Source organism: Pasteurellaceae bacterium RH1A (assembly GCA_012221805.1).
Classification (GTDB): domain Bacteria; phylum Pseudomonadota; class Gammaproteobacteria; order Enterobacterales; family Pasteurellaceae; genus RH1A.
Genome location: CP015195.1, coordinates 57,672 through 115,342 on the forward strand (window position 1 = coordinate 57,672; position 57,671 = coordinate 115,342).

Annotated in this window: 47 protein-coding genes, 3 tRNA genes, 4 rRNA genes and 3 pseudogenes (2 of these 57 cut by a window edge); 7 read left to right on the top strand and 50 right to left on the bottom strand. The window is 49.4% G+C overall.

Features of this window, described 5'->3' with window-relative positions:
* The 5 genes from A4G20_00265 to A4G20_00285 all read right to left on the bottom strand — a co-directional run.
* Window positions 1–1,338 carry the 5' portion of a p-aminobenzoyl-glutamate transporter gene (locus A4G20_00265; protein ID QIW14920.1) on the bottom strand. It extends 156 nt beyond the left edge of the window, so 1,338 of the gene's 1,494 nt are visible here — the first part of the coding sequence; it begins with the start codon at window positions 1,336–1,338; its stop codon lies beyond the left edge, outside the window.
* Between the two features lie 12 nt (window positions 1,339–1,350).
* Window positions 1,351–2,514, bottom strand: coding sequence for a peptidase M20 (locus A4G20_00270; GenBank protein QIW14921.1), 1,164 nt, complete (start codon window positions 2,512–2,514; stop codon window positions 1,351–1,353).
* Window positions 2,515–2,691: 177 nt separating this feature from the next.
* Complete coding sequence (locus A4G20_00275) at window positions 2,692–2,982, bottom strand: deoxyribose-phosphate aldolase (protein QIW14922.1); 291 nt, start codon at window positions 2,980–2,982, stop codon at window positions 2,692–2,694.
* Window positions 2,983–3,007: 25 nt separating this feature from the next.
* A complete protein-coding gene (locus tag A4G20_00280) occupies window positions 3,008–3,472 on the bottom strand; it encodes a hypothetical protein (protein QIW14923.1) in 465 nt (154 codons plus the stop codon).
* Window positions 3,473–3,489: 17 nt separating this feature from the next.
* Window positions 3,490–4,074: a metalloprotein gene (locus A4G20_00285; protein ID QIW14924.1), complete on the bottom strand. Its 585-nt coding sequence runs from the start codon at window positions 4,072–4,074 to the stop codon at window positions 3,490–3,492.
* Between the two features lie 34 nt (window positions 4,075–4,108).
* On the opposite strand from A4G20_00285, the gene A4G20_00290 reads away from it, so the two are divergent.
* Window positions 4,109–5,836: an arginine--tRNA ligase gene (locus A4G20_00290; protein QIW14925.1), complete on the top strand. Its 1,728-nt coding sequence runs from the start codon at window positions 4,109–4,111 to the stop codon at window positions 5,834–5,836.
* An 80-nt stretch (window positions 5,837–5,916) separates the two neighbouring features.
* Here the strand turns inward: A4G20_00290 and A4G20_00295 are convergent, their stop codons facing one another.
* From A4G20_00295 to A4G20_00445, 31 genes and pseudogenes are all read right to left on the bottom strand, one after another.
* Window positions 5,917–7,104, bottom strand: a complete 1,188-nt coding sequence (locus A4G20_00295) for a hypothetical protein (protein QIW14926.1) — start codon at window positions 7,102–7,104, stop codon at window positions 5,917–5,919.
* 21 nt (window positions 7,105–7,125) lie between these two features.
* Window positions 7,126–7,866, bottom strand: coding sequence for a lactam utilization protein LamB (locus A4G20_00300; GenBank protein ID QIW14927.1), 741 nt, complete (start codon window positions 7,864–7,866; stop codon window positions 7,126–7,128).
* Entirely contained in the window at window positions 7,853–8,785 is a 933-nt protein-coding gene (locus A4G20_00305; GenBank protein ID QIW14928.1) for a hypothetical protein, read from the bottom strand. The genes A4G20_00300 and A4G20_00305 overlap by 14 nt, the downstream gene beginning before the upstream one ends.
* Window positions 8,782–9,351: a hypothetical protein gene (locus tag A4G20_00310; GenBank protein QIW14929.1), complete on the bottom strand. Its 570-nt coding sequence runs from the start codon at window positions 9,349–9,351 to the stop codon at window positions 8,782–8,784. Before A4G20_00310 ends, A4G20_00305 begins: the two co-directional genes overlap by 4 nt.
* Before the next feature lie 355 nt (window positions 9,352–9,706).
* The gene (locus tag A4G20_00315) at window positions 9,707–10,030 is read right to left on the bottom strand and encodes a hypothetical protein (protein ID QIW14930.1); all 324 of its coding nucleotides are present in this window, start codon (window positions 10,028–10,030) and stop codon (window positions 9,707–9,709) included.
* A complete protein-coding gene (locus A4G20_00320; protein QIW14931.1) occupies window positions 10,027–10,353 on the bottom strand; it encodes a hypothetical protein in 327 nt (108 codons plus the stop codon). Before A4G20_00320 ends, A4G20_00315 begins: the two co-directional genes overlap by 4 nt.
* 82 nt (window positions 10,354–10,435) lie before the next feature.
* Window positions 10,436–13,879: a transcription-repair coupling factor gene (locus A4G20_00325; protein ID QIW14932.1), complete on the bottom strand. Its 3,444-nt coding sequence runs from the start codon at window positions 13,877–13,879 to the stop codon at window positions 10,436–10,438.
* A 14-nt stretch (window positions 13,880–13,893) separates the two neighbouring features.
* Window positions 13,894–14,364, bottom strand: coding sequence for a 2-amino-4-hydroxy-6-hydroxymethyldihydropteridine diphosphokinase (locus A4G20_00330; GenBank protein ID QIW14933.1), 471 nt, complete (start codon window positions 14,362–14,364; stop codon window positions 13,894–13,896).
* Window positions 14,365–14,472: 108 nt separating this feature from the next.
* Window positions 14,473–15,960 (bottom strand): poly(A) polymerase, encoded by a 1,488-nt coding sequence (locus A4G20_00335; protein ID QIW14934.1) that lies wholly within the window; start codon window positions 15,958–15,960, stop codon window positions 14,473–14,475.
* Between the two features lie 88 nt (window positions 15,961–16,048).
* Entirely contained in the window at window positions 16,049–16,498 is a 450-nt protein-coding gene (locus A4G20_00340) for an RNA polymerase-binding protein DksA (GenBank protein ID QIW14935.1), read from the bottom strand.
* A gap of 222 nt (window positions 16,499–16,720) precedes the next feature.
* On the bottom strand, window positions 16,721–18,787 hold the full coding sequence (locus A4G20_00345; GenBank protein QIW16810.1) for a glycine--tRNA ligase subunit beta: 2,067 nt from the start codon (window positions 18,785–18,787) through the stop codon (window positions 16,721–16,723).
* A 40-nt stretch (window positions 18,788–18,827) separates the two neighbouring features.
* A pseudogene (locus tag A4G20_00350) lies at window positions 18,828–19,171 on the bottom strand (hypothetical protein).
* Window positions 19,172–19,321: 150 nt separating this feature from the next.
* Window positions 19,322–19,828, bottom strand: coding sequence for a hypothetical protein (locus A4G20_00355; GenBank protein ID QIW14936.1), 507 nt, complete (start codon window positions 19,826–19,828; stop codon window positions 19,322–19,324).
* A gap of 302 nt (window positions 19,829–20,130) precedes the next feature.
* On the bottom strand, window positions 20,131–20,508 hold the full coding sequence (locus tag A4G20_00360) for a hypothetical protein (protein ID QIW14937.1): 378 nt from the start codon (window positions 20,506–20,508) through the stop codon (window positions 20,131–20,133).
* 209 nt (window positions 20,509–20,717) lie between these two features.
* Window positions 20,718–21,341, bottom strand: coding sequence for a hypothetical protein (locus A4G20_00365; protein ID QIW14938.1), 624 nt, complete (start codon window positions 21,339–21,341; stop codon window positions 20,718–20,720).
* A 60-nt stretch (window positions 21,342–21,401) separates the two neighbouring features.
* Entirely contained in the window at window positions 21,402–22,088 is a 687-nt protein-coding gene (locus A4G20_00370) for an electron transport complex subunit RsxE (protein QIW14939.1), read from the bottom strand.
* Window positions 22,088–22,720: an electron transport complex subunit RsxG gene (locus tag A4G20_00375; GenBank protein QIW14940.1), complete on the bottom strand. Its 633-nt coding sequence runs from the start codon at window positions 22,718–22,720 to the stop codon at window positions 22,088–22,090. Before A4G20_00375 ends, A4G20_00370 begins: the two co-directional genes overlap by 1 nt.
* Window positions 22,720–23,777, bottom strand: a pseudogene (locus tag A4G20_00380) (electron transport complex subunit RsxD). The gene A4G20_00375 and the pseudogene A4G20_00380 overlap by 1 nt, the downstream one beginning before the upstream one ends.
* A gap of 2 nt (window positions 23,778–23,779) precedes the next feature.
* A pseudogene (locus A4G20_00385) lies at window positions 23,780–24,450 on the bottom strand (cell filamentation protein Fic).
* The gene (locus A4G20_00390) at window positions 24,443–26,863 is read right to left on the bottom strand and encodes an electron transport complex subunit RsxC (GenBank protein ID QIW14941.1); all 2,421 of its coding nucleotides are present in this window, start codon (window positions 26,861–26,863) and stop codon (window positions 24,443–24,445) included. The pseudogene A4G20_00385 and the gene A4G20_00390 overlap by 8 nt, the downstream one beginning before the upstream one ends.
* Window positions 26,853–27,461, bottom strand: a complete 609-nt coding sequence (locus tag A4G20_00395) for an electron transport complex subunit RsxB (protein QIW14942.1) — start codon at window positions 27,459–27,461, stop codon at window positions 26,853–26,855. Before A4G20_00395 ends, A4G20_00390 begins: the two co-directional genes overlap by 11 nt.
* Window positions 27,461–28,039, bottom strand: coding sequence for an electron transport complex subunit RsxA (locus A4G20_00400; GenBank protein ID QIW14943.1), 579 nt, complete (start codon window positions 28,037–28,039; stop codon window positions 27,461–27,463). The genes A4G20_00395 and A4G20_00400 overlap by 1 nt, the downstream gene beginning before the upstream one ends.
* A gap of 68 nt (window positions 28,040–28,107) precedes the next feature.
* A complete protein-coding gene (locus A4G20_00405; protein ID QIW14944.1) occupies window positions 28,108–28,407 on the bottom strand; it encodes a hypothetical protein in 300 nt (99 codons plus the stop codon).
* Window position 28,408: 1 nt separating this feature from the next.
* Complete coding sequence (locus A4G20_00410) at window positions 28,409–29,302, bottom strand: site-specific tyrosine recombinase XerD (GenBank protein QIW14945.1); 894 nt, start codon at window positions 29,300–29,302, stop codon at window positions 28,409–28,411.
* Window positions 29,303–29,417: 115 nt separating this feature from the next.
* Window positions 29,418–29,493, bottom strand: a tRNA-Trp gene (locus tag A4G20_00415).
* Window positions 29,494–29,527: 34 nt separating this feature from the next.
* Window positions 29,528–29,604, bottom strand: a tRNA-Asp gene (locus A4G20_00420).
* 11 nt (window positions 29,605–29,615) lie between these two features.
* Window positions 29,616–29,731: ribosomal RNA gene (gene rrf / locus A4G20_00425) — 5S ribosomal RNA — on the bottom strand.
* A gap of 51 nt (window positions 29,732–29,782) precedes the next feature.
* Window positions 29,783–29,898 (bottom strand): 5S ribosomal RNA (gene rrf / locus A4G20_00430).
* 126 nt (window positions 29,899–30,024) lie between these two features.
* A 23S ribosomal RNA gene (locus A4G20_00435) occupies window positions 30,025–32,947 on the bottom strand.
* Window positions 32,948–33,188: 241 nt separating this feature from the next.
* Window positions 33,189–33,264, bottom strand: a tRNA-Glu gene (locus A4G20_00440).
* A gap of 80 nt (window positions 33,265–33,344) precedes the next feature.
* Window positions 33,345–34,889: ribosomal RNA gene (locus A4G20_00445) — 16S ribosomal RNA — on the bottom strand.
* Together the 16S, 23S and 5S rRNA genes with 3 tRNA genes alongside form the textbook arrangement of a ribosomal RNA operon.
* Window positions 34,890–35,330: 441 nt before the next feature.
* Between A4G20_00445 and A4G20_00450 the strand changes: the two genes are divergently transcribed.
* The 5 genes from A4G20_00450 (at window position 35,331) to A4G20_00470 (ending at window position 40,653) form a co-directional block, all read left to right on the top strand.
* Entirely contained in the window at window positions 35,331–36,164 is an 834-nt protein-coding gene (locus A4G20_00450) for a hypothetical protein (GenBank protein ID QIW14946.1), read from the top strand.
* Between the two features lie 123 nt (window positions 36,165–36,287).
* The gene (locus A4G20_00455) at window positions 36,288–37,100 is read left to right on the top strand and encodes a DNA ligase (GenBank protein QIW14947.1); all 813 of its coding nucleotides are present in this window, start codon (window positions 36,288–36,290) and stop codon (window positions 37,098–37,100) included.
* A gap of 127 nt (window positions 37,101–37,227) precedes the next feature.
* Complete coding sequence (locus tag A4G20_00460) at window positions 37,228–37,485, top strand: oxaloacetate decarboxylase gamma chain (protein ID QIW14948.1); 258 nt, start codon at window positions 37,228–37,230, stop codon at window positions 37,483–37,485.
* Between the two features lie 15 nt (window positions 37,486–37,500).
* The gene (locus A4G20_00465) at window positions 37,501–39,339 is read left to right on the top strand and encodes an oxaloacetate decarboxylase subunit alpha (GenBank protein ID QIW14949.1); all 1,839 of its coding nucleotides are present in this window, start codon (window positions 37,501–37,503) and stop codon (window positions 39,337–39,339) included.
* A 9-nt stretch (window positions 39,340–39,348) separates the two neighbouring features.
* Entirely contained in the window at window positions 39,349–40,653 is a 1,305-nt protein-coding gene (locus A4G20_00470) for an oxaloacetate decarboxylase subunit beta (GenBank protein QIW14950.1), read from the top strand.
* A 51-nt stretch (window positions 40,654–40,704) separates the two neighbouring features.
* Here the strand turns inward: A4G20_00470 and A4G20_00475 are convergent, their stop codons facing one another.
* The 7 genes from A4G20_00475 to A4G20_00505 all read right to left on the bottom strand — a co-directional run bounded on the left by A4G20_00475 (window position 40,705) and on the right by A4G20_00505 (window position 49,015).
* Window positions 40,705–42,819, bottom strand: coding sequence for a bifunctional GTP diphosphokinase/guanosine-3',5'-bis(diphosphate) 3'-diphosphatase (locus tag A4G20_00475; GenBank protein QIW14951.1), 2,115 nt, complete (start codon window positions 42,817–42,819; stop codon window positions 40,705–40,707).
* A 62-nt stretch (window positions 42,820–42,881) separates the two neighbouring features.
* On the bottom strand, window positions 42,882–43,163 hold the full coding sequence (locus A4G20_00480) for a DNA-directed RNA polymerase subunit omega (GenBank protein ID QIW14952.1): 282 nt from the start codon (window positions 43,161–43,163) through the stop codon (window positions 42,882–42,884).
* A gap of 181 nt (window positions 43,164–43,344) precedes the next feature.
* A complete protein-coding gene (locus A4G20_00485) occupies window positions 43,345–44,934 on the bottom strand; it encodes an aminobenzoyl-glutamate transporter (GenBank protein QIW14953.1) in 1,590 nt (529 codons plus the stop codon).
* Window positions 44,935–45,179: 245 nt separating this feature from the next.
* Window positions 45,180–46,061, bottom strand: a complete 882-nt coding sequence (locus A4G20_00490; protein ID QIW14954.1) for a ribosomal protein L11 methyltransferase — start codon at window positions 46,059–46,061, stop codon at window positions 45,180–45,182.
* Window positions 46,062–46,063: 2 nt separating this feature from the next.
* A complete protein-coding gene (locus A4G20_00495) occupies window positions 46,064–46,993 on the bottom strand; it encodes an ADP-glyceromanno-heptose 6-epimerase (protein QIW14955.1) in 930 nt (309 codons plus the stop codon).
* Window positions 46,994–47,065: 72 nt separating this feature from the next.
* Window positions 47,066–48,490: an ATP-dependent DNA helicase RecG gene (locus A4G20_00500; GenBank protein ID QIW14956.1), complete on the bottom strand. Its 1,425-nt coding sequence runs from the start codon at window positions 48,488–48,490 to the stop codon at window positions 47,066–47,068.
* Between the two features lie 12 nt (window positions 48,491–48,502).
* A complete protein-coding gene (locus A4G20_00505; GenBank protein QIW14957.1) occupies window positions 48,503–49,015 on the bottom strand; it encodes a peptide deformylase in 513 nt (170 codons plus the stop codon).
* Between the two features lie 209 nt (window positions 49,016–49,224).
* Here A4G20_00505 and A4G20_00510 point away from each other — a divergent pair, with 209 nt between their 5' ends.
* The gene (locus A4G20_00510) at window positions 49,225–50,352 is read left to right on the top strand and encodes a DNA protecting protein DprA (GenBank protein ID QIW14958.1); all 1,128 of its coding nucleotides are present in this window, start codon (window positions 49,225–49,227) and stop codon (window positions 50,350–50,352) included.
* A 63-nt stretch (window positions 50,353–50,415) separates the two neighbouring features.
* On the opposite strand, the gene A4G20_00515 is transcribed toward A4G20_00510, so the two are convergent.
* From A4G20_00515 to A4G20_00545, 7 genes are all read right to left on the bottom strand, one after another.
* The gene (locus A4G20_00515) at window positions 50,416–51,279 is read right to left on the bottom strand and encodes a tellurite resistance methyltransferase TehB (protein QIW14959.1); all 864 of its coding nucleotides are present in this window, start codon (window positions 51,277–51,279) and stop codon (window positions 50,416–50,418) included.
* A gap of 138 nt (window positions 51,280–51,417) precedes the next feature.
* Window positions 51,418–52,110 carry a hypothetical protein gene (locus A4G20_00520; GenBank protein ID QIW14960.1) on the bottom strand — a complete coding sequence of 231 codons (693 nt, stop codon included), beginning with the start codon at window positions 52,108–52,110 and terminating at the stop codon, window positions 51,418–51,420.
* Between the two features lie 149 nt (window positions 52,111–52,259).
* Entirely contained in the window at window positions 52,260–53,738 is a 1,479-nt protein-coding gene (locus tag A4G20_00525) for a cardiolipin synthase (protein ID QIW14961.1), read from the bottom strand.
* A 2-nt stretch (window positions 53,739–53,740) separates the two neighbouring features.
* Window positions 53,741–54,592 carry a hypothetical protein gene (locus A4G20_00530; GenBank protein ID QIW14962.1) on the bottom strand — a complete coding sequence of 284 codons (852 nt, stop codon included), beginning with the start codon at window positions 54,590–54,592 and terminating at the stop codon, window positions 53,741–53,743.
* 233 nt (window positions 54,593–54,825) lie between these two features.
* Window positions 54,826–55,929, bottom strand: a complete 1,104-nt coding sequence (locus A4G20_00535; GenBank protein ID QIW14963.1) for an oxidoreductase — start codon at window positions 55,927–55,929, stop codon at window positions 54,826–54,828.
* Window positions 55,930–55,987: 58 nt separating this feature from the next.
* On the bottom strand, window positions 55,988–56,821 hold the full coding sequence (locus tag A4G20_00540; GenBank protein ID QIW14964.1) for a sugar ABC transporter permease: 834 nt from the start codon (window positions 56,819–56,821) through the stop codon (window positions 55,988–55,990).
* 1 nt (window position 56,822) lies between these two features.
* Window positions 56,823–57,671, bottom strand: the 3' portion of a protein-coding gene (locus tag A4G20_00545) for a sugar ABC transporter permease (protein ID QIW14965.1). The gene runs 36 nt beyond the window's last position; the window shows 849 of its 885 coding nt (coding positions 37–885); its start codon lies beyond the right edge, outside the window; it ends in the stop codon at window positions 56,823–56,825.

A 57,671-nucleotide genomic window follows, 5' to 3' on the forward strand; every position in this document is an offset into this window, starting at 1 on the left:
AATATAAGAGTTTGTTGGCGAAATCACATTGGTTGTGGAATCCCCTATCCGATAGGCCATTTGAATTGCCTCAGGCTCAATGCCCAAAAGGACAAAAAGCGGAATAAATACGGGCGCCATCATGGCCCATTGGGCCGAACCACTAAAGACAACCATATTAATTGCACCCGCCAATAAAATTAAGATGGCCAGCATCATAACAGGCGGTAAATCCAAGTGGGAAAAGAAACCTGCCCCTTTTACCGCTAAATAGGTGGAAAGGTTAGTCCAATTAAACCAAGCAATAAATTGAGCAATCACAAAAACTAAAACAATATAATTGCCAACACCTTTTAGGGATCTGGCCATAAAGGCTGGAATATCATCAATATGTTCTAGCTTTTTTGCAACAAAGCCAAAAATGATCGAACATAAAACAAAGAAGCTAATTAAGATAGGAATAATCCCACTTAAGAAGGGGGAAGGAACCAGGCCGCCCTTCTCATTACGTAAAGGAGAACTTTCTGGGAAAATAAGTGCGATTAAAAGCCCAATATAAACAAGTGCGAATATACCTGTCACTTTCAAGGCCTTATATTCTAAGGGACTGACCTTATCTAAATCTTCTGAAACCTTGCCTGTATGATATTTCCTATTTTTAAAACGAGGTTCAATGATTTTTTCTGTGATAAAGGTACAAATAACCACCAAAAACGGCACTGAAATCAGCATAAAATACCAGTTTGCGGCAGGCGAGATTTGCTGATCTGACACAGATTTAATGGCTTCATTGGTAATGCCAGATAAAAGCACATCTGTACCTGCTATAAAGATATTGGCAGTAAAGCCCGCAGCAACCGCCACGAAACCTGCCGCTACCCCCACAACAGGATGGCGGTTGGTGGCAAGAAATATCAGGCCAGCGAGAGGCGGCACCAAAATAAAAGCCGCATCTGAAGCTAGGTTTCCAACAATGCCCACAAAGAAAATTGAGGCTGTAACCAATTTAGGCGGTGCATTTAAGAGCATGGCCTTAATCGCCGCCCCGGCCAGCCCCACTTCTTGCATAAAGCCGATGGCAATCATCATACATAACACCAGCCCCAGTGGTTTAAAACCAATAAAATTATCCACGGTGGACTTTAATATATAAACCAAGCCCTCCGAACTTAAGAGGCTTTTAATGGCAATTTCTTTCTGGTTTGCAGGATGAATAACACTGCTGTCGAATCCATGTAAGATTGCAGAAATAATAGCAACCATCAAACAAAGGAAAATAAAGAGGAAGAAGGGATGGGGAATTTTATTACCAAAGTCTTCTATTTTATCAGACCAAGAGCGAGTGTGTTGTGTTTGCATAGTCACTCCTTATCATTGATGTTGTGAAAAAAGAATTTGTGCAAAATAGGCCGCCCCGTAAGGAATAATATTATCGTTAAAGTTATAACGACTATTATGAAGCTCCTCACTGTCACCATTGCCAATAAAACCATAGCAGCCTGGCACCTGGGTGAGAAAACAAGCGAAATCTTCACTGGCCATAAGTGGCTCAACATTTTCTTGCACTTGATTTTCGCCAACAATGGCCTTGGCCGCATCAATAGCCTGCTGGGTTTCACTTGGCGTATTTTCTGTACAAGGATGAGAAATTTTGCCTAATCTGAACTCCGCCTCCATACCAAAGGCAAGGGCAAGATGAGGTACAAGCTGCTCAAATTGTGCGATAACCTGCTGTCTAACGGGTTCACTATGGGTTCTAAAAGTCCCTACCATGCTTGCTTCATTGGCAATCACATTGGAGGTTTCACCACACTGCATTTGCGTGACGGAGACCACAACAGGGTCAAGCGGGTTAAAGGTGCGGGCCACAAAGCCTTGTATGCCTTGGTAAATAAGGCTTGCAACCAATAAGGGATCCTTGGTGGTTTGAGGAATGGCCGCATGCCCTCCCTTGCCCTTGATAGTAATATAGAAGCGGTCTGAGCTGGCCATAATGGTTCCTTTCCTAAAACCAAAACTGGCTTCTGGCATCTTGGGCATATTATGTAAGGCATACATGGCTGAAACAGGGTATTTGTCTAACACCCCTTCATCTATCATGGCCCTTGCCCCACCCAAGCCCTCCTCCGCAGGCTGGAAAAAAAGCACTGCCTTGCCTGGGAAATCTCGGTTTAAGCATAGATATTTGGCTGCCATCAGTAACATAGTAGTATGCCCATCATGGCCGCAAGCATGCATTTTACCCGCCGTGCGAGAAGCATATTCCAGCTCAGTTTCCTCTTGAATAGGCAAGGCATCCATATCTGCCCGCAAACCAATCGCTTTCCCATCTTGCTTACCATAAATAACCGCCACAAGGCCTGTTTTCGCAAAATCTCTATTGATTTCATCTACCCCATATTCCTTTAATAGGCGCATAACCAGTTTCTGGGTTTCAACTTCAGTAAAACCTGTTTCAGGCCTGCTATGCAGGGTATGGCGAATGGCCTTGGCTTCATCAAGCCAAGATTGCATGGTAGAAAGAATTGCACTCATATAACCTCCTTATGTCGAATTAACACAAGGGTAAGTTACAGAAATGTTAAGCAAATGTAAACTTAAAGATACTTATAATGCGATGAGCAAGACAGAATAAGAAGAGAGATGAATAAAAAAATGGAGAATGATGCAACAAAAAACCCTGCTATGCAGGGTTTTTCTTGTCAAAAGAGATTATTTGAATTCGTAGCGACGAATTGAAATCAAATCTGGATCTTGGTGATCATATTTTTCAGAAACGTGGATGCGTGAGCCAACAGTTACATGGGCATCGTATTCACGGGTCATCACAACTTCTTCACCATTGTCTTTACGCACGAGAAGCTCAACAACTTCTTTGCCTTCTTTCGTTTGACCAATTGCTTTGCTTGTTACAACTTGTGCATTGCCTTGTTTGTTATAAACATTAGCAGTACAAGCTGCCATAACCATACTCATTAGAACAACAAGTGATAGTTTTTTCATCATAAAATTCCTTCAAAAATCAAAATTATAGGAGAGAGACATTTAAGTCTGACGCAGACCCTACAATTCTAACACGTTTTCCGGCTACAAATCCATCTTCTTTTTTCTGAACGACGACAATTTCTTTGCCATCATCCTTGCGGATCACCATTTCAAGCGAAGAAACCTGGCTGGCTTTTTGTTCAACCGTGTTGCCGAGTACAGAACCCGCAATAGCACCAACCGCTGTTGCAATGGCCTGGCCAGAGCCGCCGCCAATACCTGAGCCTGCAATGCCGCCTAGCACACCACCTCCCACAGTACCGATTACCCCTGGGCTGTCAGCCTGGATTTTAACATCACGCACCGATAAAATGGTGCCATAGCTGATGGAACGGGCTTCTTTGGCTTGATTGCCTGTGTACACACTGCCGCTATAAACGTCCGTATTGGCACAACCCACTACGCCTAAACTGGCCACAAGGGCAAGGGCTAAACTTAATTTTTTCATAAATACTCCATAAAAACTCAGACCATCTCTGAGCGGATAATTGTTTGGATAGGATAAGGATGCAGCTTCAGACAAACCGAATTCAAATTAGTTCCCAGGCTAATGGCAATGCTAGGATTAGGCAGTCTTTCACCTTCCACCTTAACCTGACTTACCTTTATTTTCAAAGGCTTAGCCTGCAAATTAAAATGAGCCAGCGTGCGCGCCGTCCACTGCTCAATGCTTTCCTGGTCTAACATAGGGAAAACAATCTCAATATGCTCCCAGCCCTGCTCATTATAGATTTTGCCTTTAGGAAAAGGAAGTTCAATTATCGAAACCTCTTGCCCCAAAAAAACCAGCGGCTGATGCAGGCTAAACAAACCAATAGGGCGGCCGTTTACTTGGCTTTCTTTAAGCAGGCTGGCCCCTTGCAATAAGAGGCTCTGCCAGGCCTGGGCAGTTTGCTCATCATTCATTCTAACGGCCAGGTGGTCAATCTCAAACTGGCTCAAGTCAATCCGCGCCACCTGGGCTAATTCCCTGATTTTGCCCTCAAATTGGCTTAAATCACCAAAACAAGCGGTGAGATCCTCGTAAAATTTTGCATTTTTTAGTATCATTAGCGACATTTTTGATTGATTAAAAGGTTACATCGTGAATATTCAACACATTCTATCTGACAAGATTAAAGAAGCAATGATTTTAGCAGGGGCAGACCAAAACGTCGAACCTGCTGTTCGTCAATCGGGCAAGCCGCAATTTGGCGACTATCAGGCCAACGGTATTATGGGCGCCGCCAAAAAGTTAGGGCTGAACCCACGAGAGTTCGCTCAAGCGGTGCTGGATAAGGCAGATCTTGCAAATATGGCAGAAAAAACCGAAATCGCAGGCCCGGGCTTTATCAATATCTTTCTGGCCAAAGATTTCTTGGCTCAACAGACCCAAGCTGCCTTAAATAGCCAGAGCCTAGGCGTGGCAACCGATGGCAGCCAAACTGTGGTCATCGACTACTCATCGCCAAACGTGGCCAAAGAAATGCACGTGGGGCATTTGCGTTCAACCATCATCGGTGATGCGGTGGTGCGGGCCTTGGAGTTTTTGGGCAATAAGGTTATCCGTGCCAACCATGTGGGCGACTGGGGAACCCAGTTCGGTATGCTCATCGCCTACCTGGAAAAAATGGAAAACGAAAACGCCACCGCCATGGAATTAAGCGATTTGGAAGCCTTCTACCGTGCAGCCAAGGAACATTACGACAGCGACGAAGCCTTCGCTGAAAAAGCCCGTAACTATGTGGTCAAACTCCAAGGCGGTGATGAATACTGCCGCACCATGTGGAAAAAGCTGGTGGACATCACCATGCAGCACAACCAAGAAAACTACGACCGTCTCAACGTAACCTTGACCGAAAAAGACGTGATGGGCGAGAGCCTTTATAACCCGATGCTGCCTGAAATCGTGGCAGATCTCAAAGCCCAAGGTTTAGCAGTAGAAGATGATGGTGCCTTAGTGGTATATTTGGACGAATTTAAGAACAAGGACGGCGACCCGATGGGGGTAATCGTGCAGAAAAAAGACGGCGGTTTTCTCTACACCACCACCGACATCGCCGCTGCCAAATACCGCTGCCATACATTAGGAGCGGATCGTGCCCTGGTCTTCTCCGACACCCGCCAAAGCCAGCACATGCAACAGGCCTGGCTCATCACCCGTAAGGCAGGCTATGTGCCAGACAGTTTCAGCCTTGAGCACCACAATTTCGGTATGATGTTGGGCAAGGACGGCAAGCCGTTTAAAACCCGTACAGGCGGCACGATTAAACTGGCCGACTTGCTGGATGAAGCCGTTGAGCGTGCCAGCAAGCTAATCAGCGAGAAGAACCCTGACTTATCGGCAGACGAATTGGCAAGCGTGGTGGAAGCTGTGGCGGTTGGATCGGTCAAGTATTCAGATCTGTCCAAAAACCGTACGACTGACTATGTCTTTGACTGGGACAATATGCTTTCCTTTGAAGGCAACACCGCCCCTTATATGCAGTATGCCTACACCCGCATTCGTTCCATCTTTAGCCGGGCTGGGATCGACCCTGCCACACTGACAGGTGAAATCGTCTTAAATGAAGATAAAGAGCGGGCATTAGCCGTTAAGCTCCTACAGTTTGAAGAAGCCGTAACCAGTGTGGCTCGTGATGGTATGCCACATATTTTGTGTCAATATCTCTATGAACTGGCTGGGATTTTCTCCAGCTTCTACGAAGCCTGCCCGATTTTAAATGCCGAAGAAGAAGTGAAGCAAAGCCGCTTACAGTTGGCAGCCTTGACGGCCAAGACCTTGAAGCAAGGCTTGGAATTGCTGGGCATTAAGACGGTTGAGAAGATGTAGTTTGTAAATCGCCCCTACGAAAAACCCCGCCTGTAGGCTCTACAAGCGGGGATTTTTTTAGGTTTTTTTGCAAATTTCAATTAGCCAAACAAGCCGCCAATGTATTTGCTTAAGGTCATAGCACTCAGTACGGCCATCAAGACCACTACAATCAAGCCACAGAAGGTCATCCATTTCGGGTGCTTGTAGTCGCCAACGATTTTGGCCTTGTGGGCAGCAAGCAGGATGAGGCCTAGGGAAATCGGTAGGATGAGGCCGTTGAGCGTCCCTACAAAAACCAGCACCTGGGCCGGGCGGCCGACTGTGGTCAGCACTGCGGTCGAGATCACGATAAAGGCGATGATCCAGTAGTTCTTACGGGCTTCAATTTTGGGCGAGAAGCTGGAAATAAAGGACACGGAGGTGTAGGCTGCACCAATTACCGAGGTGATGGAAGCCGCCCAAATTACCACACCGAAAATCATGAGCCCCAGATTGCCGGCCACATATTCAAATGGGGTAGCGGCTGGATTTTTCGGGTCTAAGGCCACGCCTTGGGAAACCACGCCCAGCACGGCCAAGAAGAGGACGACCCGCATGATGGAGGCGATCAAGATGGCTGAAATAGAGCTCTTGCTGACCTCTTTAAGTGAGTCCTTGCCCTTGATGCCGGCATCAAGTAAACGGTGGGCACCGGCAAAGGTGATATATCCCCCCACAGTTCCGCCCACCAGGGTCACGATGGCAATCACGTCTAATTTTTCAGGCACAAAGGAATGAAGAGCCGCATCAGCCAGCGGCGGGTTGGCTTGGACGGCCACATAGATGGTCAGGGCAATCATCACAAAGCCCATGATTTGGGCGAACTTATCCATGGCCTTGCCGGCTTCTTTGACGAGGAAAACGCCCACGGCGATGGCCCCACTAATTAGGGCTCCCATTTCAGGCGAAAGGCCGGTCAGGATATTCAGGCCCAAGCCTGCCCCGCCCACGTTACCGATGTTAAAGGCCAGCCCCCCCATCACAATGAGGGCTGCCAGGAAATAGCCTGCCCCAGGTAGCACTAGGTTGGCGATGTCCTGGGCCTTTTTCTCCGAGACGGCGATAATCCGCCAGATATTGAGCTGGGCCCCGATGTCCAGGAGGATGGAGAGCAGGATCACAAAGCCAAAGCTGGCCAAGAGGGTTTGGGTGAAGGTGGCCGTTTGGGTTAAAAAGCCCGGGCCGATGGCCGAGGTGGCCATGAGAAAGGCGGCCCCTAGGAGGGCGTTGCGGTTGTTGTTTGCCATAGATTACTTCCTTTTTTATGATTATTGGGCCGTCACCTGCACGCCGTGTGCAGTCAGGGCTTGGTTGATTTTTTCAGCGAATTCAAGGGCGTGGGCACCATCGCCATGCAGGCAAATGCTGTCGGCCTGAACGGCTACATTGCCGCCATCTACCGTAGGCACTGTGCCTTCTAAGACCATTTGCAGCACCTGGCTGATGGCCTCATCATCATTTTCGACCAGGGCATCGTCCCGAGTGCGGGGCACCAGTGATCCATCGGCCAGATAATGACGGTCGGCAAAGACCTCGGAAATAATGCCCAGGCCCTGATCGGCCGCTACCGTCAGCATAAGGCTGCCGGCCAGGCCCATAAGTTTGAGGTCAGGGTTAAAGCCCTTGATGGTTTGGGCGATAAGCAGGGCCAGAGCAGGATCCTTGGCGGCTTGGTTGTAAAGGGCGCCGTGGGGTTTTACATAGGCCAGCTTGACGCCCTCGGCTTCACAGAGGGCAGCAATGGCCCCTAATTGATAGAGCAGGCAGGCTTTGAGCTCTTCAGCCGGCAGGTTCATATTAGTGCGGCCGAAGTTTTCACGGTCTGGAAAACTTGGATGCGCCCCCACCCGTACGCCATTTTGCTTGGCCCAACGCAGGGCATTGAGCATTTCCTTATGGTCGCCTGCATGCAGGCCACAGGCTACATTGGCTGAGGTCACCAGGCGGAGCAGGCTCTCATCATTGCCACAGCCCTCGGCTAAATCAACATTCAAATCAACGTGCTTCATCAACAACACTCCTAATCTGGTTAAGGTAATCTTCATTTTTCTTGAGGGCCGCTCTGGCCTCTTCCAAGCTGACTTTTTCAAAGCCAACCTCGCCCCCAAAAGGGGTTTGGGCCAGGTGGCCTAGGTCGGCTGTAATCACGCAGCCAATTTTGGGGTAGCCGCCCGTGGTTTGGGTATCGGCCATAAGCACAATGGGCTGGCCGTCTGGCGGCACTTGGATGGTGCCAAAAGAAACGGCATGGGAGAGCATTTCAAGCGGTTGGTTTAGGCTTAATTTTTGCAAACCCTGGAGGCGGTAGCCCATGCGGTTGCTGTTGTTGCCCAATGTCCAAGGCTGTTCTTCCAAAAGGGCCTGGCTGGCTGGGCTAAAGGCCTCGTATTCAGAGGAAGCCAGCAGGCGAATCTTGCTAGAAAAGCCAATCGGGGCAATGCCCAGCCGGCTTAAATTCACATCCCGCAGGGCAGTTGGCAGCACATCGCCAGCCTTGAGCAAGCGGCCCTTAAGCCCCCCAAAGCCAGCCTTGATGTCGGTGCTTTTAGAACCCAAGACCGCAGGCACTAAAAAGCCCCCCGCTACACACAAGTAACCATAGTTGCCCACCACAGGCCGCTTGAGGGTTAAGGTCTGGCGGGCCTTGGCCGTGTAACGCCAGTAGGGGAAGACAGGCTGGCCGTCTAGTTCTGCCTCATAAAGGGCGCCTGTTAGGCAAAAAGGCGTGTCGCAGTCAAAGGACAGGCTGAGCCCACCCAGCGTAATTTCAATGGCCGGGCAGCCAGGCTCATTGCCCAACAAGAGGTTGCCGGCTTGCAGGGCCAAGCTATCCATGGCTCCTGCATGGCCAACCCCCATGCCCCGATAGCCAAAACGGCCCAAGTCCTGAATGTGGGCGAAGGCCTGTACATGTTTTAAATAGATCATAGGCTCACCTTGTCTGCAACAAATCGAACATTATCCCCCGCTTGTAGGAGGACGGGCGGGTTTTGGTTCACATCAAAGAGGGCGATTTCGCTCCGACCTAAGAGCTGCCAGCCACCTGGGGAGGTGAAGGGATAGATCCCCGTCTGGCTACCCCCAATCCCAACCGACCCAGCCGGCACCTTGGTGCGGGGCACATCACGGCGGGGAGTGTGCAGGTTATCAGGCAGGCCGCCCAAGTAAGGAAAGCCAGGCTGGAAGCCCATCATAAAGACCGTATAGAGCGGTTCGGTATGGCGGCGGATAATTTCCTCAGGCGTGGTTTTGTGGAAGTTGGCGACAAAATGCAAGTCTTCACCAAACTCCCCACCATAGTGGACAGGGATTTCAATCAAACGCCCCTGCCGCTCTTGCTGACTGGCCTGGACCTGCTCCCAAAGTTGTTGAACGTGCGGGATCAGGGCCGTAAAATCGGCAAAAGGAGAGGTAAAGAGCGTGAAGTTATTCATACCCACCACCACTTCCTGCACATGAGGAAGCTGGCCGGCCAGGTCTGCTGCCAGCCACAAACGTTGCTGCTTCTCAAGTTCCGCAGGCGGGGCAGGCTACATAATAGGGAATGTTCACTGGTATGCTGAATGACTAACATAGGGCCTCTTTGTAGCAAAGATGTTAAAGACTTGTTTTTAAAGGGTTATGTCAGCTTTGTCAATTTTTAATGCGTTTTGAGGGGATTTTTTGTTGGAAAATGTGATCTGGTTGGCAGATTTTTTTGAGGACAACGGGGATGGATAATTAGGCTTTGATGGCGCTAACCTCCAGGCTGGTGCCGAGAATTGAAAACAAGCACCAGCCTAGAGGCTGGCGCTATCGAGAGTATTGACTATAACCTAGTGGCTAACATTATGGGTAGAACTTCAATATTTAAGCTATTCTGACTTCTTGTTTCGGAACTGTGGATAATTGCATTCCCAAGGCTCGTATAATACTTAAAATGGTTTCAAACCGTGGTTTACTGCCTTGTGAAAGCGTTTTATATAAGCTTTCTCGCCCTAGTCCAGTGTCTTTTGCAAGCTGAGCAATACCTCTAGCCCTAGCAATATCATTAAGTGCTTGAATAATCTCATCTGGCGTTCCTTCTTCAAGCATTTCTGCTAAGTAGAATTGCATTTCTTCTTCTGTTTGCAGAAATTCAACCACATCAAATTTTTGGGTTGTTAAATCTTGTTCTGTTGGGAGATAGCTCATTTTTTCTGCTCCTTTAAATGTGCCAAGATAATTTTGGCTTTTTCAATATCTACCTGCTGAGAAGACTTATCTCCACCATTGGTCAGCAAATAAAGATATTGTCCGATTTGCCCATAGTAAACCCGATATCCCTTTCCTTTATCGATCCTCATTTCATAAACCCCACCAGTATCAGGCAAAAGCTTATGATCGCCAAAATTTCCATTTTCGGCTCGTTTAATTCTTGCCTTAATTGCCGCCGCCCCAATTTTATCTTTTAAAGCAAGCAGCCATTTTGCAAAGCTTTCTGTCATTTCGATATCGTTTATGGGTGTTTTATTCATTGGTTATCTCGGGGCTTAAAATAAGTCAAATTGTATCTAATTAGATACAGCCAGTAAAGCAGGAATGAATACTAAATTTCACCTAACTTAACTTAGCCACCAACTCCTCCACAAACCTCAACCTTTCCCCACTTTCCACAAGCGGTAGGCTAAAGCGGAATTTTTGCATGCCGTCAAAGCGATAGACGGCTGGGTTTTCCTTTATCAGGGCCAGGAATTTGAGCGGATCAGGCTGGGCGGTGGGTTTAAATTCCAAGTAGCCACCATGGATACCGGCATCGATTTTCTTCAGCCCCAGCGGTTTGGCCATTTGCCGCATTTGGGTGAGGGCGAAGAGGTTTTTGGTGGCTTCTGGCAGCAGGCCGAAGCGATCGATGAGCTCGATCTTCAGATCTTTGAGGGCTTCTGCCGTTTCAGAGCTAGCAATTCGCTTGTAGAAGGAGAGGCGGATATTGACATCGGGCACATAGTCCTCTGGTAGAAGGGCTGGCACGCGTAGTTCGATGTCGGCCTGGCTTTGGGTGATTTCGTCTAGGGTCGGTTCACGCCCCTCTTTGAGGGCGGAGACGGCACTTTCCAACAAGTCCATATAGAGAGAGAAGCCGATGGATTCAATTTGGCCGCTCTGTTCACTGCCTAAAAGTTCACCTGCCCCACGGATTTCTAAGTCGTGGGTGGCCAGCATAAAGCCAGCCCCTAAATTATCAATAGAACTCAAGGCTTCCAGCCGCTGTTGAGCATCTTTTGTCAGGGTTTTAGGCGGCGGGGTCAGCAAATAGGCGTAGGCCTGGTGGTGGGAACGCCCTACCCGGCCCCGCAACTGGTGAAGCTGGGCCAGGCCGAACTTGTCGGCTCGGTCAATAATGATGGTGTTGGCGGTTGGTACGTCAATCCCGGTTTCAATGATAGTGGTGCAGACCAAGAGATTGAAGCGTTGGTGGTAGAAATCGCTCATGACCCGCTCCAACTCCCGTTCCCGCATTTGGCCGTGGCCAATCACAATCCGGGCTTCCGGCACTAGCTCCGCCAGTTTTTGGGCGGTGTTTTCAATGGTGGCGACATCGTTATGCAGGTAGTAAACCTGGCCGCCCCGCATAATTTCCCGCATAATGGCCTCCCGCACCACCTGTTCATCGGTCTGGCGGACAAAGGTTTTGATGGTCAGTCGTCTGGCAGGGGCTGTGGCGATAATGGACAGATCCCGCATACCGTTAAGCGCCATATTGAGCGTTCGAGGAATGGGCGTGGCGGTCAGGGTCAGAATATCCACATTGGCTCGCAGTTGCTTGATCCGCTCTTTTTGACGAACGCCGAAACGGTGCTCTTCATCAATCACCAGCAGGCCCAAGTCCTTGAAAATCACATCATCTTGCAGGAGTTTATGGGTACCAACCAGAATATCCACCCTGCCTTCTGCCACGGCTTGCAGGGTAACCTTCTGTTCCTTAGCCGTTTTAAAGCGAGAGAGCACCTCCACGTTAATGGGGAAATTGGCGAAGCGATCCTTGAAGTTTTCATAGTGCTGTTGAGCCAAGAGGGTGGTCGGGGCCAGAATAGCCACCTGTTTCTGGTTCATGACCGCCAAGAAGGTAGCCCGCATGGCCACTTCGGTTTTGCCGAAGCCCACATCACCGCAGACCAATCTATCCATGGCCTTGGGCTGGCACATATCGCTGATAACCGCATTAATGGCCATTTTTTGGTCGTCCGTTTCTTCATAAGGGAAGGTTTGACTGAATTGCAGGTAGGCCTCACGCTCGTAGTCGAAGGCAAAGCCCTTTTGGGCTTCCCGTTTGGCATAGACATCCAGCAGTTCGGCCGCCACATCACGGATCTTCTCCACCGCCTTTTGACGAGACTTAGCCCAGGCCTCGCTGCCCAACTTATGCAGCGGAGCGGTTTCATCAGCTCCGCCAATATAGCGGCTGATCAGATGAAGAGAAGCCACCGGCACATAGAGCTTGGCATCATTAGCGTAGTTGAGCACCAGATATTCGGCTGGAATGCCACCTGCATCCAGGGTAATCAGGCCGCCATAACGCCCCACGCCGTTGTCCAAATGCACCACGGCTTGGCCGATTTTCAGCTCGGCCAAGTTGCGAATCAGGGTGTCAGGATTGACCGTCTTGCGGTTTTTGGCCGCCGTGCGGTGGGGTTGGAGCTTCTCGCCCAAGAGATCGGTTTCGCAAATAATGGCGATTTTTGACCCGCTTGTATCCAGAATAAAGCCCTGATCTAACTGGCTGATCAGGAGATTAAACTCATTTTCCGCCTGATCTAAGGCCTTGATTTGTTTTGGTTTTATGCCGATTGGAGCCAGTAGCTCAAGCAGGGTTTCCCGCCGCCCCTCGGTTTCCACCGAAAAGATCAGCTTGCCCTTAAAGGCCTGACGAAAACTTTGCAGGGCTTGGAGCGGTTCTTTAAGGCTGGAGTTGATGGCCAGTTCGGGCAAGGCTTCAATATTGGCGTTGGCTTTGGCCGCCGACTTGCGGACTTTTTCTGTGGTTAAGGTCAAACGAGGGTAGTTTTTGAGTCGCTGATTGACTTCCTCCATACTAAACCAGAGCTGACTAGGTTCAAGCAAAGGCCGCATAGGATCAACCCGCCGGCTTTCATAACGGCGTTGGGTGTCCTTGTGGAAAACTTCTGCCTTGGCTTGAATATCGCTGTAGGTTATCAAGAGGCTTTGGTCGGCCAAGTAGTCAAAAATGCTGGCCATTTGGGTGAAAAAGAGCGGCTGCCAGTATTCAATCCCAGCGTTCAACAGCCCCTTACTGACCTGTTGATAAATATGCTCAGGCTCCCGGCGGATCTCGCCAAAGTTCTCCCGAAATTGAGTGCGGAAAAGCTCAATCCCCTTGTCGTCTGTGGGGAACTCGTGGGCAGGCAGAAGGTTAATTTCATCAATGCTTTCCAGCGTGCGTTGGCTGTCCACATCAAAGGTGCGGATGGTGTCGATTTCATCATCGAAAAAGTCCAAGCGGAAGGGCAGGCTGCTTCCCATAGGATAGAGATCCAACAAGGCTCCCCGTACGGCAAATTCGCCATATTCCAAGACCTGCTCCACCGCCCGATAACCGGCCGCCTCTAGGCGTAAACGCAGGCTCTCAATTGAAAAGCGGTCGCCCCTTTTAATCAGCAGCACATTGTGTTGCAGGTAGCTAGGCGGACAGACCTTTTGCAAGAGGGTATTGATGGGCAAAAGGAAAATCTGCTTCCGCCCCTGTTGCAGTTGGAAAAGGGCGGACAAGCGAGCCGAGATAATATCCTGATGGGGCGAAAAGCTGTCATAAGGCAGAGTTTCCCAGTCAGGGAAGAGCTGCACAGGCAGACTCGTGAATTGCGGCAAGGCCTTTTCCAGCCGTAGGGCGGTGCGAGTGTCGGGCGTAATGACCAGGGTTAGGCCCGCAAATTCGCTGGCAGCCTGGCTGATGGCCAGGGTGTCAGAATGGCCCAGCAAGTTGCCCAGGGTTTGATGATCTTGGAAGGTGGTGTCGGTTCTTGGGAGTGTGAGTTGAAGTGTCATACAAGCGGATAAAATTAAGCGATTTTTTGCATGGTGTGGTTGGCAAACTGGCTGTACAAATCAGCCAAGGCGGTGCCCTTTGGCAAGATGAGTTGTGGGGCCAGATCATAAAGCGGCACAATCACAAATTCTCGGTTGTGCATATCGTAATGAGGGACGGTTAGGCGGTCGCTCGCAATTTGCTGATCGCCATAGAGTAAAATGTCCAAGTCCAGCGTGCGCTCCCCCCAGCGGTGCAGGCGAACCCGGCCCTGCTCGTTTTCGATGGCTTGGAGGAAATCCAGCAGCTCAAGAGGAGCTAAATCAGTATCAAACTTGGCCACGGCATTGACATAGTCAGGCTGGTCTTGTGGCCCCAGCGGCTTGCTGCCGTAAATGGGGCTGAGGGCGAAATTTGCAAATTTTGAGAGTTTTTGGCCCGCTTGTTGAACTTGCTCCAGCGGGTTTTCAAGGTTGGAGCCGAGGGCGATATAGACGGTTGGCATGGTGCTTCCTTTTAAATTAACCAAACAAGGATAGCGCCAGCCTCCAGGCTGGTGCTGATAACTAATGTAAAGGCACCAGCCTGGAGGCTGGCGCCATCAATTCAAGGCCTAGGCCTCTTCTTGAACTTTCTTCTTCCGCCGATAAGGCTTGCGTTTGGGCTTTTTCTTCTTGGCTGCTTCACCTCGAGCATTGGGCAGGTTATGCACGTTTTTGAGCATCTCTTCCCGCTGGGCTTCGTTGCTAAACTGGAATTCATGCCACCAGGCGCTGAGTTCAACCAGGTCGCCGCCCTCAATTTCTGCCCGCATGACCAAGAGGTCAAAACCTGCACGGAATTTCACATGGGCCAGGGTTTGCAGCGGGCGCTTGCCGGTGCGTTTGGTCATTTGGAACTGGAGCTGCCAGATGTCCCGAATCACAGCCGTATGGCGGCGGTGGAGGGCCACCGCTCGGTTGCTTTCGGCCAAAATATCGTTAGCGGCCAGCATCAGGGCATCGTAGCTGTTTAGCCCACCTTCATTTTTCAGCTCATCAATTTTTTCCCGTAGCGGATACCAAAGCAGGGCGGCAAACAAGAAGGCGGGATTGACCCGCAGGTTGTCCCGAATTCGATCATCGGTCGAGCTAAGGGCCTTGTCTAGCATCCGCTCGGCATAGGAATCGCCCTTTTCAGTGAAGAAGGCTGACAGGACAGGAAAGAGCTGGTCAAAGAGGCCGTATTCCCGCAGGAGCTGGTAGGTTTTCAGGCCCTGGCCAGCTTGCAAGAGTTTGAGCGACTCATCAAAGAGACGAGCAGGCGGAATATTGCCCAGAAGTGGGGCCAGTTCACGAATGGGGGCCTCGGTCGGCTTGTCCAAGAACATATCCAGCTTGGCCATAAAGCGAATGGCCCGCAGCATCCGCACAGGATCTTCCTGATAGCGGACGGTTGGATCGCCAATCAGGCGGAGCTTGCTGGCCTTCAGATCCTCAATGCCCTGGTAGAAATCTAAAATATTGCCCTGTTGAGTGTCGTAATAGAGGGCATTAACGCTGAAATCTCGGCGTTCGGCATCGTCTTGCAGGCTGCCGTACACGTTGTCCCGCAGGAGCATACCTTCATCGCTGGTGCGAGAAATATGCTCGCCCAACTGCTTGCTGTGGCCGGCTCGGAAGGTGGCTACTTCATAGACTTCCCGCCCAAACACCACATGGGCTAGGCGGAAACGGCGGCCAATCAGGCGACAGTTACGCCCAAACACCTTCTTGATTTCCTCAGGCCTTGCATTGGTGGCGATGTCAAAATCTTTAGGTTTCTTGCCCAAGAGCAAATCCCGCACACAGCCACCCACAATATAGGCCTCATAGCCGTTGCGATGTAACTTGGTGACAATGGACAGGGCGTTATTGGGGAAGTCCTTGTTGCTGATGCCAAAGCGGCTGGCCTTGATGGTTTGTTTTTGGGAGACATCAGCCTTGGAAGCCTTGGCGGCGGGCTTGGCCTTTTTACGGGCAGGCGGGCTTGGCTCTGCAAGCGGGGGCGCAGGGCGTTTTTTTTGCACAACTTCTTGCTCGGCTTGCTTGGTTTTTTTCTTATTCGAGAAGAAGGACTTGATGTAGTTAAAAATAGTCTTACCTCATTTCAAGACATTATCTAAAGAAAAGGGTGCGTTTTCACGCACCGCCTTGGGTTGGGTTGTGAGCTTAACCGCCCATTTGTTTTTCACGAATTTCGGCTAAGGTCTTGCAGTCGATACACAAATCTGCCGTTGGGCGGGCTTCTAAGCGGCGCAGGCCAATTTCAATCCCGCAGGCATCGCAGTAGCCATAGTCGCCTGAATCCAGCTTGATGAGGGTTTGCTCAATTTTCTTTAAGAGCTTGCGTTCACGGTCACGGTTGCGTAGCTCAAGGCTGAATTCTTCCTCTTGGGTGGCACGGTCGGCTGGGTCTGCAAAGTTGGTCACATCTTCTTGCATCTGACTTTTGGTGCGTTCTGCTTCTTCCATAATTTGCGCATGCCAGGCCTTGAGAATTTTACGGAAGTGCTCGATTTGGTCGTCATCCATATAGTCCTGATCCTTACCAAGTTGGTAAGGGGTCACGCCAGCAATGGCCAATAAGCTTAAAGAAGTGGGTTGCGCCACTTTAGTCATAAATCACTCCTGATTATTGTTGTTACTCCCTTAAAAGACGGTTAAACAGCAACACGTTTGGGAGGGGATTTTAAAAGGCGGCTATAAATAACAAAACTTGAGCAGTTTGGCAAATGATTTTGCAAATTTTTTGCCAAATTTGCCCGCTTGTTCACATTCCTGGGGGCTAAACGTGAAAAATGGGCAAATTCCTCAATTTACCCATTTTTCTATATCCCTTTTCTATTGAAGCAGGGAAATATCCGCCACGCCTAAGAAGAGATCTTGTAACGTTTTCAAAATGGCCAAGCGGTTTTGGCGGAGTTTTGGATCGTCCGCATTGACCATCACCTGATCAAAGAAGGTATCCACTGGCTGACGAAGATTTGCCAACTTGTCTAAGACTTCCGTATAACGAGCTTCCACCACTAATGGCTGAACTTCAGCTTGTAGAGCAAGTACCTGTTCCGCCAGGGCTTTTTCGGCCGCTTCTTGGCATAGGCTCAAATCAATCGCACCGATTTCGCCTTCTGCTTTGGCTAGAATATTGCTTACCCGTTTGTTCGCCGCCGCCAAGGCTTCAGCAGCCTCTAACTCACGGAAGTGAGAGACCGCACGCACACGGGCATCAAAGTCAGCAGGGCGGGTTAGGCGGCGGGCAAGCACGGCTTGGATCACGTCCACCGCAATGCCTTCGTCCTGATACCAAGCACGGAAACGACCCAGCATAAAGTCCACTACTTCTTCGACTACGTTTTGGTTAGTTAAGCGGTCGCCTAAGAGGGCGGCGGCTTTTTGCACGGTTTCAGTTAAATCAAGCGGTAAGTTTTTCTCCACAATAATGCGAAGCACGCCTAAAGCTGCACGGCGAAGAGCGAATGGGTCAGCTGAGCCTTTCGGAGCTTGACCAATGCCGAAAATACCTGTCAGCGTGTCGAATTTATCAGCCAAGGCAACAGAACTTGCCACCAAGGATTTCGGCAATTCATCACCGGCAAAGCGAGGCATATATTGCTCGTTCAAGGCAACCGCCACTTCTTCATCTTCCCCTTCATGGCGGGCATAGTGCATGCCCATCACGCCTTGGGTGTCGGTAAACTCAAAGACCATATTGGTCATCAAATCACATTTTGAGAGCAAACCTGCACGTTTTGCCTTGGTTACATCTGCTCCAATTTGGGCCGCAATTTCGCCTGCCAAGGCTTCGATACGGGCGGTTTTATCACGCAAGGTACCAAGCTGTTGTTGGAAAAGCACGGTTTCCAAGCGTGGTAGTTGGTCTTCTAAACGTTGTTTTAGGTCGGTTTTGAAGAAGAATTCCGCATCGGTCAAACGTGGACGCACCACTTTTTCATTGCCTTCAATAATGGCAGTTGGGTCGTCTGGGTTGATGTTAGACACGAAGATAAAGTGCGGTAATAATTTGCCGTCTTTATCGTAAATCGGGAAGTATTTTTGGTCGCCCTTCATGGTGTAAACCAAGGCTTCCGCAGGCACAGCAAGGAAACGTTCTTCAAACTTGGCGGTGAGCACATTTGGGAACTCAACTAAAGACGTTACTTCTTCTAACAAGTCGTCTTCAATGTCAGCAACCCCACCTAAAGCGGTCGCTTTTGCCTGAGATTTTGCAAGAATTTCTGCCTTACGCTCATTGAAATCGGCCACCACAGAGCCTTTTTCACGCAAAATGGCTGGGTATTGGTCAGCGTGGGAAATCTCAAATTCAGGCAGGCCTAGGAAACGGTGACCACGGATGGTTGTGCCGCTGGCTACGCCTAAAATTTCGCCTGCAATTAGCTCATCGCCTAAAAGCATAGTCACAGTGTGAACAGGACGGATAAACTGCACGTTCTTGTCTGCCCAACGCATAGGCTTAGGAATTGGCAAGTTGGCTAAAGCGTTTGCCACAAAGCCTGCCAAGAGATTTTTGGTCGGCTGGCCTTCTACAGTTGAACGGTAAACCAACCATTCACCCTTGTCGGTCGCAAGGCGGTCAGCCTGATCAACGGTAATGCCACAGCCACGCGCCCAGCCTTCAGCCGCCTTGGTCGGCTTACCTTCGCTATCGAAAGCCGCCGACACCGCCGGCCCACGTTTTTCAATTTCCTTGCTAGGCTGGCTAGTGGCAAGACCAAGGACTTTGACCGCCAAACGGCGCGGGCTGGCAAACCATTCTACCTTGTCAAAGGCAAGGCCCGCTTGGGTAAGCTCGGTTTCCATATTCTCTGCAAACGCAGTCGCTAATTTTTTGAGTGCCTTTGGTGGCAGCTCTTCAGTGCCGATCTCGGCGAGGAAGTTTTGTGTTGTCATTTTGTTCTCTTTAATCATCTAAATTATTTTATAAAAAATTCTATTCTTTAGGTATTTGCCAATCAGTGATAAGCTCAAATTTATCACTGTCTGGTTTCTTCTCAAAAACAGAGCCTATACCCTCCCAAAAGAGCGGCCCTACTTCAATTTGGTAATTCGCTAATCTCATTAAACTGCAAACCGTGAAATTATTAGAATTATCCCTATAACTATCACTTTCATAACCCGAAAACACCCTCCAACCACTATCGGGGAAAGGGGAACTACTGCTAGGTTCTTCTCTATATAAAAAACGAATTTCTTGTTTTTCTTCAACAATTTTGTTCGAGACAACAGCAAAAAACCAAATGGTGCATCTTGCATACGAAGTTCGCCTTCATCCATCTCAAAAACATCTTTATTCACATTCACGCTTTTTATTTTTGATCTATTATCACCAAAGCAACGTTTCTTGATATCATGCAAACAATTTAAAACATATTCCTTCATACAGATCTCGCATTTCTTTAATTGTGAATTTAGTTATTACTTTATTTATTTTCTAAACCCATTCAATTGACAAACCTGCTTATTTGTAGCAAGTTCAAAGGCTAATTTTTTATTAGAATAATCTGTATAATATCTATGATTTTCTTCTAGTCCTTTATCTTGTGATAAGGCTACCGTCCTTAATGAGCAAGTTCTATATACAAGATCTTTAGCCATTCTCTGTTTTATTTCATTTTGTTTTGATTGAGAAAGATTGCCCCACCAAGATTTTTCTAACTCATATTCAAAAACAACAATATTTTTTTCTGCTTTTACATCCTTACCAAATAAATTGTCTCCAATTTTGGCAGGCATTCTTGCTTTATCTTTCTTTGCAGCTCTTTGAGCCAACTCTTCAACAGAATATTGATTAATTTCTTTTGCAAAACTTTCTACATATTTATCATCTTGTGCATAGTATGCCGCATATTGACTTCGTATATCTTGGTCACTCATACTCATCGTACAAGCTGATAATAAAAAAATTAAGCCTAAATAAATAGGTTTTCTCATAAAATCTCCTTTTTACATCAAATTCTTTAACATAACTTTGCAAATTCTTATGAGTTTTAATCCGCTTGTTATTTCAAGCCCTCTCTCCGTTTTCACTTCTGCCAAATCTCCCCTCACCCCTCTTTGCTAAAGAGGGGAACTGTATTGTGCAAAAATTTAGTTTATCTTTCTTAGTCTAGATCTTAATATCTAATCCTATTTTCTAAACCAGACTAAGAAAGATGAACTAAAACTTCCAAGCGATCTGATCCCCCTCTTTAGCAAAGAGGGGTGAGGGGAGATTTGGCAGAAGATATTTAACCTCATACCTTATCAGCCCCTTGAACACAATTCTCTAAAAACAAATAAATCCGCTCAACCACACTCTCAATTTCATACAGTACTTCACCATTATGAAACCGCATTACCGTAAAACCAAGTGTATTTAGTTCCTTATCTCGCAAAGCATCTTTTTCTTGATATTCTGGCTCGAAATGCTGCCCACCATCCAACTCAATAATCAACTTAGCCTTAGCACAATAAAAATCAACGATATAATTGAGCAAGGGCTTTTGCCGATTAAAACGGAAACCTAATAACTGATCCCGATTTATCCTTTTCCAAAGCTTATTCTCTGCTTCTGTTTGATCAGAACGTAACTGCTGTGAAAATGGCTTGAGTGATTTTGTATAGGGTTTCATTCTATCAATACGAGGCACAGTGCGTCTTGTTTTTCAATCTGTGACACAGTTTGTCACGAATTAAGTATTCTCATTAAGTGTCACTCCAAATGTCTCCGCAGTGCAGAGACAATTTACCTTGCTCCACAAATTCGGAACGCATTACGTGCCTAATTTTACATATTTCATACTTTTTGTAAATTTAGGGCAATTGCCCACCGCTTGCAGTGCTAAAAGTAAGTCACCTTTGTCTCTGTTATTTTTAAGACCTTATCTTGGCCTAATTTTTGTAGAACCTTTTGCAGGTTCGCTTCTGCCTCTTTTTTATCCACGCCCTTTAAGCTGGTTTGGTTGATAATATCATTTTTAAGGCTGGATGTTTTTGCTGGTCGATTTTTCTTCTGTTTCTTTGCAAGCGCTGCCTTATATTCTTGTACAACCTTGTTGATGTCAATCTTATTCGGAGCTACTTTTTCAGGCTTAGGTTGAGCTTTATTTTCTGTTTTTAATGCAATGCTTTTACGCAGGCAAACCCGGCTGTCTTTTTGGCGGAGAATAAAACGACAGAGGCCATCGTAGCCCTGATCGTTGGATAAAATGTGAAACTCAATCTTTTTATCAATGCTGGTGTCCAATTTGCCCAAGTAATAGGCGATGTGGAAATCCACATTATTTTTGGCCACTTCTTTGACCGTCACCACGGTAATATTGATTTCATCGTTAAATTTTTCGCTCAGGCGAATGGTGGTTTGGTTCTCGCCTGCGCCAATAAAGAGAAAAATGCGGTCGTATTGATTGAGGGCTAGTCCATCAAGGGAGTTAAGGTTTTCATAATCAATAAAGGCATATTTCATCTTTTTCTCCTGACACACACAGCCCTGCCATTATACCTAATCTGAACTAAATTGCTTGGGCTATTTCTTCTTATCAATCAGATTCTTAAGGGCCAAAATGATGCCTAGGCCAATAAAGGCGCCGGGTGGTAAGATGGCTAGCAGCAGGCCTGAGTCCAAGTGTAACACATCAATTCGCAGGGCTTTTGCCCAGTCACCTAGGAGTAAATCCAGGCCGTCAAAAAGCGTGCCGTTGCCCATCAGTTCCCGAATCGAACCCAGCAAAACCAGGCTGAAGGTCATGCCCAGGCCCATGGCGAAGCCATCAAAGGCTGCATGGGCGACAGGGTTTTTGGAGGCATAGGCCTCGGCTCGGCCAATAACGATGCAGTTGGTCACAATGAGCGGGATAAAAATCCCCAGCGATTGATAAACCGGGTAAGCAAAAGCGTTCATCAGGAGCTGGATGGCCGTCACCGCCGTGGCGATAATCATCACATAAATGGGGATGCGGATGTCGTGCGGGATGATCTTGCGAAAGAGCGAGACCACGGTGTTGGTGGCTGTCAGCACCACCAAGGTGGCCAGGCCCAGGCCCAGGGCGTTGGTCACGCTGTTGGACACGGCCAAAAGCGGGCAAAGGCCCAGTAATTGCACCAAGGCACCGTTGTTCTTCCATAGACCATCAAAAAAGAGGCCTTTCCAAACAGAGGGTTGCGGTGGTGTGCTTTCAATTTGGGTGATAGGAATTTGATTGGTTTCGCTCATTATTTACACTCCTGCCAAGTTGCGCTTAGCTGTGGATTCTGTTCAAGTTCAGTGATCACCCACTTGGCCGTCAGTCGCACATTATTGACCACCGCCCTTGGTGTGATGGTCGCCCCGGTGAATTGGTCGAACTGGCCGCCGTCCTTTTTAACCGCCCAAAGGGCTTCGTTTTCAGAGCTAAAAACCTTATCGCTAAAGCTATAGATCCAGTCAGAAATGCGGGTTTCGATCTTATCACCCAGGCCTGGGGTTTCCTTGTGTTCAAGGGTTCGCACACCCAGCACCTTTCCCTTTGGCTCAATCCCCATCAGTAGCACAATATCGCCCGAATAGCCGTCTGGGGCGGTGGCTTGGATGGCGTAAGCGGTCAGATTATCGCCTTTTTTTGCAAGGTAGATCTTGTTCAAATAAGGGGCATCAGGCAGGCTGATTTGCTTGCAGGTTGCCAGTAAATCATTATCAAAATGGCTGGCTGGCACAACCTCTTGCAGGAGCTGGCGTTGCTGTTGGGCCGTGACGGCATCAATCCTGCCCTTGGTTAGCCAATAAACGCCTGTGGAAACCGCCGTACAGGCCAGGGCAACTGTCCCCAAAATCAGGGCGTAGCGGGTGGTAATCACCGAACTTTGCATTATGATTTTCTCCCTAATTTGGTGCCGTAAAGACGGGGCTGGGTGTAGTGGTCAATCAGTGGCACGGCGATATTGGCCAGCAAGACTGAAAAGGCCACGCCATCAGGATAGTTGCCGTAGTAACGAATAAGGTAGAGCAAAAGCCCCACCAGCCCGCCAAAAATCAGTTTGCCCCGAGGGGTGATGGAGGCCGAAACAGGGTCGGTGGCGATAAAAAAGGCCCCGAACATCATGGCCCCGCTCAAAAGCTGCCCCAGTAAATTCAGGTGAGCATGGGGATAAGCAAGTCGCTCAAGCCACTCATTACCGCAAACACGCCCAGCATGGCCACAGGGATTTGCCAGTGGATAATCCGCTTATAAATCAAGAGGAGCCCGCCCAAGAGAAAGGCAACATTGGTCTGCCAAAAGCCGTTGGCAAGGTTGCCAATAAAAATCGGTGAGGCGGTTACGCCCTCAATGCCTTGCTTAGCCAACCCTGTTTTGGCACTGTCCAGCGGGGTGGCTTGGGATAGGCCATCAACGCTATTGAGCAATTGATGAACCGAAAAACCATCGCTGGTCACATTGCTAAAAATCAGCGAGACGCTATCCCAGAAGGAAGGTGGTTCGCTTAAAAGGGAAATAGGCGGCAGCCAGGAGGTCATCTGCAAGGGGAAGGAGACCAAGAGCAGGGCATAGCCGATCATGGCAGGGTTAAAAATATTCTGCCCCAGCCCACCGTAGGCGTGTTTGGCCAAGAGAAGTGAGGCGACCATACCGATCACAATCACCCAATAGGGGGCGTAGGGTGGAATGGCCATGGCCAAGATCAGGGCAGTGAGGATGCCCGATAGATCGGCCAAATAGAAAGCGGTTGGTTTACGACGGATTTTTGCAACCGCCACTTCTATCACAAGGGCCAGGCTGACCGCCAAGCCGATTTGAATAAAGACCCCAAAACCGAAAAAATAGGCCTGCACGAGGAGGGCCGGCAACATGGCCACCATCACCCAGAGCATAAAATTAGCCGTTAGGTTGGTGGAATGGGTGTGGGGGGAACTGGCTTTTATAAACATGATTACCTATCTACTTTTGTGCCAAACCGCTCGGTTTGGGCGATTTTAGTCAGAAATGCCAGCATGGGCTGCATATCGTTGCTGTCATAAAACTTGGTCATTCGGCTGTCGTAGCTCCGCTTATTTCTGGCAGGAATACTCACAGGCGGAAAGCCCTGCGACATCAAATAACCATTCATCATCAGTTGGGCCGTGCGTTTATTGCCATCGTAAAAAAATTGGTGTCTGGCACACTGCAAAAAGAGCTTGAAAGCCTTGGTATGCGGGCTTTCTTGGCTATGTTGGAAGTCTTGTAACATCTGATCAAACAGGCCATCTAGCTCTTCTGCCTTAGGGGGACATAATGCTGCACACCCGCAATATAGACTTGGCCAGAACGAAACTGCCCAACTTCTAAAGCCTCGCCTTCAGCCACAATTTTATTAAAGTGGATAAAGTTAGCCTTGGTCAGGGTAAAACAATTTTGGGCAACTTGGCGGTGCAGTTCGTTCCAAGCATTGGACACCCGTAAAACCTGCTCCTGATCTGAGAGCTTACGCCCACCCACGGTAATCCCATCTAACAAGGTTTTGACCTCGGCATAGGTGTAGGGGTTGCCTTCAAGTTTGGTCATATTAAAGACCAACTCCGAGTGCATTCGGGTACGGGCGAAGAGGAGTTCTTGTTTAGTCATCTTTTTCCCTCTCTTGGGCGGCTTTTTTGGCCTTGGCACGGGCTAGAGCTGCTGCAACAGCAGCTTTGCGTGGGTCTATTTCTTCCGCGGGTTTTGCAGGATTTTCAGTCTTTTCTACCGCTTGTTGTTGGGCTTCTTTCTTGGCCTTGGCACGAGCAAGGGCTGCCGCAACAGCGGCTTTACGAAGATCAAGGATAGCGCTAGCGTCCTCACTGGTGCTCTTACTTGTTTCTGGCACAAGCGTGGACGCTTGCGCCATCTCAGTATTTGCAAGATTTTCCGACTTTTGACCCGCTTGTTGAGCTTCTTTCTTGGCCTTGGCTCGGGCAAGAGCTGCCGCAACGGCTGCTTTACGAGGATCAAGGATAGCGCCAGCGTCCTCGCTGGTGCTCTTGCTTGTTTCTGGCACAAGCGTGGACGCTTGCGCCATCTCAGTATTTGCAAGATTTTCTAAATTTTGACCCGCTTGTTGGGCTTCTTTCTTGGCCTTGGCACGAGCTAGGGCTGCCGCAACGGCTGCTTTACGAGGATCAAGGATAGCGCCAGCGTCCTCGCTGGTGCTCTTGCTTGTTTCTGGCACAAGCGTGGACGCTTGCGCCATCTCAGTATTTGCAAGATTTTCTAAATTTTGACCCGCTTGTTGAGCCTCTTTTTTCGCCTTGGCTCTTGCCATGGCTGCTGCGATAGCTGCCTTGCGTGGGTCGGTTTCAGCTGGGTTGGTTGCTTCTGCTTTCGGCTCAGTATTTGCAGAATTTTCCTTATTTTCAGCCGCTTCTTGTTCCTGCTGCTTGGCCAATCTTCTGGCTCGGCGTTGTGCCATTAAGTCGCTGTTATCAGGTTCACCGTTTGCTTTGGCCTGGACTTCTGGCTGGGCTTGGGCTTTTTTGGCCTTGAGGCGGGCCAGGGCTGCCTGCACAGGGTCTTCACCTACCTGTTGGGCGATTTCCTCACGGCGTTTGTCGGCGGCTTGGGCAATGCGGGCATTGCGGGCCTCTTTTTCCTTGTTCATCCGGGCTTCTTTGGCCTCAAAACGTTGTTTGGCTTCTTCGGCTTGTTTGGCCTTGAGGTCAATTTCGGCAATTTTGGCCTTCTCTTGACGGAAGTATTGAATAAGGGGAATGTAGCTCGGGCAGACGTAGGCACATACGCCACACTCTATGCAAGCGTCTAAGTGATAGGCCTTGGATTTATCGTGATCCTCTGAGCGGGCGTACCAGTAGAGCTGTTGGGGCAAAAGCCCAACAGGGCAAGCGTCTGAACAGCTGGAACAGCGGATACAGCTGCGTTCTGGCTCGGGTGGGGCGTACTCAAAATGGTCGGGGGCGATAATGCAGTTGGCCGTTTTGGTAATGGGAGCTTGCAGGGTGGGCAAGATAAAGCCCATCATCGGGCCACCTAAAAAGACCGGGAAACGCTCATCTGCCTGATAGTCCACCTGTTCCAGTAGGTGCTGAATGGGCGTACCTAACCGAGCCCAGACATTACCCTTGTTGCGGATTTTGTCGCCCGTCAGGGTTACGACACGCTCAATCAGGGGCTCATCGTCCACCACCGCCCGCTTGACCGCAAAGGCCGTGCCGACATTGTGCATCACAATCCCCATCTCAATAGTGCGTTTGCCTTGGGGGATTTCTAGACCTGTCAGGACTTGCACCAGCTGGTCGCTGGCCCCAGAAGGGTACTTGGTGGGAATGACCCGCACGCTGATGTCGTTTGCCCCACGCAGAGCCTTTTGCACGGCTTTGATGGCCTGAGGTTTGTTATCTTCAATGGCTAAAACCACCTCTTCAGGGCGAAGGACATAACGCAAGATTCGAATGCCCTCGATCATCTCGGCAGTGTAGTCCTGCATAAGACGGTCGTCACAAGTGATATAGGGCTCACACTCCGCCCCGTTGATAATCAAGAGCTTGCAACGCTTGTCGGCATAATGCAGTTTACTAGAGGTAGGGAACACCGCCCCGCCCAGGCCAGCCACGCCTGCCTGATAGACCTTTTGAATAATCTGCTCGCCAGTTAAAGTAAGGAAGTCCTCAACAGGATTGCGTTCAATCCACTGATCCTTGCCGTCCGTTTCGATAATAATGGTCAGCTCCGCCAAGCCTGACGGGTGGCAGGAAACATAGGGTTCAATCCCAATCACACGCCCTGAAGTGGGGCTATGCACCGGCAACTCACGGTAGTTATCACCCTTTGTGAGTGCCTGGCCCTTGAGGACAGAATCGCCAACTTTCACGATCACTTCACCTGCTGTGCCACTATGTTGAATCACTGGTACATAGAAAAATTTAGGCAGGTGCAGGCTTCTAATCGGTTTTTGATTAGACTGCTTCTTCATTTCAGGCGGGTGAATGCCACCCGGGAAATCCCAGAGCTTGCCGGCCCGAATGCGGTTTAATACATCAGCTTGCATTGTCGCCTCCCACCACTAATTTGCGTTGTAGTTCGGTGGTATTGACCACAGGGATAACCAAGTTTTGGTCAAATTTCCAGTTCCATTTTTGGGCAGTTGGCTTGATTTTAATCATCTCAATACAGTCAGTCGGGCAGGGAGCAACGCAGAGTTCGCAACCTGTACAGAGGTCGGCAATAATGGTGTGCATGGCCTTGTTGGTGCCGATAATGGCATCCACAGGACAAGCCTGAATGCACTTGGTGCAGCCGATACACATATCTTCGTGGATAAAGGCCACCATGGGCTCAGGGGCCTCGCCGTCCATTTCTGGCACATCTACGCCCATTAAGTCAGCAATTTTGACCACCAGCGGTGGGCCGCCAGGGACGCACTTGGTGATTTCATCGCCATTGGCAATGGCTTCGGCATAGGGCTTGCAGCCTGGGTAGCCACATTGACCACACTGGCTTTGGGGAAGCAAAGCATCGATCTGTTCCACAATGGGGTCGGCTTCGACCTTGAGCTTGATGGAGGAATAGCCCAAAATCGCCCCAAAAATCAGGGCGATGACGGCGATTGCGATAATAATATAGAAGAGCAGGGATTGGTCTTGCATTATTTCACCAATCCTGTAAAGCCCATAAAGGCCAGCGACATGAGGCCGGCAGTAATGAGGGCAATGGAAGCCCCTTGGAAGGGAGCAGGCACATCGGCGGCGGCCAAGCGTTCACGCAGGGCGGAAAAGAGCACTAAGACAAGGGAGAAACCTGCTGCGGCCCCAAAGCCATAAAGGACGGATTGGAGCAGGTTATTGGCAAGGTTCACATTGAGCAGGGCAACGCCTAAAACCGCACAGTTGGTGGTAATCAGCGGCAGGTAGATACCCAGCAGGCGATAAAGGGTCGGGCTGGTCTTATGCACGATCATCTCGGTTAGTTGCACAATCACCGCAATCACCAAGATAAAGACCAGGGTGCGGAGAAATTGGGCATGGAGCGGGGCCAGCAGGTAGGACTCCACCAAATAGGCAGACAGGGAGGCCACCGTCAGAACGAAGGTGGTCGCCAAGCCCATACCGATGGCGGTTTCAACCTTTTTCGACACGCCCATAAAGGGGCAAAGCCCCAAGAACTTGACCAAGACAAAGTTGTTGATGAGTGCCGTGCTAATAATTAAGAGAATATACTCGACCATTTATCCCACAAAATTTTCAAAAAATGGCGGTTATTATCCTTGTTTTTTGCCCCTAGGACAATAAGCAATCACGGGTAGAGCTGGCTAAAAATGTAAAAGGCGTAAAGATAGAAGCTGCAAAAAGAGGCCAAAAGTAGCCCGCTTGCAAGGGTTCTGTGGGTTTTATGTAGCTTAAATAAGATACCCGCAAGAGCCAGTAGAACAAGGGGATAAATCCAAAAAGCGATGGAAAACTGATCGATTTGGCTAGGGCTTAAACCTGGGTGATCGGAAAACTTGGCCGACACAAAAAGACCCAGCGGCCACAGAGCGGAGGGCAGACAGAAAAGGGCTAAGGCCCAGCTAAATTTGGAAAATCCTTGGTTCATTTTATCCTCTAGGGTGAAATTGTTGATGCAGTGATTTTAACCGAGCTTTGGCCACTTGGGTATAAATTTGTGTGGTGGAAAGGTCGCTATGGCCCAGTAACATTTGCACCACCCGCAGATCGGCACCGTGATTGACCAAATGAGTGGCGAAGGCGTGGCGTAGGACGTGGGGGGAGAGCTTATCGCTATCGATTCCCGCAAGCACGGCATAATGCTTGATCCGATGCCAGAAGGTTTGGCGGGTCATTTGCTGCCCCCGTTTGCTAGGAAAAACCACATCTGACTGACCGTTACTCAATAACATTGCCCGCCCGTGTTGGAAAAATTCCCCAATCCAATAGGCTGCTTCTTCGCCCAGCGGCACAAGTCGCTCCTTATCGCCCTTACCAATAATCCGTACCAAGCCCTGACGGAGGCTTAGGTTGTCCAAGGTCAGCGAGACTAATTCTGTTACCCGCAGGCCCGTAGCATAGAGAAGCTCCAACATGGCCTTGTCTCGCAGTTCAATCGGGTCGAGTGGATTAGGGGCTTCGAGTAGATCTTGCACCTGTTCTTCACTCAATGATTTGGGCAAATGAGCAGGCTTTTTGGGCGACATAAGGGTAGCAGTGGGATCGTCTGTACGGTAGTTTTCTAAATAGAGAAAACGAAAGAATTTACGCAAACAGCTCAACATTCTGGCTGAACTAGAACTCTTGTAACCTGCTTGCAGGCGTTGGCCTAGAAAGCCTTGTAGGTCGATATGATCCAGGCTTAAAAAGGCTCTAGGTTCTGACAACCAGAGGCTAAAACTTTCCAAATCAAGACGATAGGAGGCAATAGTATTATCAGATAAGCCGTGTTCCTGCCAGAGGGAGTCCAGAAATTGTTCAATAATAGGGTCGAGAGCTTTCATACAAGCGGGTTAAAAATAGCAAAAAGTTGCAATATTTTAGCAGATAAGCCAAGAAATGAATGGCTATAAATGCAAAAAACCGACTAGCCTAAGCTAGTCGGTTTTTCAAATTTAATGGCAGGGGCGGAGAGGCTCGAACTCCCAACACCCGGTTTTGGAGACCGGTGCTCTACCAATTGAACTACGCCCCTAAAGAGAAACCGAGAGTAAACTCGGTAAATAAATTGGCGGAATGGACGGGACTCGAACCCGCGACCCCCTGCGTGACAGGCAGGTATTCTAACCAGCTGAACTACCACTCCGCAAATGAGGTACTTAACAGTGCCCTACTCTCACATGGGGAAGCCCCACACTACCATCGGCGTTACAGCATTTCACTTCTGAGTTCGGTATGGAATCAGGTGGGTCTACTGCACTATGACTGTTAAGAAATTCTTTATTAAGTTAGCTCACTCTTTTAAGTAAGCTAAGTTAATAAAACCCTGATGGTGTCCTACTCTCACATGGGGAAACCCCACACTACCATCGGCGTGACTGCGTTTCACTTCTGAGTTCGGGATGGGGTCAGGTGGTGCCACAGCACTATGGCCATCAGGAAAATTCTTTTCTCTGTTGTTTCTATTTTTTTGTTGTTTCTTGTTCTTTTTTGTAATCAAGCTGAATACTGTTTCGACTTTCTTTGTCTTTTCGTTTCTTGTTGCTTCTTTCTTTGTTTTTTAAAAAACGCTTGAGCGTTGTATAGTTAAGCCTCTCGGGCAATTAGTATCAGTTAGCTCAATGGCTCACACCACTTACACACCTGACCTATCTACGTCGTAGTCTCCAACAACCCTTACTAACTTATAGTCAGGGAGAACTCATCTTGAGGCAAGTTTCGTGCTTAGATGCTTTCAGCACTTATCTCTTCCGCACTTAGCTACTCGGCAATGCGTCTGGCGACACAACCGATACACCAGCGGTGCGTTCACTCCGGTCCTCTCGTACTAGGAGCAACCCCTCTCAATTCTCCAACGCCCACGGCAGATAGGGACCGAACTGTCTCACGACGTTCTAAACCCAGCTCGCGTACCACTTTAAATGGCGAACAGCCATACCCTTGGGACCTACTTCAGCCCCAGGATGTGATGAGCCGACATCGAGGTGCCAAACACCGCCGTCGATATGAACTCTTGGGCGGTATCAGCCTGTTATCCCCGGAGTACCTTTTATCCGTTGAGCGATGGCCCTTCCATTCAGAACCACCGGATCACTATGACCTGCTTTCGCACCTGCTCGACTTGTCTGTCTCGCAGTTAAGCTTGCTTATACCATTGCACTAACCTGACGATGTCCGACCGTCATTAGCAAACCTTCGTGCTCCTCCGTTACGCTTTGGGAGGAGACCGCCCCAGTCAAACTACCCACCAGACACTGTCCGAGTACGTGTTTCCATACTTCGTTAGAACATCAAACGTTAAAGGGTGGTATTTCAAGGACGCCTCCACAATCACTGGCGTGACTGCTTCTAAGGCTCCCACCTATCCTACACATCAAAATTCAATGTTCAGTGTCAAGCTATAGTAAAGGTTCACGGGGTCTTTCCGTCTAGCCGCGGGTACACCGCATCTTCACGGCGATTTCAATTTCACTGAGTCTCGGGTGGAGACAGCCTGGCCATCATTATGCCATTCGTGCAGGTCGGAACTTACCCGACAAGGAATTTCGCTACCTTAGGACCGTTATAGTTACGGCCGCCGTTTACTGGGGCTTCGATCAGGAGCTTCTCTTTAAAAGATAACACCATCAATTAACCTTCCAGCACCGGGCAGGCATCACACCCTATACGTCCACTTTCGTGTTTGCAGAGTGCTGTGTTTTTAATAAACAGTTGCAGCCAGCTGGTATCTTCGACCGGTTCAACCTTCATCCGCGAGGGACTACAATCTACGCCGGCGCACCTTCTCCCGAAGTTACGGTGCTATTTTGCCTAGTTCCTTCACCCGAGTTCTCTCAAGCGCCTGAGTATTCTCTACCTGACCACCTGTGTCGGTTTTCAGTACGGTTTAGATAAACCTGAAGCTTAGTGGCTTTTCCTGGAAGCGTGGTATCAGTTACTTCAGTGCCGTAGCACCTCGTCATCAGTTCTCGGTGTTAAGAGAGTCCGGATTTGCCTAAACTCTCCACCTACCGCCTTAAACAGACATCCAACAGTCTGCTAACCTAACCTTCTCCGTCCCCACATCGCAGTTTATCCAAGTACGGGAATATTAACCCGTTTCCCATCGACTACGCTTTTCAGCCTCGCCTTAGGGGCCGACTCACCCTGCCCCGATTAACGTTGGACAGGAACCCTTGGTCTTCCGGCGAACGAGTTTTTCACTCGTTTTATCGTTACTTATGTCAGCATTCGCACTCGTGATACGTCCAGCAAGCCTCTCGACTCACCTTCATCCGCTTACACGACGCTCCCCTACCCAACAATGTTTCCATTGATGCCGCAGCTTCGGTGCTATATTTGAGCCCCGTTACATCTTCCGCGCAGGCCGACTCGACTAGTGAGCTATTACGCTTTCTTTAAATGGTGGCTGCTTCTAAGCCAACATCCTAGCTGTCTAAGCCTTCCCACTTCGTTTCCCACTTAATATAGACTTGGGGACCTTAGCTGGCGGTCTGGGTTGTTTCCCTCTTCACGATGGACGTTAGCACCCACCGTGTGTCTCCTGAGTATCACTCTTCGGTATTCGCAGTTTGCATCGGGTTGGTAATCCGGGATGGACCCCTAGCCGAAACAGTGCTCTACCCCGAAGGTGTCCGCTCAAGGCTCTACCTAAATAGATTTCGGGGAGAACCAGCTATCTCCCGGTTTGATTGGCCTTTCACCCCCAGCCACAAGTCATCCGCTAATTTTTCAACATTAGTCGGTTCGGTCCTCCAGTTAGTGTTACCCAACCTTCAACCTGCCCATGGCTAGATCACCGGGTTTCGGGTCTATACCTTGCAACTAGACGCCCAGTTAAGACTCGGTTTCCCTACGGCTCCCTTATTCAGTTAACCTCGCTACAAAATATAAGTCGCTGACCCATTATACAAAAGGTACGCAGTCACAAGATTACTCTTGCTCCCACTGCTTGTACGTACACGGTTTCAGGTTCTATTTCACTCCCCTCGCTGGGGTTCTTTTCGCCTTTCCTTCACAGTACTGGTTCACTATCGGTCAATCAGGAGTATTTAGCCTTGGAGGATGGTCCCCCCATCTTCAGACAGGATATCACGTGTCCCGCCCTACTTGTCGTAAGCTTAGTTCCACAAAGGCTTTTTCAGATACGGGATTATCACCCTCTACGATTGAGCTTCCCAGCTCATTCTCCTAAAACCTCTGCTATAACTTACTGGCTCTTCCACTTTCGCTCGCCGCTACTCACGGAATCTCGGTTGATTTCTTTTCCTCGGGGTACTTAGATGTTTCAGTTCTCCCGGTTTGCCTCATTAGCCTATGTATTCAACTAATGATAGTAGGTTCTTCACCTACTGGGTTTCCCCATTCGGAAATCTTGGGTTAAACGCTTCTTATCAACTCACCCAAGCTTATCGCAGATTAGCACGTCCTTCTTCGCCTCTGATTGCCAAGGCATCCACCGTGTACGCTTAGTCACTTAACTATACAACCTCAAACGTTCTTCTAAGTTCGCTTCGTTTTACCTTAGCTTTACTTTTTCAAACACTTAGGTCTAATTAACAACTAGACTTGAACGCTTTTGTTCGTTCAAGATTTTTAACTACTCAGACTTTTTCTTATCCTTTTTGATATGTCGATTTCTCTTCATATCGGACTTGAAAGTCTCTTCAGTTTTTCAGCTTGTTTACAAATTTTTAAAGAACAATTCAGACAACCAAAGTCATCTTTAAATGGCGTCCCCACGGGGATTCGAACCCCGGTTACCGCCGTGAAAGGGCGATGTCCTAGGCCTCTAGACGATGGGGACATCATTTAAAGATGCCCTTCCTGCCATTATATCAACATTATCAAACAATCTGTGTGAACACTTGCAGTCGTTCTTGTTTCGGTAAGGAGGTGATCCAACCGCAGGTTCCCCTACGGTTACCTTGTTACGACTTCACCCCAGTCATGAATCATACCGTGGTAAACGCCCTCCCGAAGGTTAAGCTATCTACTTCTGGTACAACCCACTCCCATGGTGTGACGGGCGGTGTGTACAAGGCCCGGGAACGTATTCACCGCAACATTCTGATTTGCGATTACTAGCGATTCCGACTTCATGGAGTCGAGTTGCAGACTCCAATCCGGACTTAGATGCACTTTCTGAGATTCGCTCAACGTCGCCGTCTCGCAGCCCTCTGTATGCACCATTGTAGCACGTGTGTAGCCCTACTCGTAAGGGCCATGATGACTTGACGTCATCCCCACCTTCCTCCAGTTTATCACTGGCAGTCTCCTTTGAGTTCCCATCTTTACATGCTGGCAACAAAGGATAAGGGTTGCGCTCGTTGCGGGACTTAACCCAACATTTCACAACACGAGCTGACGACAGCCATGCAGCACCTGTCTCATAGCTCCCGAAGGCACAGACTCATCTCTGAGTCCTTCTATGGATGTCAAGAGTAGGTAAGGTTCTTCGCGTTGCATCGAATTAAACCACATGCTCCACCGCTTGTGCGGGCCCCCGTCAATTCATTTGAGTTTTAACCTTGCGGCCGTACTCCCCAGGCGGTCGATTTATCACGTTAGCTTCGGGCACCAGAGTCAAACCCCAATCCCCAAATCGACAGCGTTTACAGCGTGGACTACCAGGGTATCTAATCCTGTTTGCTCCCCACGCTTTCGCATCTCAGCGTCAGTATTGTCCCAAGGGGCTGCCTTCGCCTTCGGTATTCCTCCACATCTCTACGCATTTCACCGCTACACGTGGAATTCTACCCCTCCCTAACATACTCTAGCTACCCAGTATGAAATGCAATTCCCAGGTTAAGCCCGGGGCTTTCACATCTCACTTAAGTAACCGCCTACATGCCCTTTACGCCCAGTTATTCCGATTAACGCTCGCACCCTCCGTATTACCGCGGCTGCTGGCACGGAGTTAGCCGGTGCTTCTTCTGTGACTAACGTCAATCGATTAGTCTATTAAACTAACCGCCTTCCTCATCACCGAAAGAACTTTACAACCCGAAGGCCTTCTTCATTCACGCGGCATGGCTGCATCAGGCTTCCGCCCATTGTGCAATATTCCCCACTGCTGCCTCCCGTAGGAGTCTGGACCGTGTCTCAGTTCCAGTGTGGCTGGTCATCCTCTCAGACCAGCTAGAGATCGTCGGCTTGGTAGGCCTTTACCCCACCAACTACCTAATCCCACTTGGGCTCATCTTATGGCATGTGGCCCGAAGGTCCCACACTTTACTCCTAAGAGACTACGCGGTATTAGCGACAGTTTCCCGTCGTTATCCCCCTCCATAAGCCAGATTCCCAAGCATTACTCACCCGTCCGCCACTCGTCACCCAGAGAGCAAGCTCTCTTGTGCTACCGTTCGACTTGCATGTGTTAAGCCTGCCGCCAGCGTTCAATCTGAGCCATGATCAAACTCTTCAATTCAAAAAGTTTAATCGCTCAATAAACTGCTTAGCTAAAGTTTACATAGTAAATATTAATCCAAAAGAACTAATATCTAATAATGAATTTCTAGTTTAAGCACCTATTAAGACTTCAAAATTAAAATATATTTTTAACAAGTCAATCAACAAGTGCCCACACAGATTGTCTGATATCTTTTTAAAGAGCAAAAAAGAACGACGCACTTGCAAGAAAATTGATTTGCAACTGTGCGTCGTTGCGATGGGGCGTATTATAGAGATTTTGGAAATCTACGCAAGCGGTTTTTGCAAAAAATTTCAATTTTTTTACCGCTTGATTAAGAAAAATCCACTTAGGCGAAATTTTAGGATCTTTATTGCTAATTTTTCATCTTTCCACCTTGATAGAACCGCCATTTCAGGCTACCTTTAGCTTAACATTTCTGTTACATATAGGAGCAAGACATGCAAACTCAAGATTTTATCGGTTTAGGTGTGGCAGGCAACTTTGCAGGCCATTTGGAACAGGCAGGCGAAGCGGCCGATTTTGTCGGAGTAAAAACCACCGAAGCCATTCAACCCAAGGCTATTTTTCCTTTCTTTGTGCCAAGCCAGAGCCTATCAGCCAGCGAAGCCTTCCTCGCCACCTTCCCCCTTTCCCACAACACCATTCAATTCCCGCAAGATGCCGACAATTTACAAATTGAACCTGAAGTGTCCCTTATTTGCGAGATTGAATATGCTGGCACACAGGTTACAGCCCTTAAGCCAACTCATTTTGCAGCCTATAATGATTGCTCCATCCGCCGCCCCAATGCCAAGAAAATCTGTGAAAAGAAAAACTGGGGAGCGGCTTCTAAGGGCTTATCTGCTCAACATATTGCTCTTGATAAGTTTGAGGCAGGTGGCAATTTAGATCAGTATCATATTGCCTGCTTCCACAAACGCAAGGGCGAGCTAAATGAATACGGCATCGACAGCCCAACCGTGGGTTACAGCTATTTCCATCAAAAACTCCTGGATTGGATCATCGATCGCATGAACAACCAGCCCGATCAAGACCCCATGAACAACATTGCCAACCTGCTCAAGCAGGCCAACTACCCAAAACAGGCCATCATCAGCATCGGCGCTACCCGTTATACCGAATTTGGCGAACGCAACTTCCTGCAAGTGGGCGACACCAGCATGGTTGTGGTCTATAACGCCCAAAAACACAGCCACCAAGAGATTGTCAAAATGGCCCAGGCTGAAAACTTTACAGGCGATCTGTCCGCCCTCGTGCAAGCGGTCGTTTAAGTCTGATTTTTTGCAAAGATCAAGCAGAAAATTTTCATTTCTCGATCTGGATCGAAAAAGCGATCTGAACTGCTAGCAAACTTTCCCTCCTTCTATATAGTTGCCTCTTATTTGGAGGCAACTATGTTTCGATTTCTTCTTTTCTTTTTCTTATCTTCACCGCTTGCAGCCGCCCCGCTTAACCTTATGCTCTTGGAACACTACCAAGACCAAGACATCACAGGCTGGGCTATGAGCGAAAAACTCGACGGTGTTCGGGGCTTTTGGGACGGCAAAGAGCTGCTCAGTCGCCAAGGCAATACCCTAGCTCCCCCCGATTATTTCATCCAAGGCTTCCCGCCCTTTGCCCTGGATGGCGAGCTCTTTAGCCAGCGGGGCAGGTTTGATGAAATCTCCGCCGCGGTGCGTGCCGCCAATCCCAAGGGCTGGCACAAGCTCAAACTCTACGTTTTTGATGTACCCCATGCCGAGGGTGATTTGCTGCAACGCCTGCAAGTCCTCAAGGATTATCTGGCCCAGCATCCCACGCCCTTTATTGAGGTGATTGAGCAAATCCCCGTACGGGATAAGGCCCATCTCAATGCCTTTTTCCAAACTATTCAGGAAGCCGGCGGCGAAGGCTTGGTGGTGCGTAACCCCAACTCCCCCTATATCCAAGGCCGATCAGCCCAGATCCTCAAGTTCAAGGCTGTGTTAGATGAGGAATGCAGGGTCGTAGCCCATCACAAGGGCAAGGGAAAATATGCGGATAAACTCGGAGCCGTTACCTGCGAAAATCATCGAGGGCAGTTTCGGATTGGCTCAGGCTTTAGCGACAAGGAGCGGGAAAATCCACCCGCCATCGGCAGCCAGATCACCTACAAATACCGCGGCCTGACCAGCCAGGGCAAGCCCCGTTTTGCCACCTATTGGCGGGTGCGGACTGATCAGCCTTAAACAAGCGGTGAGAAAGGGCCGATTTTTTACAAGGCAGTGATCAATTTCACATTTTTAATAAAAAAATCTTGTTCTTTACCCTAATCTTTTTTATGCTTGAGCTTTATTTTCGATTCAAGGAAATGATATGGAGACTTCAAACCTATTACTTGAAGGGGTAAATTTAATGATTGCAGGTATGGGCTTTGTCATGCTCTTCCTGTTTGTCTTAATTTTTGCCATTGGCTTTATGTCTAAGGCCATCAACCGCTTTTTCCCCGAAGCTCAACCTGGGCTTGAACCTGCCAAGCCTGTCGCCACGCCTGCCGTGGACAACCTCGATGGCCTCCGCCCTGTCATTGTGGCCGCCATCGCCCACCACCGTAAACTTCAAGGTTTAAAATAAGAAAAGGATAAGAAAATGAATACGCCTACTAAAAAAATTGCTATTACCGATGTTGTGCTCCGTGATGCCCACCAATCCCTTTTTGCCACCCGCCTGCGTTTAGACGATATGCTCCCTATTGCGGCCGAACTGGATAAGATCGGCTACTGGTCGCTGGAAGCCTGGGGCGGGGCAACCTTTGATGCCTGTATCCGCTTTTTAGGTGAAGACCCTTGGGTCCGCTTGCGGGAGCTGAAAAAGGCCATTCCTAACACCCCGCTACAAATGCTCCTGCGGGGCCAAAACCTCTTGGGCTACCGCCACTATGCTGATGATGTGGTCGATAAATTTGTCGAACGGGCGGTGGCCAATGGTATGAGCGTCTTCCGGGTATTTGATGCCATGAACGACCCCCGCAATATGAAACAAGCCCTGCAAGCCGTGCGGAAAAATGGCGGCCATGCCCAGGGGACTCTGAGCTACACCACCAGCCCAGTCCACACCCTGCAAACCTGGCTGGATGTGACCGAGCAGCTCTTGGAAATCGGGGTGGATTCCTTGGTGATTAAGGATATGTCCGGCATTCTGACCCCAATGGCAGCCCATGAATTGGTCAAGGAAATCAAACAACGTTACGATGTGGAACTCCACCTCCACTGCCATTCCACCACGGGTATGGCCGAAATGGCTTTACTGAAAGCCATTGAAGCAGGCGTGGATGGGGTGGATACCTCCATTTCTTCCATGAGCGGCACCTATGGCCACCCAGCCACTGAATCCTTGGTCGCCACCCTCCAAGGCACGCCTTATGATACGAGCCTAGATATTCCAGCACTTGAAAAAATTTCGGCCTACTTCCGCAATGTGCGTAAAAAGTACGCCAAGTTTGAGGGCCAACTCCGGGGCGTGGACAGCCGTATTTTGGTGGCTCAAGTGCCAGGCGGCATGCTGACCAACCTGGAAAGCCAGCTCAAGCAACAAAATGCCAGCGACAAACTGGATCTGGTTCTGCAAGAGATCCCAAACGTGCGGGAGGACTTGGGCTATATTCCATTAGTGACCCCAACTTCACAAATTGTCGGCACTCAAGCCGTGATGAACGTACTGATGGGCGAACGTTATAAGACCATCGCCAAGGAAACCGCCGGCATCCTCAAGGGCGAATACGGCCGCACGCCTGCGCCAGTGAATGCGGACTTACAGGCCCGTGTCCTCGAAGGTGGCCAGGCCATTACCGACCGGCCTGCTGACCATATCGCCCCTGAATTAAACAAATTAGTGGCGGAAGTAACCCAACAAGCGGCTGAAAAAGGCCTAAAACTTGCAAATGAGGCCATTGATGATGTGCTGATTGTCGCCCTCTTCCAACAGGTTGGCTGGAAGTTCTTGGAAAACCGCAACAATCCAGCCGCCTTTGAGCCAGCCCCAGGTACAGAAACAGCCAAACCAGCCCCTGCGGCCGCACCAGCCACTGCCCCTCAAGCAGGCCCAGCGGTTTATACGGTGGAACTGGAAGGCAAGGCCTTTGTGGTCAAGGTGAGTGAAGGCGGGGAAATCAGTAATATCGCCCCTGCTGCTGCACCATCTGCTCCTGCTCCAGCCTCAACACCAAGCCCTGCGCCACAAGCGGCTGCCCCTGCTGCCTCGGTGGCCAGCGGTTCAGGCGAGCCTGTAAAAGCCCCAATGGCGGGTAACATCATTAAGGTTGAGGTCAGTGAAGGCCAACAGGTAGCCGAAGGGCAAGTGTTGCTCATTCTAGAAGCCATGAAGATGGAAACCCAGATCTGTGCAGCCAAGGCGGGCACGGTGCAGGGCATTGCGGTCAAGTCAGGCGATGTGGTGGCCGTTGATCAAACCCTCATGACCATTGCCTAAGGAGGAATGATGGATAGTCTTCTCGCCCTGATACAGGGAATGGGTATTATGCACCTAGAGTGGGGGCAGGCGGTTATGATGGCCGTCAGCCTGGTTCTGCTTTGGCTGGCCATCGCCCGCAAGTTTGAACCCCTTCTTTTGGTGCCAATCGGCTTTGGTGGCCTGCTGTCTAACATTCCAGAGGCCGGCATTGCCATGACGGCTTTGGATAATCTCCTTCACCATGGTACGGCAGAACAGCTGGCCCTGGTGGCTACTAAGCTCAACAGCCTAGCCGATCCAGCCGCCATTAAACAGGCCCTTAACAGCGCCCTGCCCTCTGTGGTTAATGAATTGGAAGCCATGGCCAGTGATATGGGCTACACCTCGGGTGTGCTGGCCCTCTTCTATAAGGTGGCTATTGGTTATGGTGTCGCGCCTCTACTCATTTTTATGGGCGTTGGAGCCATGACCGACTTCGGCCCCCTCTTGGCTAACCCCCGCACCCTCTTGCTGGGGGCAGCTGCTCAGTTCGGGATTTTTGCCACCGTCTTGGGGGCGCTTGCCCTCAACTGGCTGGGCCTGATTGATTTCACCCTGCCACAAGCCGCTGCCATCGGGATTATCGGCGGGGCAGACGGCCCAACAGCCATCTATCTGGCCAGCAAATTAGCCCCTGAATTGCTGGGTGCTATCGCCGTTGCGGCCTATTCCTATATGGCTCTGGTTCCCCTTATTCAGCCGCCGATTATGAAGGCTTTGACCACCGAGCAGGAACGCAAGATCAGAATGGTCCAGCTACGCAATGTTAGCAACCGAGAAAAAATCATTTTCCCGATTATCCTCTTGGTGCTGGTTGCCCTGCTCCTGCCTGATGCTGCCCCGCTCTTAGGTATGTTCTGTTTTGGTAATCTCTTAAGGGTGAGTGGCGTTGTCGAACGGCTCAACGACACGGCTCAAAACGCCCTAATTAACATTGTCACCATCTTCTTGGGTTTATCCGTTGGCTCAAAACTGGTAGCCGACAAGTTCCTCCAGCCTCAAACCTTGGGCATCTTGGCCTTAGGTATGGTGGCCTTCGCTATTGGTACGGCCAGCGGGGTGCTGATGGCCAAGCTTATGAACAAGTTCAGCCAGCACAAGATCAACCCACTGATTGGGGCCGCTGGTGTTTCTGCTGTGCCGATGGCCGCTCGGGTGGCCAATAAAATCGGCCTGGAGTCAGACAAACAGAACTTCCTGCTCATGCACGCCATGGGGCCTAATGTGGCTGGCGTGATTGGCTCGGCCATTGCAGCGGGCGTGATGCTCAAGTATATCTCGGCTCTTATGTAGGCCAAGTCCTCAAACAAAAAGAGCACAAATCTTGTGCTCTTTTTTTACTTTTTATTTCCTCACCACCTGCACAACCCCGTGCAAACTGGCCAGCCTATTCAAGATCAGATCCAACATGGCCTTATCTCGCACACAAATCGACAAGAGCAAGAGATGAACAGAGTCGTCTTTCGGCTCGCTGTAGATATTAAGAATATTGCTATTCATATTGGAGAGCAGCTGGGTAATGCCGGCCAGTACGCCTGCCTGGTGCTGCATTTCGATAATGAGTTCGACCTCAAATTCAGCCTGATCGGCGGCCACATCCCAGGTCACAGGCGTAAAGTTATTGGGCTGGGTGGCAAAGCCCTTAACATTCGGGCAGGTGACACGGTGCACAATCAGGCCACGGCCAGTGTTGAGGCGGGCGATGATTTCATCGCCTGGAATTGGCATGCAGCACTTGGCCAGGCTCATCACATCGCTATGGGCAGATTGAACGCTAATAGCTTGGCTGGCTGGTGCTTGGACAGGGCTGATGTCCACAGGTTTGCCCAAGAGGCGGGCGGCAATCACGCCACTGACCTGGTGGCCCAGGCCGATTTCAGCCAAGAGGTCGTCTAGCTGTTCCAGCTTGAGTTCCGACAGGGTAAGCTCCACGGCAAGCGGGTCAATTTGGGCCAAATCTTGCAAATTCATGGCCAGTAAAAGCTGGCGGGAGCCCAGGGCAATGGCCTCATCACGTTGCAGGTGTTTGAGGCGCTGGCGGATACAGGCCTTGGCCTTGGCGCTGACCACATAATTGAGCCAGGCCGCCGTTGGGCGTTGGCCCTGCTTGGTGATAACCTCAATGGTCTGGCCTGAGGCCAAGGGCTGGGAAAGCGGGTAAGGGTGGCGATCCACCACTGCCCCTACACAGCGATCGCCCACATCGGAATGCACAGCATAGGCAAAATCGATGGCGGTTGCCTGGGCTGGCAGTTCAATGATCCTACCCTTAGGGGTAAAGACATAAATATTGTTAGAAAAGAGTTCAGACTTAACGCTTTCAATAAATTCCTGCGAATTGCCTGCACTTTGTTGGAGTTCGATAATGCTGTTGAGCCACTGTTGAGCCTTGCGTTGCACACTGGTGGCCTGGGCCTGATTGTCGCTGTAACGCCAATGGGCCACCACGCCGTATTCGGCCATAAGGTGCATATCTTCGGTGCAAATATGCACTTCCACCGGCACGCCCTTCGGGCCAATCAGCGAGGTTTGCAGGGACTGGTAGCCATTGGCCTTGGGCACGGCAATATAGTCCTTGACCATTTGCGGGCGGGGCTTGTAAAGGGCATGGAGCAAGCCTAAGACCCGATAGCATTCATCTAGGCTATCCACCACCACACGAAAGGCGAAAATGTCCAAAATAGACTGAAAGTTCAATTCCTTGCTGCGGGTCTTTTGATAGAGGTAATAGAGGTTTTTTTCTCGGCCAAAAATGCGGGACTTGATGCCCGCTTCTTTAAGGCGGGTTTGCATGGCCTCAGAGATTTTTTCGATCAGCTCTAGCTTGTGTTGGCGGGCCATTTCCACCGCATTTTTCATCACCTGAAAGCGATAAGGATGCATGGCCTTGAGGCAGAGATCCTCCAGCTCATTTTTCATGGACTCAATGCCCAAGCGATGGGCCAGAGGGCTGTAGATTTCCAGGGTTTCCTTGGCAATCCGCTGGCGTTTATCTGGCCGCAAGGCACCCAGGGTTTGCATATTATGGGTGCGGTCGGCCAGCTTAATCAAGACCACACGAATGTCCTTGGTCATGGCCAGGATCATCTTGCGGAAGTTCTCTACCTGGGCCTCTTGGCGGGTGCGGAATTTGAGCTTGTCTAGCTTGGAAACGCCTTGGACGATTTCCGCCACGCTGGCGCCAAATTTTTCGGTGAGTTCTTCTTCGGTGCAGGGCGTGTCTTCAATCACATCGTGCAAGAGGGCGGCCATAACGGCTTCGTGATCGAGCTTTAGCTCAGCAATAATACAGGCCACAGCCACAGGGTGGGTAATGTAAGGCTCGCCACTGGAGCGAAATTGCCCCTCGTGGGCATCTCGGGCCAGCTCAAAGGCAGCCTTAACCTGGGCAATGCTGGCCTGGGGCAGGTAGCCCTGAATTAGGCAGTTTAACGGCTCAAAGATTTCTGATCGATACATAAACACCCCACCTTCTACAAAAAAGGCAGAATAACTCTGCCTTAAAAAATGTTGAACAATTCTTATGCTTTTGCTTGTACGTCTGCCAGGAAGGAAATGGCTTCACGCTCGGCCATTTCTTGCTGCATGGCCTGCATATTTTCAAAGTTATCCATGATCTGGTTGTTGATAAGGCCTTCTTCAATTTCACGCAGGGCGATGACCGTTGGCTTGTCGTTATCTTCAGGCACCAAAGGCTCACGGGTGTGCAGCTGTAGCTGTCTTGCACGGCGTGCAGCGGTTAAAATTAAATCAAAACGGTTACCAACTCTCTCAACTGCTTCTTGTACGGTTACACGAGCCATTTTCTACTCCAATTTGGGCTATTTTCTGGGAACTAAAGAGGAAAGATTATACAGAAGTTTAAGCGGGCTTTCAATCTCTCTCGGGGGACATTTATCGCCCCATTAGGGGGCTGCAAGCGGGTAAAAAAGCAAGATTTTTTGCAAAAAAACGGGGCTTTCGCCCCGCTTGTGTTGTTGAGTTCTAACCCGCTACCGCAGGATAGAAGGTTTGTGCACCTGGGCCAACTGGCATGCCCAGTACAAAGACCCAGACAAAGAAGAGCAGGGTCCAACCCACGATGAAAATCAGTGAGTAAGGCACCATAATGGACATCAAGGTGCCCACGCCTGTGTCTTTCTTATAACGCACAGCCACCGCCATAATCAGGCCGAAATAGCTCATCATCGGGGTGATGATATTGGTGGTGGAGTCGCCGATACGGTAGGCAGCCTGGATAATTTCAGGCGCATAGCCAATAAGCATGAGCATTGGCACGAAGATCGGCGCCGTCAAGGCCCATTGGGCAGAGGCGGACGAAATCATCAGGTTAATAAAGCCACAAATCAGGATAAAGCCAACGAAGAGCAGCGGGCCGGTTAAGCCTAAATCCGTTAAGAGAGTTGCACCCTTAACCGCAATCACCGCACCCAGGTTTGACCAACCGAAGAAGGCCACGAATTGGGCGGCGAAGAAGACCAACACGATATACATCCCCATAGAGCTCATGCTCTCAGACATGGCCTTGACCACATCATTGCTAGACTTAATGCTGCCTGTCACCTTACCATAAACATAGCCAGGAATGGCGAAGAAGATGAAGATAAAGACCACAATGCCGTGCAAGAATGGCGAGCCTGCCACTGCACCGGTTTTCGGATTACGCAAGATGCCGTCGTCTGGCACAATGGTCCAGGCCAATAGGGCACAGAAAATCAACATACTGATACCAGCCCAAACCAAGCCTTTTTTCTCTACGGCCGTTAAGCGTTCCATCTTGCTGTTGAGGATTTCCTTGTCTGCGGCATCATCTGGGTTGTATTTGCCCAGTTGCGGCTCGACAATTTTTTCGGTAACAAACACACCCAAGATACTGACCAAGAAGGTACTGATAAACATAAAGTACCAGTTGGCTTCAGGGCCGACCACATAGGTTGGGTCAATCAGGCGGGCGGCTTCTTGGGTAATACCCGATAAAAGCGGATCTACCGTACCTAACAAGAGGTTGGCACTGTAACCGCCAGATACCCCTGCAAAGGCAGCAGCCAAACCTGCGAGCGGGTGACGGCCCAGGGTGTGGAAGATCATGGCCGCAAGCGGAATAAGCACCACATAGCCCAGTTCAGCAGCCGTATTAGACACCACGCCGCCAAAGACGACAGTGAAGGTGACCAAGCGTTTCGGTGCGCCCATGACCAAGCCACGCAGGCCAGCAGAAATCAGGCCTGAATACTCAGCAATCCCCACCCCCAGCATGGCCACTAAAACCGTACCAAGTGGCACGAAGTTGGTGAAGTTTTTCACTAAGTTGCTGACGATTTTGGCAATGCCCTCGCCGCTTAAGAGGTTTTGCACATAAATCACCCCCTCTGCACTGCGGCCAGCCGCCCCTTCAGGACGCGGGTCTGGCACGCTTACGCCCATCGAGGCAAGCACGGCAGACAGCACCAATAAAATTAAACACATAAACATAAAGAGGATAATCGGGTGAGGCAGTAAATTGCCCAGCCATTCCACACCGCCTAAAAAGCGCTGCATAGCCCCTTTCTTTTCAATTTGCGGGTTATTGCTCATAAATTCTCCTAATCACTTGCTGATTATCCAAGCAACCGATTGCTTGGGTTGCGGGGAGTTTACCGAAAATTTACACTTTTGCAACAATAAAAAATGCCCATATCATGCTGAACAGGTTTGTCTGCTGCACAATATGGGCATTTTTAAATCCATAAATTAAATTCAGGGATAGCGCCAGCGTCCTCGCTGGTGCTGGCACCCCCTTGATATATCAGGCACCAGCCTAGAGGCTAGCGCCATCAAGATTAGGCTTTCCGCCCCGTAATCCGACACCACTCCTCTTTCTCCTCAACTGGATCAAGAGCAAAAGCAGCCTGGTAGGCCTCACATACTGATTGGGCTTGAGTCGCCAAAATCCCCGACAAGCCCAAATCTCCCTGTGGTTTGACCAGGGTAATAATTTGCGGAGCCAGTTCCTTGAGCGGGCCGGCCAAGATATTGGCCACCACCACATCGGCCTGCAGATCCTGCGGTTGATCCTTGGCTAAAAAGAGTTGCAGGCTGTCAGCCACACCATTGGCCTCAGCGTTGTTACGGCTGGCCAGAATGGCTTGTGGGTCGATGTCGATGCCGATGGCCGCTTTAGCCCCCAGTTTAAGGGCAGCAATGGCCAAGATACCTGAGCCACAACCAAAGTCGATCACGATCTTGCCGGCTAAATCCAGGCTGTCCAACCACTGCAAGCAGAGGGCGGTGGTCGGGTGGGTGCCGGTACCAAAGGCCAGGCCTGGGTCCAGCATCACATTAACGGCATTTGGGTCTGGCACTTCCCGCCAGCTTGGGCAGATCCAAAGGCGTTTGCCAAACTGCATAGGGTGGAAGTTGTCCATCCACTCCCGCTCCCAGTCCTTGTCCTCAATCTGCTCGATCTTATGTGAAAAATCAGTCTCAACCAGGCGGCTGGTAATCAGGGCTTCCACAATGACCTGCATATCAGTTTCGGCATCAAAGAGGGCCACCACATCGGTATTGCCCCACAGCCGGGTTTCACCTGGAAGCGGCTCAAAAATGGGTGTGTCCTGGCTGTCCATAAAGGTGACGGACACGGCTCCGATTTCTGTTAAAAAATCACTGATTTGCTCCGCTTGTTGGCTGGTGCTGTTTAAACGAATTTGTACCCAGGCCATACCTACTCCCGATTGAGCCATTGCATATAGGCCGAAGTGCCTTCTGCCACGGTCTTAAATGGTTTATCGTAACCCGCTTCACGCAGCTTGGTTAGATCTGCCTGGGTGAAGGTTTGGTAGCGGGATTTGAGGTGATCCGGGAAAGGAATGGTCTCAATCTGGCCCTTTTGGTGGAAGGCAATCACGGCTTCAGCCACCGCCTGGAAGGACTCAGCCTTGCCCGTGCCAAGATTGAAAATGCCTGATACCCCATTTTGCCAGGCCCAGAGATTGACCGCAGCCACATCTTCTACATAAACGAAGTCCCGCAGGAAGGTCTCAGAACCTGCAAAGAGTTTCGGGTTTTCGCCCTTGAGGATTTGGTTATTGAGGTGGAAGGCCACGCTGGCCATGGAGCCTTTATGCTGCTCCCGTGGGCCGTAAACATTGAAGTACTTAAAGCCACAAACTGGCGACTCGGCTTCTGGCAGGATTTTACGCACATACTCATCAAAGAGGAACTTGGAGTAGCCATACACGTTAAGTGGGCCTTCAAATTCCCGTTTTTCGATAAAGTTGTCTGACCGCCCGCCATAGGTAGCCGCACTGGAGGCGTAGAAGAAGGGGATTTGGCGATCTAGGCAGAAGTGCAAGAGCTCCTTGGAGTATTCGTAGTTGTTCTGCATCATATACTTGCCATCCCATTCGGTGGTGGCTGAGCAGGCGCCCTCATGGAAGACGGCATCAATGGGGCCAAAGTCATCGCCGGCAATGATGGAGGCGATAAAGTCCTCCTTGTCGCAATAATCTGCGATGTCTAAGTCTACCAAATTGATGAACTTTTCCCCATTTTTCAGGTTGTCCACCACTAAAATATCCTTTCTGCCAATACCATTAAGGGCCTTAACAATGTTGCTGCCAATAAAGCCAGCACCGCCTGTGACGATAATCATAATGTTTTCCTCTATAAATTAGTTATACGAACTACTACGAACTACTACGAACTACTACGAACTACTATGCACTTATATATTTAAGGTATAGTATTGCGTTGGATCTTTCGCACTTGTTCCCTGCCATTTTAAGACATTCAACTCCGCCAATTTCTTTAAGCGTTCCCCTGTGAAGCGCTTACTCTTATCTAGAAGTATGGCCGCCTCTTTCACAGTTATTTTTTGATTTACATAAAGATAATGGGCTATTTTTTTATCATAATGATCTAAGGCCTTAAAAAGCTCACTGGAAATTAAGGCCTCAATATTATCATTAATTCTCAAGCTGCGATTTAGAATATTGTTCTCTAGGGTAAGTGCAACACTATCATTGGTAGCCATATAAATAGGCTCATTTAGGAAAAAACTTTCCATCTCTGAATAAATACGTTTTACCCCTTCATTCATTTCCCGCACCCAGCCAAACTCTGTTAATATGCGTGCAATCCGAGGGTTTCTTGAATAGCGCTTATAAGACATATTTTCCAATGTCACAATATTCGGCAGCTTACCGGGGCTATGAATTTCCAAACGATCATCAAACATAATGACACGAATATAATCACCCCGAAAAGAATAATTACGGTGAACAAGGGCATTCACAATGCCTTCAAACCACGCAAATTCAGGGTATTCAGGCATAATTTTGAATCTGCCATCATCATCTAAATATTGGAATTCCCGTAATTGCGAGCTGATAAAGGCCTTGGCTTTATGAATAATATCAGGAATTGCTCCATCAAAAGTACGATCCTTAACAATATTTAGCTGTTTGCCTACTTGTGCCTGTGTGCCATCATATTTAATAAATCTTAACCGTGCTTGAGGCAGAAATTTTGTTGGGTTATTTCCAAATAAAAGGATGGCTGCGTGTGTTAATTTCCCATTCCTCATCAAATTGCGTGCATTAAACAGATTTTCCATAGAGAGATCTGGCAAATTCATTTGCAGCTTATATTCTTCAATTAAGCTAAGATCGATATCTTCAAATGTGGCATCCTCTAGAACTTCATCCTCAAAAAAGCGCTGGCCTCGATCATAGCTTAATTGTGTAATTTGTTCATAATTCAACTCAATAGACTTATCAGCCTGGCGTAAATAAACTCTGCCATCATAGGATTCAATGATCCTATCAGTCGATACATTGATGGAAATAACCAGAATTTTATCCGCTTGTTGCTGCTTATTAATGACAGCTATTTCTTCATAAATGGCGATAATCGGTGTTTTTCTCAGTTCAACCAGTGCAATTTCCTTAAAAGCCTCTAAAGGATGTGCACCATTTATACCAAAACCCGATATATCACCATTATCTTCAATCCCAATCACCAATACGCCACCATTGGCGTTCGCAAAGGCAACCAGGTGTTTTAAAATATCACGCGGTTTAATTCTTGCACTTTTACGATCAAAAAATTGGTTTTCTTTGGTAAAGCATAGTGAATCAAGATTGAACATATCCTACCTATCTTACTTGGTGCGAGCCAACTGCTTCTTAAGTTTAAGCATCTTCTCCTTAAACCGCTGGCGTTTGAGAGGCGAGATGTGATCGACAAAAAGTACACCGTTGAGGTGGTCGATTTCATGCTGAATACAAATGGCCAAAAGCTCGTCTGCCTCTAAGGTAAACTCCTCCCCCTTACGGTTTAGGGCCTTGACGGTGACCTTTTCCTTGCGTGGTACCAAGGCACGGCAACCCGGAATGGATAAACAGCCCTCTTCAATGCCCGTTTCACCCGAGCTTGCGATAATTTCTGGGTTGATCAGCACAATTTGATTGGCCTTGTCGCCCTCAATGTCAATGGTGACCACCCGTTTGAGCACGCCCACCTGAGGGGCGGCCAGGCCAATGCCCTCGTGTTGGTACATGGTGTCAAACATATCATCAATAAATTGGTTAAGGGCCTCGTCCACGGTTTCTACGGGTTGGCAGACGGTGGCCAGGGTTTCATCTGGGTAAATTACAACATCTAATAGGGCCATTTTTGTGATCTCGATCGAAAAACGAAAATAAAAAGATTGGTTATTTTAGTCTTTTTATTAGGATTAGGGAAATGTTAAAAAATGCGGTTGGTGAGCTTGTCGAACCATAAGCATTTTTATAAATGATAGGCTGGCTAACCGTTCGACTTATGCTTCGACAAGCTCAGCAACCGTCTCACTCATAGCCTGCATAAGGTTTAATCTATAAAATGTACCAAGCACAACTCCTCAAACTCCTGCAAGTCCCCCAAATGGGCGCTCATAAAATCGGGCGTCTTTTAGCCGAAATCGACTTCGGCCAATTCTGTGACTACGACCGAACCCAGCTCCGCCAAATGGGCTGGAATGAAAAGCAAATCCAACGCTGGTTTCAGCCCGAGCAAAAGTGGATCGACACCGCTCTCGACTGGGCTGAAAACAAGGGGCGGCTACTCACCTTGTTTGATGAGGACTACCCCTTCCTGCTCAAACAGATTTCCACCGCCCCGCCTGTCCTCTTTGTCAAAGGCTCGGTGGAGGCCCTGTCGCAGCCGCAAATTGCCATGGTTGGCAGCCGAGATTATTCCCATTATGGCGAGTATTGGGCGGGTGCCTTTGCCGCAGATTTGGTCAAAAACCAACTGGCGGTGACCAGCGGTCTGGCCATTGGGATTGACGGCTTCTGCCATCAACGGGCAGTCGCCGAGGGCGGCCTGACTATCGCCGTCCTGGGCAGCGGCCTAGAGCAGGTTTACCCCGCCCGCCATAAAAAATTGGCGGAGAAAATTATCGACACTGGCGGAGCCCTGGTGTCGGAATTCTTCCCCTACCAACCACCCATAGCCGAAAATTTCCCCAGACGAAACCGCATCATCAGTGGCCTGTCGCTGGGCACGCTTGTGGTTGAAGCCACCCTTAACAGCGGCTCGCTTATTACTGCCCGCTACGCCCTAGAACAGGGTCGGGAGGTCTTCGCCCTGCCTAATGCCGTACAAAACCCCTATAGCCAGGGCTGCCACAAGCTCATCAAGGACGGCGCCCTTTTGGTGGAAAGTGTGGATGATATTTTGGAAGCCATCGCCTACCAGCGGCAGCCTGCTCCACCCAAGCAAGCCGATCTCTTCAGCCCACAGCCCACCCCACAAGCGGTGGCCAAGCCGCCAAAACTTGCAAAAAACCTGCCCGATTTAACCGCTTGCCAAGGCCAAATCGTGGAACATATCCAGCTAGACCCCATCTCCATCGACCAACTGGCCAAGGCTTGTCAAATGGAAGTATCCGATTTACTGATTGAGCTGCTGAATTTGGAACTGTTGGAGGTGATAAAGCAGGTAGAGGGGGGCTATGTTCGTCAATAAGAAAACAAGGGGTTAAAAATCTGCAACTTTTTGCAAAATTTCAACCCCTTGTCTTATGTATAATCAAGCAATTTTCTTGGCCAACATGGTTGCAAACTTGAGTTGGATACGGTTGCCATGCTCATCAACCTTATGGAGCTGGCCCAGGTCTTCGTTGTATTTGATCAGCTCCCAGCCTTGGTAGTAGTTCTTCAGCTCACCCTCGGCAAAGGTAAAGGAGAAGGGCATTGGGCAAGGGTAGTCCTCGGTGCTCATGGCACAGACAATCAAGTTGTAACCGCCCAGCTTGGTGTTGCGCTGCATATTGTCGATGATGGCAGGAATGCGATCCCGCTGAAGGAACATCATGACCACAGTAGAGATAATCAAGTCGTACTGGCCCTCAAGGTCAGCTTGGTTGATGTCGTAAAGGCGGGTTTCAATGTTTTCTAGGCCCTCTTTTTCAATCATATAGTTGAGAAATTCAATGCTTTCGGCGTTACTATCGACAGCTTTCACATCAAAGCCCAAGAGGTTGAGATAAAGGGCGTTGCGGCCTCGGCCACAGCCTAGGTCTAGGGCCTTGCCGCCTTGGATGTGCTGGACAGCATTGAGCACTTCAGAATGGGTGGTGGTCAGGTTGTATTTTTTTGCGTAGTAGTCTTTAGGCTGGCAGTAGAAGGCCAGTTGGCATTCTAGGTCGTCTGATAGGGCTTCAACCCTGTGCCAGACCTGTGGTTGGACAAAGGGCGCTGGGTTTTCAGGGCTGAAAATGGCTGTTCCCACCACTTCACCGTCCTCGGTCAATTCATAAAATTTGAGCTGACCCTTGAGGATGGTCAGCTTGGCCCAGGTGCCTTCTTTAGTGTTGTGTTTTTCTTGGAACATTTGCGGCAGGCTGGCCTTGTTCCAAACCGGCATTTGTTTGTAGCAGAGTAAATTTTCCATGGTTTTTCCTTAAATTGGATAAGAAGCGGGAGAAATTTTATGCTTTTTTGCAAAACTTGCCAGCAAAAAAACCGACTAAAATAGTCGGTTTTTACGATCTCTTGATTTAGCTCAAGGGCTTAACTGGAAAGAGGTAGCCTAGAAACGCACCCCGAAGCCTGCGAAGGCGACGAGTGGGTCAAGTTTAATTTTCACTTCGTGGCCATAGATGTTGAGGGCTGGAGTGTCAAATTTGGCGGTAGTACGAATGTTGGTGTACCACACAGCCGCATTAAAGGAAATATTGTCAGTAAGTTTAACATCTACCCCCGCATTGGCCACAGGGCCGACAGAATGTTTTTTCACGCTGAGATTGGTCACTGCTGCATGGGTAGATTCAGGGCGGAAGAAGCGGGTATAGTTGATACCAGCACCTAGGTATGGGCGTACAACACTATTAGCATCGCCAAAATAGTATTGGGCATAAAGGCTTGGTGGCAGGTGTTTTACTTTTGCTACAGGGCCACCACCTAAATTTGCCGGTAAACCAAAGGCACTAGGAAGTACTGGCACATTAGCATAGATTTTATGAGAGAACGGCGTTGCTGCTAATAACTCTAAACCAAGGTTATCAGTAAAGAAGTAGGTTCCTGTTAAACCAAGTTGGGTATTGTTGGCCACTTTAAGTTGGGCTTCAGGCATGCCTTTATCCATATTTTGGGTGCGAGAAGCAGAATTGGCCGTGACATGAATCGGCCCTGCACGGAAGAGGATATCACCCGCTGTGTGGGCAAGGGCTGAACCTGAAACAAGTAGGCTTCCTAAAACTAAGGTTAATGCTGTTTTTTTCATAATATGCTCCTAATGGAATGGGACTTCGAAATAAGGTGGAGTCATACTAATTCAAAAAGGCCCAAAAGAATTTGACTAAAATCAAGCAAATAACTCTTTATGGGTAACTATAGGTAGTTGAGGTAAAAAGTCGGCGGCAGATTTTTGATCTAGAGCAAAGGGCTCATCAAACGCACAGTATTTTCCACCAATTTCCACCATTTGGAGCGGGCCAGCCAGGCCTTTTCCTGCAAATAACGGCTTTGGGCCAAATAGCCTACTTGCAGGGCAGCAATGCAAGCGGTCATTTCTCGGTCATAAATTGCAAGGCTGATCTCAAGGTTGAGGAAGAAGCTGCGCATATCCATATTGACCGTGCCGAAGAGGGTGTAATCGTCATCCACTACCAAGGTTTTGGTGTGGAGCAGGCCGCCTTCAAACTCAGCAATTTTTACGCCTTGTTTGAGCAGCATAGGGAAGTAGGCCCGGGAGGCATAACGCACCATTTTGGAGTCCACCTTGGCCGGCAGGATAAGGGTCACTTCCACCCCCCGCCGTGCAGCTGTACTAAGCGCCGTAAGCAAGGGTTCATTAGGCACAAAATAGGGCGTGGTGATCACAATCCGCTGGGTGGCCTGGTGAATGGCACATAAGATGGTGTCGTAAATCACGCTGTCGGCTTGATCAGGTGCAGAAGGAATAACCTGAGCCACCACCGAACCCTGCGATGGGGCCAGGATAGGCGGGTTTTGTTCATAGCTTTTCAGGTAGGCCTCAACCTGAGCCAGGTTTTCCTCGCTCTCCACCGCCACGTCCGCATACAAGACAGCCGCCATTTCCAAAACTACCGAGCCCGTACAACGCATCATTACATCCACCCACTCGCCCACACCGGCCTCCCGCTTAAAATAGAGGGGGTCGATAAGGTTAAAGCTGCCTGTGTAGCCGATATGGTAGTCCACCACCAAGATCTTACGGTGGTTGCGTAGGTCGTTACGCCGATAGAGGCTGCGGATAAGCCCAACAGGCAGGGCCTCCTGCAAGAAAACGCCTGCCGCCTTCAGCCTTTCCACCCATTCACTGCGCCAGAAACGGCTGCTGCCAATGGCATCGGCCAAGATCAGGCAACGCACACCCCGCTGGGCGGCGGCCTCCACCGCTTCAAGCACTTGGGCAATCTTGCCCTGGGGTTCAATGATGTAAAAGGCCAGTAAACAGCTTTGCTTGGCTTGCTCAATGTCCTGCAACATGGCCTGGGTGATTTGATCGGTTGTGGTAAGAAGCTGCATGCTATTGTCGTGATTGGCGGTTAAATTGGTGCTATTTTCCGCCATCTTGATCATGCCCTGTTGCTGAATAGACAAGCCATGATCACGGGCAACCTCTCTGTCGTTGATGTAGTTATCTGCAAATTCCGCATAAAAACGGTTGATTTGTGCTGTTCGTTTAAGCCGCTTCTTGCCCAAGCGAGGCTCGCCAATCAGCAAGTAGGCCACCACGCCCACCATGGGGAAGGCAAAGAGCACCAAGAGCCAGGCCAAAACCGCCCCTGTGTTACGCTGATGATAAAGCACTCTTAAGGCACAAAGTAAAACTACCGAAAAGTGCAGGGCGAAGAAAATCTCGCTCCAAGTGATTGAAAAGGGCACGCTTAGTCCTCCAAATGGAATGTGGCCATCAATGGATTATGATCAGAAGAGCTGACCTGAAAACTGGTTGCGGATTTTAAGGCCAAACCCCGCACAAATAAATAGTCCAACGGATAGCCAAAGACCTGAAGCCGCTCATCCGATGAGAGCGGCACTTCTTTCAGGCCCAGTTGCCCCACCATAGCCTGCAAGAGTTGGGTTCTTTCCCCCCGCCAGGCATTAAAATCGCCTGCTAAAATCACAGGCCCTGAATGGACTGAAATCAGCTCTCTCAAGGCCTCCAACTGGGCCTGGTAAGCGGTGGGAAACCACTCAAAATTCACAAAATGCACATTAACCACCAGCAAGGCCTGCTTGGTGGTTGGAATGGTGAGGGCAGAAAGGGTTTTGGGCAGGCGGATCCAAGGCTCTGCCTCTGCATGCTGGCAATAACGGCTGGGCTGCCAGCGGCTCAAGGATAAGACCCCTGCGCCCTCATTAAGATACTCAAAGGCGATATTGTGCAAACTGCTGGCAAATTGCGGCAAAAGTTCAGGAATTTGCTGGGAAGTGCTGGCTTCTTGCAAGAGCACCAAGTCCTGCCCCTGGGCAAGCTGGCTTAAATCCGCCTGCCAGCCCTCATCCATGCCCTTGTGGATATTCCAATTTAAGAGCCGAATTTGGGTTAGGGGCTGGACAGGGGCCTGATGGGTGGTAAAACACTGCCAGCCTGAATTTGCAAGATTTTGCGGAAAATAGACCGCTTGTTGGCGCTGCTTAAAAGCCGACTTGGGCTGGGGAAAAACCTCAAAGGCCAACTGAAAAAAAAGTCCCAGACCCAGGAGGAAAATCACAATAAGGTAGCGTTTTTTCATTATAATAGACAAAAAGATGAGCTTGGGCCTATTGTACTGGATGCGGGGCCAAACTGCATCTTTCCTTTGAAACAGGCCACGGAACCCAATCAATATGAGTACCAAAATGACCATCAGTCGCTACTTGCGTGATTGGTAGCGCCCTGCTCTCAATAACCCCATAAACAAGCGGCCAGAAAAGCCAAGATTTTTGCAAAAAATCCTGACTTTCTGGCCGCTTGTAAGTATTTAACCTAATGCAAAATCTCCGCCACAGCAACCTTGCGGTTTTCATAGCGGGAGCGGGTGCAGGCGTCGGCGGTGGCGATGGCGGCTCGAGCGGCTTCGCCGGTGAGGAGTTTTTCAAACTCGGCATTTGGTTTCATACCGTGCATGATGTCGTTGAGGTACTTCATCTCTTTTTTCATGATGGAACTCAGCCACATTGGGGTGCGTTTGCCTGGTTTGCCGTATTGGATGGCGCCGTCCATTTCAGTACTGGTGTAGATACGGGTGCGGTCGTCATCCTCTTCCTGGCTTTCGTGAATGAGGAAGTAGCTGTCCTTGCCATCCACCCTTAAGGTCCCCTTGCAGTGGTACATATCCAGCTTAATTGCGCCTTTTTCGCCCTGAATCAGGACATAGTGTTCGCCCCAGCGGAAGGCTGAACCCCATTCCAGCACGGCAAAACGGCCGTCTTCAAACTCCATATTAATAAAGATCATATCGTCTTCATCACCAAATTTCTCGCCTTGATGGGCCACATTGCCGGCGGTCATGGTCACGGTTTTTGGCATCCCCCCCATAAGGAATTGTACACAGTCTAGCTCGTGAATGTGGTGGTAGAGGTGGCCGCCTGATTTGGCCCGGATTTTCTTCCAAGAAATGCTCGGTTGCTCGTCCTCCCAGCCGTTGCGGGCGGTGTGGCAGTAGAGTACCTTGCCGATGACCCCTTGGTTAATCAGTTCCTTGGCGTGGTGTACCCCGTTAAAGAAGTTCATCACGTGGCCGGCCATAAAGGTGACACCATTTTCTTCGCAGGCCTTGACCATTTGATCGCAGTCTTGGTAGTTCAAGGCGATAGGTTTTTCGCAGAAGACGTGTTTTTTGTGTTGGGCGGCCAAGAGAACGGGCTCCTTGTGGAGGTAGTTGGGCGTGGCCACAATCACGCAGTCCACCTCTGGGTGGCTGACTAGGGTTTCTAGGCTATCGGCGGCCTGGCAGCCCAGTTCTTGGGCAATGGTTTGACCATTTTCAGGGTCATAAACCATGGTAATTTGGGCATCATCATTTTCATTCATAAAGCGGGCAAGCTCTGCACCAAAGTAGCCTACGCCCACGACACCGTATCTAATCATAATATTCTCCTAAGAATAAGTTGTAAATCAGGGTTAAAGAGTTAAGGAAAAGCAGTAATTATTTGACCGAACCTTCAGATAAGCCTCCTGCAATCTTGTTTTGGATGAAACAGAAGAAGAGTACAGATGGAATCACCACAATCACGGAGGCAGCCATCATATCTCCCCAGTCCAGGATTTCTGCTCCATTGAGGGAGCGGAGGGCAACGGCAACGGTCATTTGGCTGGTGTCGTTGACCAAAATCAGGGCATATAAGAACTCGTTCCAGGCATTGATAAAGGTATAAATAGCCGTGGCAACAATGCCTGGGGCCACCAAGGGCAGGACGATCTTAAAGAAGATGGTAAATTTATTGGCCCCGTCCATCTTGGCGGCCTCTTCAATTTCAATGGGCACGGTTTGGAAGAAACCCACCAAGAGCCAGACTGCATAGGGCACACTAAAGGACAGGTAAACTATAATCAGCCCTGTGGTGGTATTGGTTAGTCCCACCTTGGCCATGGCGATGGAGTAGGGAATGGCCAGTAAAATGGGCGGGAAGATGTAGGTTGTGACCAAGAGCTTGGACATAATGGAGCCTAATTTCGGGAAGAAGCGTACAATCCCATAGGCCGCCATAGCCGAAATGGTAATGGCAATCACCGTGGTGACCAGTGAAATAAACAAGCTGTTCTTGATGTTGACAATGAAGTTCAGATCGTTGATCACGTGCTCAAAATAATCCAAGGTAAAGATTTTTGGCCAGAAACGGGTGGATTCACTGGTCAGTTCCCCCTTGCTTTTGACCGAGGAGATAAAGATCCAAACCAGAGGAAAGACCGCAATAATGGTGGCAATGACCAAGAAGGCGTGTGAGACCAAGTCACCAAATAGGGTGGATTTCTTTTTCATCTTATCTTCCCTCCTTTTCCCAACGGTTGATAATTTTGAAGTAGATAAAGCATACAGATAGCAAGAAGATAAAGAGCAGGACGGTAACAGCCGATGAACGTCCAAGCAGCTTGCTTCCCCAGCCCATGTCATAGGCAAAGATAGGCAGGGTCATGGTGGCATCGGCTGGGCCGCCGCCAGTAATCAGGTAGATGATGTCGAAGTTGTTAAAGACCCAGACGGTTCTTAAGACCACTAAGAGCCCAACCACAACCTTAATGTGAGGCAGGGTGATATAGCGGAAGACCTGCCACATATTGGCCCCGTCAATCTTGGCGGCCTCGTACTGGTCGGCCGGGACAGTTTGGAGGGCAGAGAGGACATTGACCATAATCAGTGGTGCACCAAACCAGATGTTAATAAAGACCAGGCAGATAAAGGCCCAGGTGCGATCGGCCAGAAAGTTAGGAGCCATCTCCATAAAGCCTAGCTGCACCAACATATTTGGCAGGTAGCCATACACCCCATTGAGGATCCACTGCCAAGAGAAGGCAATCACTATGGTCGGGAAGGCCCAGGGGATGATGAGCAAGATCTTATAGAGCCACTTAAAACGCTCGACTCGGTTGAGGGCCAGGGCCAAAAAGAAGCCCACCAAGACTTGCCCGACCAGGGAGAAAATCGTCCATTTGAGCGAGTTAAAAAAGGATGACCAAAAGGCAGGATCTGATAGCACAGCCCGATAGTTATCCAGCCCAACAAAACTATAATTTGGCATGATCAAGTTTTTATTGGTAAAGCTATAAAAAATGCTGGATAAGAAGGGATAGATGAACAAGACGGACACAATCAGCAGGGCCGGTAGAACAAA

What these genes read in the sequence shown, in the direction of transcription:
- A4G20_00500 (QIW14956.1), bottom strand. Translation starts at nt 48,490, where the DNA reads ATGTTCAATCTTGATTCACTATGCTTTACCAAAGAAAACCAATTTTTT.
- A4G20_00520 (QIW14960.1), bottom strand. Translation starts at nt 52,110, where the DNA reads ATGAAAAAAACAGCATTAACCTTAGTTTTAGGAAGCCTACTTGTTTCA.
- A4G20_00505 (QIW14957.1), bottom strand. Translation starts at nt 49,015, where the DNA reads ATGGCCCTATTAGATGTTGTAATTTACCCAGATGAAACCCTGGCCACC.
- A4G20_00270 (QIW14921.1), bottom strand. Translation starts at nt 2,514, where the DNA reads ATGAGTGCAATTCTTTCTACCATGCAATCTTGGCTTGATGAAGCCAAG.
- A4G20_00510 (QIW14958.1), top strand. Translation starts at nt 49,225, where the DNA reads ATGTACCAAGCACAACTCCTCAAACTCCTGCAAGTCCCCCAAATGGGC.
- A4G20_00485 (QIW14953.1), bottom strand. Translation starts at nt 44,934, where the DNA reads ATGAGCAATAACCCGCAAATTGAAAAGAAAGGGGCTATGCAGCGCTTT.
- A4G20_00410 (QIW14945.1), bottom strand. Translation starts at nt 29,302, where the DNA reads ATGAAAGCTCTCGACCCTATTATTGAACAATTTCTGGACTCCCTCTGG.
- A4G20_00330 (QIW14933.1), bottom strand. Translation starts at nt 14,364, where the DNA reads ATGCCAACCGTCTATATCGCCCTCGGCTCCAACCTTGAAAACCCGCTG.
- A4G20_00320 (QIW14931.1), bottom strand. Translation starts at nt 10,353, where the DNA reads ATGAATAAAACACCCATAAACGATATCGAAATGACAGAAAGCTTTGCA.
- A4G20_00300 (QIW14927.1), bottom strand. Translation starts at nt 7,866, where the DNA reads ATGAAGCACGTTGATTTGAATGTTGATTTAGCCGAGGGCTGTGGCAAT.
- A4G20_00280 (QIW14923.1), bottom strand. Translation starts at nt 3,472, where the DNA reads ATGAAAAAATTAAGTTTAGCCCTTGCCCTTGTGGCCAGTTTAGGCGTA.
- A4G20_00375 (QIW14940.1), bottom strand. Translation starts at nt 22,720, where the DNA reads ATGCAAAGTTCGGTGATTACCACCCGCTACGCCCTGATTTTGGGGACA.
- A4G20_00390 (QIW14941.1), bottom strand. Translation starts at nt 26,863, where the DNA reads ATGCAAGCTGATGTATTAAACCGCATTCGGGCCGGCAAGCTCTGGGAT.
- A4G20_00305 (QIW14928.1), bottom strand. Translation starts at nt 8,785, where the DNA reads ATGATCTATTTAAAACATGTACAGGCCTTCGCCCACATTCAGGACTTG.
- A4G20_00295 (QIW14926.1), bottom strand. Translation starts at nt 7,104, where the DNA reads ATGGCAAACAACAACCGCAACGCCCTCCTAGGGGCCGCCTTTCTCATG.
- A4G20_00535 (QIW14963.1), bottom strand. Translation starts at nt 55,929, where the DNA reads ATGATTAGATACGGTGTCGTGGGCGTAGGCTACTTTGGTGCAGAGCTT.
- A4G20_00355 (QIW14936.1), bottom strand. Translation starts at nt 19,828, where the DNA reads ATGAGAAAACCTATTTATTTAGGCTTAATTTTTTTATTATCAGCTTGT.
- A4G20_00340 (QIW14935.1), bottom strand. Translation starts at nt 16,498, where the DNA reads ATGACTAAAGTGGCGCAACCCACTTCTTTAAGCTTATTGGCCATTGCT.
- A4G20_00285 (QIW14924.1), bottom strand. Translation starts at nt 4,074, where the DNA reads ATGATACTAAAAAATGCAAAATTTTACGAGGATCTCACCGCTTGTTTT.
- A4G20_00540 (QIW14964.1), bottom strand. Translation starts at nt 56,821, where the DNA reads ATGAAAAAGAAATCCACCCTATTTGGTGACTTGGTCTCACACGCCTTC.
- A4G20_00405 (QIW14944.1), bottom strand. Translation starts at nt 28,407, where the DNA reads ATGAACCAAGGATTTTCCAAATTTAGCTGGGCCTTAGCCCTTTTCTGT.
- A4G20_00400 (QIW14943.1), bottom strand. Translation starts at nt 28,039, where the DNA reads ATGGTCGAGTATATTCTCTTAATTATTAGCACGGCACTCATCAACAAC.
- A4G20_00495 (QIW14955.1), bottom strand. Translation starts at nt 46,993, where the DNA reads ATGATTATCGTCACAGGCGGTGCTGGCTTTATTGGCAGCAACATTGTT.
- A4G20_00365 (QIW14938.1), bottom strand. Translation starts at nt 21,341, where the DNA reads ATGAAATATGCCTTTATTGATTATGAAAACCTTAACTCCCTTGATGGA.
- A4G20_00470 (QIW14950.1), top strand. Translation starts at nt 39,349, where the DNA reads ATGGATAGTCTTCTCGCCCTGATACAGGGAATGGGTATTATGCACCTA.
- A4G20_00455 (QIW14947.1), top strand. Translation starts at nt 36,288, where the DNA reads ATGTTTCGATTTCTTCTTTTCTTTTTCTTATCTTCACCGCTTGCAGCC.
- A4G20_00480 (QIW14952.1), bottom strand. Translation starts at nt 43,163, where the DNA reads ATGGCTCGTGTAACCGTACAAGAAGCAGTTGAGAGAGTTGGTAACCGT.
- A4G20_00475 (QIW14951.1), bottom strand. Translation starts at nt 42,819, where the DNA reads ATGTATCGATCAGAAATCTTTGAGCCGTTAAACTGCCTAATTCAGGGC.
- A4G20_00515 (QIW14959.1), bottom strand. Translation starts at nt 51,279, where the DNA reads ATGGAAAATTTACTCTGCTACAAACAAATGCCGGTTTGGAACAAGGCC.
- A4G20_00360 (QIW14937.1), bottom strand. Translation starts at nt 20,508, where the DNA reads ATGAAACCCTATACAAAATCACTCAAGCCATTTTCACAGCAGTTACGT.
- A4G20_00450 (QIW14946.1), top strand. Translation starts at nt 35,331, where the DNA reads ATGCAAACTCAAGATTTTATCGGTTTAGGTGTGGCAGGCAACTTTGCA.
- A4G20_00275 (QIW14922.1), bottom strand. Translation starts at nt 2,982, where the DNA reads ATGAAAAAACTATCACTTGTTGTTCTAATGAGTATGGTTATGGCAGCT.
- A4G20_00490 (QIW14954.1), bottom strand. Translation starts at nt 46,061, where the DNA reads ATGGCCTGGGTACAAATTCGTTTAAACAGCACCAGCCAACAAGCGGAG.
- A4G20_00315 (QIW14930.1), bottom strand. Translation starts at nt 10,030, where the DNA reads ATGAGCTATCTCCCAACAGAACAAGATTTAACAACCCAAAAATTTGAT.
- A4G20_00325 (QIW14932.1), bottom strand. Translation starts at nt 13,879, where the DNA reads ATGACACTTCAACTCACACTCCCAAGAACCGACACCACCTTCCAAGAT.
- A4G20_00345 (QIW16810.1), bottom strand. Translation starts at nt 18,787, where the DNA reads ATGACAACACAAAACTTCCTCGCCGAGATCGGCACTGAAGAGCTGCCA.
- A4G20_00370 (QIW14939.1), bottom strand. Translation starts at nt 22,088, where the DNA reads ATGAGCGAAACCAATCAAATTCCTATCACCCAAATTGAAAGCACACCA.
- A4G20_00465 (QIW14949.1), top strand. Translation starts at nt 37,501, where the DNA reads ATGAATACGCCTACTAAAAAAATTGCTATTACCGATGTTGTGCTCCGT.
- A4G20_00530 (QIW14962.1), bottom strand. Translation starts at nt 54,592, where the DNA reads ATGAAAAAACGCTACCTTATTGTGATTTTCCTCCTGGGTCTGGGACTT.
- A4G20_00395 (QIW14942.1), bottom strand. Translation starts at nt 27,461, where the DNA reads ATGCAAGACCAATCCCTGCTCTTCTATATTATTATCGCAATCGCCGTC.
- A4G20_00460 (QIW14948.1), top strand. Translation starts at nt 37,228, where the DNA reads ATGGAGACTTCAAACCTATTACTTGAAGGGGTAAATTTAATGATTGCA.